Source organism: Mycobacterium asiaticum (assembly GCF_001668675.1).
Taxonomy (GTDB): Bacteria; Actinomycetota; Actinomycetes; order Mycobacteriales; family Mycobacteriaceae; genus Mycobacterium; species Mycobacterium asiaticum_D.
The window spans coordinates 1-45,100 of the sequence record NZ_LZKQ01000336.1 but is presented as its reverse complement, the minus strand read 5'-3'; the positions used below and the strand labels follow the sequence as shown (position 1 = coordinate 45,100).

46 protein-coding genes and 1 pseudogene are annotated in these 45,100 nt (G+C 64.5%); 20 read left to right on the top strand and 27 right to left on the bottom strand.

Translation table 11 applies throughout. From position 1 onward, the window contains the following. Positions 1–106: 106 nt before the first annotated feature. Both A9X01_RS29610 and A9X01_RS28380 read left to right on the top strand, forming a co-directional pair. Positions 107–259 carry an aldehyde dehydrogenase family protein gene (locus A9X01_RS29610; protein WP_253849466.1) on the top strand — a complete coding sequence of 51 codons (153 nt, stop codon included), beginning with the start codon at positions 107–109 and terminating at the stop codon, positions 257–259. 82 nt (positions 260–341) lie between these two features. Then, on the top strand, positions 342–953 hold the full coding sequence (locus tag A9X01_RS28380) for a TetR/AcrR family transcriptional regulator (RefSeq protein ID WP_065123891.1): 612 nt from the start codon (positions 342–344) through the stop codon (positions 951–953). Here the strand turns inward: A9X01_RS28380 and A9X01_RS32385 are convergent. From A9X01_RS32385 to A9X01_RS28365, 4 genes are all read right to left on the bottom strand, one after another. Next, positions 937–1,230, bottom strand: a complete 294-nt coding sequence (locus A9X01_RS32385) for a DoxX-related protein (RefSeq protein ID WP_495524983.1) — start codon at positions 1,228–1,230, stop codon at positions 937–939. The genes A9X01_RS28380 and A9X01_RS32385 overlap by 17 nt on opposite strands. Before the next feature lie 19 nt (positions 1,231–1,249). Next, positions 1,250–2,275, bottom strand: coding sequence for a cytochrome P450 (locus A9X01_RS28375; RefSeq protein WP_366663731.1), 1,026 nt, complete (start codon positions 2,273–2,275; stop codon positions 1,250–1,252). A 297-nt stretch (positions 2,276–2,572) separates the two neighbouring features. Beyond that, the gene (locus tag A9X01_RS28370; RefSeq protein WP_065123890.1) at positions 2,573–3,856 is read right to left on the bottom strand and encodes a DUF427 domain-containing protein; all 1,284 of its coding nucleotides are present in this window, start codon (positions 3,854–3,856) and stop codon (positions 2,573–2,575) included. Positions 3,857–3,884: 28 nt separating this feature from the next. Further along, positions 3,885–4,643, bottom strand: a complete 759-nt coding sequence (locus A9X01_RS28365) for an SDR family oxidoreductase (protein ID WP_065123888.1) — start codon at positions 4,641–4,643, stop codon at positions 3,885–3,887. A gap of 112 nt (positions 4,644–4,755) precedes the next feature. Here A9X01_RS28365 and A9X01_RS28360 point away from each other — a divergent pair, with 112 nt between their 5' ends. Next, positions 4,756–5,565, top strand: a complete 810-nt coding sequence (locus A9X01_RS28360) for an SDR family NAD(P)-dependent oxidoreductase (protein ID WP_065123887.1) — start codon at positions 4,756–4,758, stop codon at positions 5,563–5,565. A 5-nt stretch (positions 5,566–5,570) separates the two neighbouring features. Here the strand turns inward: A9X01_RS28360 and A9X01_RS28355 are convergent, their stop codons facing one another. Genes A9X01_RS28355 through A9X01_RS28325 form a run of 7 tightly spaced genes read right to left on the bottom strand, consistent with a single transcriptional unit; the run spans position 5,571 to position 12,023 of the window. Then, entirely contained in the window at positions 5,571–6,698 is a 1,128-nt protein-coding gene (locus A9X01_RS28355; protein WP_065123886.1) for an acyl-CoA dehydrogenase family protein, read from the bottom strand. A 1-nt stretch (position 6,699) separates the two neighbouring features. Beyond that, complete coding sequence (locus A9X01_RS28350) at positions 6,700–7,350, bottom strand: nuclear transport factor 2 family protein (RefSeq protein WP_065123885.1); 651 nt, start codon at positions 7,348–7,350, stop codon at positions 6,700–6,702. Continuing rightward, positions 7,347–8,978, bottom strand: coding sequence for a class I adenylate-forming enzyme family protein (locus A9X01_RS28345; RefSeq protein WP_253849463.1), 1,632 nt, complete (start codon positions 8,976–8,978; stop codon positions 7,347–7,349). The genes A9X01_RS28350 and A9X01_RS28345 overlap by 4 nt, the downstream gene beginning before the upstream one ends. Positions 8,979–8,991: 13 nt before the next feature. Further along, entirely contained in the window at positions 8,992–9,765 is a 774-nt protein-coding gene (locus A9X01_RS28340; RefSeq protein ID WP_065123884.1) for an enoyl-CoA hydratase-related protein, read from the bottom strand. A 56-nt stretch (positions 9,766–9,821) separates the two neighbouring features. After that, positions 9,822–10,550: an SDR family NAD(P)-dependent oxidoreductase gene (locus A9X01_RS28335; RefSeq protein ID WP_253849462.1), complete on the bottom strand. Its 729-nt coding sequence runs from the start codon at positions 10,548–10,550 to the stop codon at positions 9,822–9,824. A 10-nt stretch (positions 10,551–10,560) separates the two neighbouring features. Then, positions 10,561–11,193 carry a TetR/AcrR family transcriptional regulator gene (locus tag A9X01_RS28330; protein WP_065123883.1) on the bottom strand — a complete coding sequence of 211 codons (633 nt, stop codon included), beginning with the start codon at positions 11,191–11,193 and terminating at the stop codon, positions 10,561–10,563. A gap of 2 nt (positions 11,194–11,195) precedes the next feature. Further along, on the bottom strand, positions 11,196–12,023 hold the full coding sequence (locus A9X01_RS28325) for a MaoC family dehydratase (RefSeq protein ID WP_065123882.1): 828 nt from the start codon (positions 12,021–12,023) through the stop codon (positions 11,196–11,198). Positions 12,024–12,134: 111 nt separating this feature from the next. On the opposite strand from A9X01_RS28325, the gene A9X01_RS28320 reads away from it, so the two are divergent. The 8 genes from A9X01_RS28320 to A9X01_RS28285 are packed head-to-tail and all read left to right on the top strand — an operon-like array spanning position 12,135 to position 19,841. Further along, positions 12,135–13,208 carry an LLM class flavin-dependent oxidoreductase gene (locus A9X01_RS28320; protein WP_065123881.1) on the top strand — a complete coding sequence of 358 codons (1,074 nt, stop codon included), beginning with the start codon at positions 12,135–12,137 and terminating at the stop codon, positions 13,206–13,208. After that, complete coding sequence (locus A9X01_RS28315) at positions 13,205–14,707, top strand: class I adenylate-forming enzyme family protein (protein ID WP_065123880.1); 1,503 nt, start codon at positions 13,205–13,207, stop codon at positions 14,705–14,707. The genes A9X01_RS28320 and A9X01_RS28315 overlap by 4 nt, the downstream gene beginning before the upstream one ends. After that, complete coding sequence (locus A9X01_RS28310; RefSeq protein WP_065123879.1) at positions 14,704–15,876, top strand: acetyl-CoA acetyltransferase; 1,173 nt, start codon at positions 14,704–14,706, stop codon at positions 15,874–15,876. The genes A9X01_RS28315 and A9X01_RS28310 overlap by 4 nt, the downstream gene beginning before the upstream one ends. After that, the gene (locus A9X01_RS32005) at positions 15,873–16,280 is read left to right on the top strand and encodes a Zn-ribbon domain-containing OB-fold protein (RefSeq protein WP_065123878.1); all 408 of its coding nucleotides are present in this window, start codon (positions 15,873–15,875) and stop codon (positions 16,278–16,280) included. Before A9X01_RS28310 ends, A9X01_RS32005 begins: the two co-directional genes overlap by 4 nt. Beyond that, positions 16,277–16,696, top strand: a complete 420-nt coding sequence (locus tag A9X01_RS28300) for a nuclear transport factor 2 family protein (RefSeq protein WP_065123877.1) — start codon at positions 16,277–16,279, stop codon at positions 16,694–16,696. Before A9X01_RS32005 ends, A9X01_RS28300 begins: the two co-directional genes overlap by 4 nt. Positions 16,697–16,744: 48 nt before the next feature. Next, on the top strand, positions 16,745–18,763 hold the full coding sequence (locus tag A9X01_RS28295; protein ID WP_065123876.1) for an alpha-ketoacid dehydrogenase subunit alpha/beta: 2,019 nt from the start codon (positions 16,745–16,747) through the stop codon (positions 18,761–18,763). Continuing rightward, positions 18,760–18,993, top strand: coding sequence for a biotin/lipoyl-containing protein (locus A9X01_RS28290; protein WP_065123875.1), 234 nt, complete (start codon positions 18,760–18,762; stop codon positions 18,991–18,993). Before A9X01_RS28295 ends, A9X01_RS28290 begins: the two co-directional genes overlap by 4 nt. Beyond that, positions 18,990–19,841, top strand: coding sequence for an enoyl-CoA hydratase/isomerase family protein (locus tag A9X01_RS28285; RefSeq protein WP_065123874.1), 852 nt, complete (start codon positions 18,990–18,992; stop codon positions 19,839–19,841). The genes A9X01_RS28290 and A9X01_RS28285 overlap by 4 nt, the downstream gene beginning before the upstream one ends. A gap of 7 nt (positions 19,842–19,848) precedes the next feature. On the opposite strand, the gene A9X01_RS28280 is transcribed toward A9X01_RS28285, so the two are convergent. Next, on the bottom strand, positions 19,849–20,481 hold the full coding sequence (locus A9X01_RS28280) for a TetR/AcrR family transcriptional regulator (protein ID WP_065123873.1): 633 nt from the start codon (positions 20,479–20,481) through the stop codon (positions 19,849–19,851). A gap of 94 nt (positions 20,482–20,575) precedes the next feature. Between A9X01_RS28280 and A9X01_RS28275 the strand changes: the two genes are divergently transcribed. Both A9X01_RS28275 and A9X01_RS28270 read left to right on the top strand, forming a co-directional pair. Continuing rightward, positions 20,576–21,373, top strand: coding sequence for an enoyl-CoA hydratase/isomerase family protein (locus A9X01_RS28275; RefSeq protein WP_065123872.1), 798 nt, complete (start codon positions 20,576–20,578; stop codon positions 21,371–21,373). Further along, complete coding sequence (locus tag A9X01_RS28270) at positions 21,374–22,132, top strand: enoyl-CoA hydratase/isomerase family protein (protein WP_065123871.1); 759 nt, start codon at positions 21,374–21,376, stop codon at positions 22,130–22,132. A gap of 8 nt (positions 22,133–22,140) precedes the next feature. On the opposite strand, the gene A9X01_RS28265 is transcribed toward A9X01_RS28270, so the two are convergent. Further along, positions 22,141–23,343, bottom strand: a complete 1,203-nt coding sequence (locus tag A9X01_RS28265) for an acyl-CoA dehydrogenase family protein (protein WP_065123870.1) — start codon at positions 23,341–23,343, stop codon at positions 22,141–22,143. Positions 23,344–23,345: 2 nt separating this feature from the next. Next, positions 23,346–24,158 (bottom strand): enoyl-CoA hydratase-related protein, encoded by an 813-nt coding sequence (locus tag A9X01_RS28260; RefSeq protein WP_065123869.1) that lies wholly within the window; start codon positions 24,156–24,158, stop codon positions 23,346–23,348. 103 nt (positions 24,159–24,261) lie between these two features. Between A9X01_RS28260 and A9X01_RS28255 the strand changes: the two genes are divergently transcribed. Together A9X01_RS28255 and A9X01_RS28250 are read left to right on the top strand one after the other, a co-directional pair. Continuing rightward, positions 24,262–25,458 carry a cytochrome P450 gene (locus A9X01_RS28255; RefSeq protein ID WP_065123868.1) on the top strand — a complete coding sequence of 399 codons (1,197 nt, stop codon included), beginning with the start codon at positions 24,262–24,264 and terminating at the stop codon, positions 25,456–25,458. After that, entirely contained in the window at positions 25,455–26,258 is an 804-nt protein-coding gene (locus tag A9X01_RS28250) for an enoyl-CoA hydratase/isomerase family protein (protein ID WP_065123867.1), read from the top strand. Before A9X01_RS28255 ends, A9X01_RS28250 begins: the two co-directional genes overlap by 4 nt. Before the next feature lie 9 nt (positions 26,259–26,267). On the opposite strand, the gene A9X01_RS28245 is transcribed toward A9X01_RS28250, so the two are convergent. Next, the gene (locus tag A9X01_RS28245; protein WP_065123866.1) at positions 26,268–27,125 is read right to left on the bottom strand and encodes a mycofactocin-coupled SDR family oxidoreductase; all 858 of its coding nucleotides are present in this window, start codon (positions 27,123–27,125) and stop codon (positions 26,268–26,270) included. 105 nt (positions 27,126–27,230) lie between these two features. Here A9X01_RS28245 and A9X01_RS28240 point away from each other — a divergent pair, with 105 nt between their 5' ends. Then, positions 27,231–27,776: a nuclear transport factor 2 family protein gene (locus A9X01_RS28240; RefSeq protein ID WP_065123897.1), complete on the top strand. Its 546-nt coding sequence runs from the start codon at positions 27,231–27,233 to the stop codon at positions 27,774–27,776. After that, entirely contained in the window at positions 27,773–28,705 is a 933-nt protein-coding gene (locus tag A9X01_RS28235) for an SMP-30/gluconolactonase/LRE family protein (protein WP_065123896.1), read from the top strand. The genes A9X01_RS28240 and A9X01_RS28235 overlap by 4 nt, the downstream gene beginning before the upstream one ends. Here the strand turns inward: A9X01_RS28235 and A9X01_RS28230 are convergent. Beyond that, complete coding sequence (locus A9X01_RS28230; RefSeq protein ID WP_065123865.1) at positions 28,702–30,009, bottom strand: amidohydrolase family protein; 1,308 nt, start codon at positions 30,007–30,009, stop codon at positions 28,702–28,704. The two genes, A9X01_RS28235 and A9X01_RS28230, sit on opposite strands and share 4 nt — an antisense overlap. Positions 30,010–30,112: 103 nt before the next feature. Here A9X01_RS28230 and A9X01_RS28225 point away from each other — a divergent pair, with 103 nt between their 5' ends. Further along, positions 30,113–30,331, top strand: a complete 219-nt coding sequence (locus A9X01_RS28225) for a hypothetical protein (protein WP_065123864.1) — start codon at positions 30,113–30,115, stop codon at positions 30,329–30,331. Between the two features lie 14 nt (positions 30,332–30,345). On the opposite strand, the gene A9X01_RS28220 is transcribed toward A9X01_RS28225, so the two are convergent. Genes A9X01_RS28220 through A9X01_RS28195 form a run of 6 tightly spaced genes read right to left on the bottom strand, consistent with a single transcriptional unit; the run spans position 30,346 to position 36,689 of the window. Further along, positions 30,346–31,491, bottom strand: a complete 1,146-nt coding sequence (locus A9X01_RS28220; RefSeq protein ID WP_253849460.1) for an acyl-CoA dehydrogenase family protein — start codon at positions 31,489–31,491, stop codon at positions 30,346–30,348. Next, positions 31,488–32,537: an acyl-CoA dehydrogenase family protein gene (locus A9X01_RS28215; protein ID WP_065123863.1), complete on the bottom strand. Its 1,050-nt coding sequence runs from the start codon at positions 32,535–32,537 to the stop codon at positions 31,488–31,490. The genes A9X01_RS28220 and A9X01_RS28215 overlap by 4 nt, the downstream gene beginning before the upstream one ends. Positions 32,538–32,569: 32 nt before the next feature. Beyond that, entirely contained in the window at positions 32,570–33,763 is a 1,194-nt protein-coding gene (locus tag A9X01_RS32000) for a cytochrome P450 (protein WP_081282676.1), read from the bottom strand. A 51-nt stretch (positions 33,764–33,814) separates the two neighbouring features. Then, on the bottom strand, positions 33,815–34,261 hold the full coding sequence (locus A9X01_RS28205) for a VOC family protein (protein ID WP_065123862.1): 447 nt from the start codon (positions 34,259–34,261) through the stop codon (positions 33,815–33,817). Beyond that, positions 34,258–35,469 carry a CoA transferase gene (locus A9X01_RS28200; protein ID WP_065123893.1) on the bottom strand — a complete coding sequence of 404 codons (1,212 nt, stop codon included), beginning with the start codon at positions 35,467–35,469 and terminating at the stop codon, positions 34,258–34,260. Before A9X01_RS28200 ends, A9X01_RS28205 begins: the two co-directional genes overlap by 4 nt. Next, a complete protein-coding gene (locus tag A9X01_RS28195; protein ID WP_065123861.1) occupies positions 35,466–36,689 on the bottom strand; it encodes a CaiB/BaiF CoA transferase family protein in 1,224 nt (407 codons plus the stop codon). The genes A9X01_RS28200 and A9X01_RS28195 overlap by 4 nt, the downstream gene beginning before the upstream one ends. Positions 36,690–36,880: 191 nt before the next feature. Here A9X01_RS28195 and A9X01_RS28190 point away from each other — a divergent pair, with 191 nt between their 5' ends. Together A9X01_RS28190 and A9X01_RS28185 are read left to right on the top strand one after the other, a co-directional pair. Beyond that, complete coding sequence (locus tag A9X01_RS28190; protein WP_065123860.1) at positions 36,881–38,086, top strand: cytochrome P450; 1,206 nt, start codon at positions 36,881–36,883, stop codon at positions 38,084–38,086. 10 nt (positions 38,087–38,096) lie between these two features. Then, a pseudogene (locus A9X01_RS28185) lies at positions 38,097–39,316 on the top strand (CaiB/BaiF CoA transferase family protein). Between the two features lie 6 nt (positions 39,317–39,322). Here A9X01_RS28185 and A9X01_RS28180 read toward each other — a convergent pair. From A9X01_RS28180 to A9X01_RS28160, 5 genes are read right to left on the bottom strand one after another with little or no spacing between them, the layout of a single operon-like run. Continuing rightward, positions 39,323–40,441, bottom strand: a complete 1,119-nt coding sequence (locus A9X01_RS28180; RefSeq protein ID WP_065123859.1) for a thiolase family protein — start codon at positions 40,439–40,441, stop codon at positions 39,323–39,325. Continuing rightward, positions 40,438–40,680 carry a hypothetical protein gene (locus A9X01_RS28175; RefSeq protein ID WP_065123858.1) on the bottom strand — a complete coding sequence of 81 codons (243 nt, stop codon included), beginning with the start codon at positions 40,678–40,680 and terminating at the stop codon, positions 40,438–40,440. Before A9X01_RS28175 ends, A9X01_RS28180 begins: the two co-directional genes overlap by 4 nt. Further along, positions 40,670–42,748, bottom strand: coding sequence for a CoA transferase (locus A9X01_RS28170; protein ID WP_253849456.1), 2,079 nt, complete (start codon positions 42,746–42,748; stop codon positions 40,670–40,672). Before A9X01_RS28170 ends, A9X01_RS28175 begins: the two co-directional genes overlap by 11 nt. Continuing rightward, a complete protein-coding gene (locus A9X01_RS28165; protein WP_253849454.1) occupies positions 42,745–43,809 on the bottom strand; it encodes an acyl-CoA dehydrogenase family protein in 1,065 nt (354 codons plus the stop codon). Before A9X01_RS28165 ends, A9X01_RS28170 begins: the two co-directional genes overlap by 4 nt. Before the next feature lie 4 nt (positions 43,810–43,813). Then, positions 43,814–45,007, bottom strand: a complete 1,194-nt coding sequence (locus tag A9X01_RS28160) for an acyl-CoA dehydrogenase family protein (protein WP_065123856.1) — start codon at positions 45,005–45,007, stop codon at positions 43,814–43,816. Between the last annotated feature and the right edge of the window lie 93 nt (positions 45,008–45,100).

Here is a 45,100-nt window from a genome sequence, read left to right as displayed (position 1 = left end):
CTCGAGTGACTTTGGACGGTCTCTCGAAGAATCACGCGATGACCCTTATCTAGCCGGCTGCGACACGCCGGTCCTCACCTCACGGCCCGACTGATACACCACTTTGGTGGACGCAACCGCCGGCAGTGTCGGCATCAACTCATGGTCACTGCAACCCCACGCGCCGTTCGGCGGGATGAAGCAGTCAGGTTTGGGACGCGAAAATGGGCAGGCCGGAGTAATGGAGTACCTGGAGACGAAGACCACGTTCATCGGCTGAGCGACTGGTGCGCCGTGACACTAGAACATCGGTTGTCACGTAGCATCAGCTATGAAAAGTGTCTGAGAGGCGGAGGAAGGTCATGTCAACGGAGCGAGTCGCTGGCGAGACCGAAGTCGCCGACGAGTTCGACCGTCGCGAGCAGATCTTGGACGCCGCAAATGAGTGTTTCAGTCAACTGGGAATTCAGCGCACCAGTGTGCAGGACGTGGCCCGGATGGCCAAGGTCTCGCGCGGCACCATTTACCGGTACTTTGTCGACCGCGATGTGCTGATCGAGGCGGCCATCGAACATGGCGCTCAACGGTTCTACCGTGAGGTTGCCGCGGCAATGGCCGGCAAAGCCACGCTGGCCGAACAACTAGGTGCCATGGCCGAGACGCACGCGACGATCCTGCTCGACCACCGCACTCGTAACCGGCTGATGGCCGACGACGCCGAGCTCATGCGGCACATGATTGCCGACGGCGACAGCGCGGTCCGGCGAACCACAAAATTCCTGGAACCGTATGTCCGGGACGCGCAGAAGCGTGGCGAGGTCGGCGCCGGGATCGATGTGACCGCCGCCAGTGAGTGGCTCGCCCGGATCGTGTATTCGTTCTCGACGGTCAATCAGGGCCTCAGCTTCGACATGACCAAGCCCGAGACGGTCCGGCAGTACGTGGAGAAGTTCGCGATCAACGGTCTGCGCTGAGCATCGCGTTCTCGCCTCGTCTCGCTACGACTCGGGCGTGGAGCAGATTTATGAGCAGGTGGCAAACGTATGCCGCCGAAACCGCGTTACGTGCGACGCGGGTGTTTGGACTGACAAGCAATGCGCCGATAAGCGTCTCGATAGCTCCGTTGACGTAGGTGTGGCGCCGCGGGTTCCGGGGAAACGCCAACCCGTTGATCGGATCGAAGTACTGCGGAACTGCGAAGTGAGCCAACCCTATCGCGACAACGGCCAGCCCCGGCAGCGTCGATTCCACCGTAATCGGACTCCCCGTCTCAAGCTCGTGTCAGCCGTACCGGCAAGCGCGTCGGGCCGCGCAGCGAGCTGTTGGTCGACCAGTGCACTTCGCCCGCCGGCGATATCCGGGACACATTGGCCACCAACTCCCGCAGGACCGCCTGCGCCTCGAGACGCGCCAGTGGGGCGCCAAGACACATGTGCGCCCCATATCCGAATGCCACATGCGTGCGTGGATTCCGATCGACGCGATATTCGTCCGGGCTTTCGAACACCAGCGGATCGCGATTGGCCGCGGCGAAGGACAACATGACGCGGGCTCCCGCCGGTATCGTCACGTCCCCCACACGGTAATCAGCGACGGTGTAGCGGTAGAGATTCTGGATCGGCGTGGAGTACCGCAGCTGTTCTTCCACCGCCATGGGGATGAGTGTGGGATCCTGCCGAATCCGGTCGTACTGCTCGGGGTTTCGCGCGAAGGTGTCGAACATGCCACCAAGCACGTTGGTGGTTGTTTCGTTTCCGGCGATCAGCAGCAACATCGCGATGAAGAAAAGGTCGTCATCGGTCATTGCACCGTCGGCATTGCCGTCGACCAGACGCCCCAGCGCGGTGTTGGACCCCTTCAATCGGCCCGCGGCGAACTGATCCATGAAGTATCTGCGCAATCTCATGACGCCGCCAACGCCCCTGAGGCACCTGGCCATCGCCGCCGCGTTGGGCGCGAAATCAATGATGTGGATGGCATTGTCCGACGCGCGTCGGAACTTGGCGGTGTCGCCGTCGGGAACCCCGAGAATGTGCGCGATCATTCTGATCGGCATTGGGATAGCGAGTTTTTCGACGACATCACAACCGGGATTTGCCAGCACCTCAGCTACCAGAGTCCGGGCCAGCTCGTCGATCATCGGGTTCCAGGTGTCCATCGCGCGCTTGGTAAATGCAGGCTGGACCTTCCTGCGGAGCTGGGCATGCTGCTCACCATCGGTCATGACAATCAACGGCATCGAGAACTTCATCCGGGTCACGCCCTGCGTGCTGTTGATCTTGTCGGTATCGGTCAACGCCGCACGGACATCGCTGTGCCGATGCAGTATCCACGTTCTGCGCCTGCGGTTGTAGTGCACCCGCCCCCCGGCATGCAGCTTGCGGTAGGCGGCGAACGGCTGAGCCGCTACCCGCGGATCCAGCGGGTCGTAGTCCGTCAACTCGGCTCCCGCGTAAACGCTCGCGCCAAGCCGGCGCTGGTTCACAGCCGTCGACAGGTTCAGCCGGGCGGACTCGACAAATGGCTTGACAACCGAGCCTGCCGCCCGGGCATTTCGCGAAACGCTTGCCAGAACAGTCAAAACGTCTCTCCCTCACATCGCCGTGCGACTGTCATGCCCCATTGCCCTTGGATCTTGCGCGAAGTCACGCACCATCGCCTGAATGGTGTATGACGCCGCCAATCGTCCGTCCTGGGTGAACACCCGGCCGTCACCCTGCGCCAGACCACGACCCGACCAAAAGGCGTTATTGACATACAGCAGCCAGTCCGTGATGTCGACGTCATCGTGAAAGGCGATGTCAGCCTTCATAATTCCGGTTGACAGTGTGATATGTGCGCGCGCTTCACCGAGTCCGCGGTGCGGTTGCATCGCCGCCGCGATGGTCCAGTGCGTGGTCGACTGGGCAAGCAGAGCAGCTCGCAAAGTCGGCGTACCGGGGTCGTCGCGAAAGCGCACCCACGCATTGATGACCGGGGGTCCCAGCCGGTCCGGGTCGGGATCGTAGGCCGCGTCGATGACCCGAATCTCCCGACCCGTCATGCCGAAACCCGAGAACGGAATCGCCGCGTCGGGTCCTGGCAGATCCGGCATCGGTTCGACGTCGCGCATCACGTCGACCGCACCGGCATCGGCCAAGACGACGCCCGCGCTGCGCAGTATTCCGTGCTGGGTGATCTTGACGTGCGCCGACGAGAACGTGCGACCCCGGCGAAGGGTCTCGACAGCTACGTTCACTGGCGCGTCGAAGGAGGCCGACTTGGCGAAAATCATCGAGGCTGACGTAATCCGCTGTGCTGGGAACGTTTTTGCCACAGCGACGATGGACTCGGCCAACAATTGACCGCCCTCGACCACATTACGTCGAGTCGGCCCATGGGCCAGTCCGAGGAACCGGTCGGCTCCGTCGGGTACCACATCGATGAGTCTGCGCAACTCCTCGGCGTCACCCCACAACGGGAAGGACACGGCCACCGTCGACCCGTCCGGCCAGTCGTCGAGCAGCACCACCCGCAGCGACTCCTGGTAAAACGACACATAGCCCGCGATCGCCGCCACCTCGGCCAACGGGGTGCGGTAGGTCCAGACAACGTTGTCGATCGCTGCATCCGCCCCAGTCAGATTCCAGTAATTCGCTCGTCCTTTGAAGGGGCAGACGCTGGTGTGCTCCGACGGTGCGAAATGTTCCCAGCGGACATCGGATTGCGGGAAATAGAGCCTGTCGTCGTGATCGGTCTCCGTGACCACCAGGCAACGATCGCTCTCGGCAAGTAAGACGTCACCGAACCAAACCTGGGCGGACCGAGAACAGGGGACGGCCTCGATTCGGTAGTCGGGGTGATCCGGCCAGGCCGATCGGACTTGAGTCGTCGTCATCTGCAGATCATCCCATCGGTATCCACGGTCACGGGCTCACCATCGGTGAGGCCGGCCGCAGGACAAGACTTTCGGGCCCGACACCCGGGAAATCAAGCACGCTGGCAAACATCCCCGCCAGCACGTCTGCGACATCGTCCGGCGTCATCATCGTCTGCTGCAGTAAACCTCGAGCGATCCACTGCTGCACGGCGACACCCAATAGCTCGGCGTCGAACGCGGCCGTGAACTCGGTGGGCACCGTCCCGCCCACCGTGACATCGCAAAACCGGAATTCGGGATGTTCGGTACGCCAAGCGTTCATACTCTCAGCCAGCGCCGCCTTGCTGGCGGAGTAGGCGCCCAACGCCGCCCGCGGTTGCCCGACGGTTTCCGAGGTCATCGTCGCCACCACCGCCGCCGGCCTCAGCACCGGCAGGCACGCCTTCACCACGCGATGGACAGCCACCACATTGGTCTGCAGCACGTCGAACCACTCGTCCGACGAGGTGTCGGCGAACATGCGAAGCGGGGCATATCCGATGGAGACAAACAGCAGGTCGATGGCGCCGAAACGGTCCCGAGCCGTGTCGGCGATCCGTGCACAGTCCTCGGCATTGCGTGCGTCCGCGACAACCGGCGTGCCGCAACCGGCCTCGGCAACGGCTTCGGCGAGCCGATCCGGTCGACGGGCCGCGGCGAGCAGGACCGCTCCTTCCTTACCGGCTCGTACCGCGAAGGCCCGCCCGATGCCAGCCGAGGCTCCGACGACCACTACGCGCTTACCGGCCAGCGTCCGTTCAGCCATGACGCCCTCTCCGGGGATGCCCGCCGCCCCAACACGATGATGAAGAACAATAGTACACACTATGTTTAGTCGAACTACTAGGCAACGAGCCGGACCGACCAAGGGAGACAGCATGGACCTCGGCGTCTCAGGAGGCAATTTCGTCCTGGTGGGCGGCACGACCGGCATCGGATTCGCCGCCGCCGAGCAGCTGGCTGCGGATGGCGCGAATGTTGCTCTATTGGCACGCGACGAGGACCGCGCCGGCGCCCGCGCAGCACAGTTGGCCGAACGGCATGGGATCCGCGCGGTGGGCATTGCGGTCGACGCCGCAGCCCCCGGTGACGGCGTCGAACGCGCAATCCACCAGGCTGCTAGCAGCCTCGGGCCGCTACACGGTCTCGCCGTCACCGCGGGACCGATGAACCAACAGGGGCCGTTTCTCGAGCATTCCGATGAGTCTTGGGATTGGTACTACCAGATGATCCTGATGGCGACGGTGCGTTCGTGCCGGGCGGTCATACCGCACCTGCAGCGCAACGGGGGCGGAACGATCGTCACGACCGCCGCCTATTCCGTCCGGGCACCGAAAATACTGATTCCGCCGTACAACGCCCTCAAGGCGGCCGTGTTGACGCTGTCGAAGATCCTGGCGAAAACGCATGGGGCCGACGGAATCCGGGTCAACACGGTATGTCCGGGGCTCTTCGATACCGAGGTCAATGACTTCATCCGGGCGCAACGCGCCGCCGAGTACGGGGTGCCATTGCAGGACGCGATATACACCCACCTGGCCAGCAATCCGGACTGGAACATGCGGGTGGCGCTTGGTCGGGGTGGCCGACCGAAGGAAGCGGGAGAGTTGATCGCCTTCCTGCTGGGTGACCGCGCCGCCTATCTCACCGGTGCGGCGATAAACATCGACGGCGGGACCGACTTCTGAGTGCGTCAGATCCCGACCAGGTCGGCGAGCAACGAGCGGTGAAAGGTCGCATCCCCCAGCAGATGTCCGGAGGACTTGGCGCGCTTGAAATACAGGTGGGCGGGATGCTCCCAGGTGAAACCGATGCCACCGTGGATCTGGATGTTGGCCGCGGCGGCACGTGCGTAGGCTTCTGAACTGCAGGCCTTGGCCAGCGACGCCGCGGCCGGGAGTTCGTCCGACGATGCAGCAGCCGCTTGCAGGGCGTAATAGGCCGCCCCACGGGCACATTCGACGTCGAGATAGATGTCGGCGCACTTGTGCCGGATCGCTTGGAACGATCCAATCGGCTTGCCGAATTGCTTGCGTACCTTCGCGTAGTCAACGGCCATCTGCACGCATCGTTGGGCGCCGCCGACTTGTTCGGCCGCCAACACCGAGGCGCCCAATGCGAGGGTGCGCGCCAAGACGGGCCAGCCCTGCCCCTCCTGTCCGATGAGGCTTGCCTGGGTAGCGCCGAACTCGATGCGCGCCTGCCTGCGCGTGGGGTCGAGGGTCGACAACGGCCGGCGCACCACCGTCGCGAAGTCGTCGACGGCGAATAGCGAGATGCCTACTCCGGTTCGTGCGGCCACGAACATCACGTCGGCGCCACAGCCGTCCAGAACGTAGGTCTTCGCTCCGTCCAGCACCCATCCGTCGGCTGCACTGCGGGCACATGCCTGAATGCTCTCGGGTTGCCAACGCCCTGAACTCTCGGTGACTGCCACGGTTGCGACCGTCGACCCCGTGCCGATACCCGGCAGGTACCGCGTCTGGGCTTCCGAATCACCGGTACTGAGCAGGAGGCCGGCGGCAAGAACGGCCGATGCGAAAAAGGGTGTCGGCAGTAGACATCTGCCCAGTTCCTCGGCAACGATGCCGAGTTCGACGAAGGTGAAGCCCTGGCCACCCAGTTCCTCGGGAATCACCAATCCCGTCAGGCCGAGCTGAGCGGACATCTGACGCCACACCGCGGCGTCGTAGCCGACGGGGGATTCCAGCTGCCGGCGTACGGCGGCTTCGTCGGCCTTGTTCTCCAGAAACGCACGGACGGTGCGACGCAACTCGTTTTGATCATCGCTGAGTGCGAAATTCCTCGTGCCGTTAGCCATGTCAGCGCGCGCCGCCGTTTCGGCCCGTCGGGTCGACTCGCGGGGTGTCCTGCCCACGGTGCAGGGTCGCAAGCCAGCTACCCACCGCCGCGGGAGCCGGCACGGGCCGGTCGAAACGTCCGGGGTCGGCGTGCTGAAATGCATCCCAGGACGGAAACGCCTCATGAAAAGCACCGTCGTGCGCGGTGGTGCCGGGCCAGCGCATCTTGTGCGGGCCTACGGGCGGATCAGTGATGTCGCTCTGATACCAGAACAATGGCGTCCTTCGGGCGAAATACCAACGCCCATCCTGCCTTTCGTAGCTATCCAGATACGCCAGCAACTCGATGACCCATGCCGACTCCGTCTCCAGATCGTTGCGGGAGTAGACCAATCCCGTGGCCCGACATCCGTCGTGGACGTCGATGACATGACCCAGTACGCCGTGAGCGCTGCCCAGCAGCGAGCGCCGGATCTCCGTGTCGTACCACTGCCGCAATGCTTCGCGGCCGCGCCGCCTGCCCGGCACACCCACATCGGGCACAAACAGGTTCGCCAAGGCATCGAAATCGCGCATGTCCAGGGCCACAGCGTATTTGGCGGCCAGTTGCCTGATCTCGTCCAGCGCTTCTAAACGTTCAATCCGCGCCTGGAGTGCCGCCAGGTCCGTCATAGCAGCTCCCCGGCGGCTACCAGCTGGACCAGCCGTGCCTTATCGATCTTGTCGGTTGTGGTGTACGGCAGCTGCTCGGCGCTGGGCAGGATCACCCAACGCTTCGGAATTTTGTAGGCGGCCAGCTGTTCTCGGCAGGTCGCGATCAGTCTCTCACTGGTCGCACGTTCGCCTTCGTTGAGTACCACCACCGCGCACACCACAGCCCCTTTGTCGGCGTCGGGTAGGCCTATGACGTAGGCGATCCGGACGGCGTCGATCTGGCTGATCACCGTCTCGACCTCAACCGGCGCGACGTTGGCGCCAGACGTCTTGATCATGTCGTCGATCCGGCCGGTGAAGTACAGGTGCCCGTCGTCGTCGAGATACCCGGCGTCCTTGGTGTGGTACCAGCCGTCGCTATCAAACAGCTCGGCGCGCTCGCGGCCCACCATCCCGCGCATCATCGCCGTTCCCCGCACGCAGATCTCGCCAACCGTGCCAGTGGGTACCTCGACGCCAGAACCGTCGACAATCTTGTGTTCGTATCCGGGTGCGGAGACGCCGAGCGAGCCACGCTTGCTCTCCGGCACCGGCTCGTGGGGCGGCCACCACGTGTGGGAGCTGCAGGTTTCGGTCATGCCGAGCTGGGCCACCCGCAGCGTCGGATCAGCCACCCGCAGCTCCGGCGCCAGCAGCACCTGCTGGTAGCCGTCACGCAGCGCCGACAAATCGGTACGTGCGAAGTCGGGGTGGTTGGCCAAGGCCGGTCCGATGTGCGGGAAACCCGTTGTGTAGGTAGCGCGTTCGGAGGCGAGCAGTCGCAGTACATCGCCCGGCTCGAACTTGTGCTCGGTCAGAATCGTCGCGCCTGTCTGCATCGGGCCCAGCAGCCCGAATACCAGACCTCCAACCCAGAAGAACGCCATCGGGACGTAAACCCGGTCGTGCGGCTTCCATTCGTGTTGGGTGGCGATGAACCGGGAGTGTGTGATCACGGTGGCGTGGGTGTGGATGATCCCCTTGGGATCCGACGTGCTGCCCGATGTGTAAATGACCACAAGATCATCAGCCGGCCGCAGCGTCGCCTCGGTCGCACGCAAGAATGCCTCGGGCATCGGTTCTGGCCATGTGCTGGGCCAACTGCGCCCAGTGTCACCGAGGGCAAACACATTGCGCAGCTGCGGGAGTCGCTGCAGGGCCAACTGAGTGCCCGCGGTGGTGATATCCCCGATCGCCTCGCCGATCCGGGCCAACAGGTCTTTGCCGAGCAACGTGTCCACCGCCAGCAGCGTGTGGATGTCGGCGTCACGCAGCAGCCACCGCAATTCCGCCGGCCGGAAGAACGTGTTGATCGGCACCGCGACCGCACCGATACGCGTGATCGCCAGGAAGGCGACGACGAAATCCGGTCCATTGGGTGCCATGACCCCGACACGGACAGCTTTGGTGACGCCCGCGGCCAGCAGACGGCGGGCCAGTTCCGCCGAACGGGCATCGGCCTGCCCATAGGTGATCCGCTCGACGCGGCCATCGCCGATCGAGGAGACGACCAAATCATTGTCGCCATAGGAGGCGGCCAGCGCTCTTAGCATCGCCGGAGCCACCGCCGGGTACGGCAGCGGCTCGTAGCTGAACGTCCGGTTCACCGGGCACCCGCTGTCATTGCACGACCCAACGAGGCTCACGCTTTTCGGCGAACGCGACCATCCCCTCTCGGTAATCGGGATGGGTCAGCTGATGCTGCAGCACATAGCGATAAGCGACATCGTTCGCGGCGTGCAGTCCGACATCCAGGCTGGTCCACATCGCTTTGATGGATGCCTGTACGGTCGCCGGTGATAGTTTCGCGATGTCCAGCGCGATTTCGCGCGCCCGGCTCTGCAGTTGGTCGGCGGGCACCACTTCGTTGATCAGCCCGATCTCGTAGCCGCGCTGAGCACTGATGCGGCCGTTCTTGGTCATCAACGCCAACTGCATCACCATGGACAATGGCATTCGGCGCAACAGCACCGCGGCCTCGAGCGCGAAGACATTGCCGACCGCCAGGTGCGTGTCGATCAGTTCGGCGTGTTCGGCCGCGATGATCAGGTCGGAGTCGGCGACCTGGTGCAGACCACCGCCCACCGCCATGCCATTGAGCGCACAGATGACCGGCTTCCAGACATTGTGATGCAGGCGCGAGCCGGGAATCTTGTTACGGATGCCGCCCTCGGCGGTGGCCCGGATGTCCTGTCCCGCAGAGAAAGCCCGGTCGCCGGCGCCGGTGATGATGGCGACCCGAATGCCGGGGTCCTCGCGCACTCGCGCCCACGCTATGCCCAACTCGGTGCGGGTCAAGTCGTCGGTCGCGTTGAGCCGCTCCGGGCGGTTGATCGTGATTGTCGCGACATGTTGGCTGACGTCGAACAAAATCCGCTTCAGATCCACGGCCATCCTCGCCTCAAGACTAAACACTCAGTCATTAAATGTCTTACTGTACCGCGCAACCGCTAAGGCATCCATTGCCCACCGGAAATCGAGATGAGCTGGCCGGTGATGTGTTTGGCCGCGGGAGAACACAGGAATGCGACCATGCTCGCGACGTCGCCGGGATCGCCAATCTGCCCGGTCAACGTCGTTTGGCGCATCCGGGCGAGCTCGTCGTCACTCTTGCGCGACAGTAACCAGGGCGTGGCCGTGGTACCGACCACCACGGTATTGACGCGAACGCCGAGCGGGCCGAGCTGGACGGCCATCAGCCGGCTCAGTCCTTCCACGCCAGCCTTGGCAGCCGCGTACGCGGGCGGACCAGTGCGCACACCATGAGCCGAGACCGAGCTGACGTTGACAATCGCGCCGCGGCCTTCGGCCACCATCTGCCTGGCCGCGACCTGACCCACCACGAACGTGCCCTTGAGGTTGACATCGACGATACGGTCCCAGTCCTCATCGGTTTGATCCAAAAAGGTTGCAGGCAGGGTCATCCCGGCATTGTTGACCAGCGCGCTCAGCGGCCCGTGCCGCTCGGCCAGCTCACCAAGCGCGTGTTCGACGGCATCCCGGTCAGTAATGGACAACTCCACCGGCAACAGCAGCCCGGCTCGCGCTGCATCCGAATCCCTGGCCACAGCAATGGCTTTGGCGTTGATATCGAGCGCGGCCACCCGATGGCCGGTGGCGATCAGCTCCGCCACAATGGCCTCACCGATGCCCCTCGCTCCCCCGGTAACGATCGCCAACGGCAGTGCTTCATCCGACACGTTGGCCTCCCGCGCCGGCTGCGGCTTGTTCGATCGCAGCAACGGAGGGCCGCAACAGTTCCACCGAATCGGCCATCAATCGCCGTAGGTCCGCCTTGCCGCCGCCGGCGACCCATACGTCGATGGCAGCCCGATTGGCACTGTTGATCAGTGTCGCAGCCAGTCGCGGCCGCAAATCGGCTGCCGAGTCGCTGTTCAACCATCGGGCTACTTCGGCCGTGAGTTGATCAATCCAGTCCTCGTTGATCCGAAGCATCGTCGCGCGCAGCGCAGGCATGCTGTGGTACATGCGTGCACGCGCCAGGAAGATCTCGGGTGACTCCGCTATCGCCTGGCCCACCGCCGAGGATGCGTCCGCGAGGGCATCCCACAGGGAATTCGATGATTGGCACGCGGCGGCCCGGAATCGACGAGTCGCCTCCTGCAGGCGCTCGGCGTACCCGTCGAACAAGATGTCGTCTTTGGCGGCGAAGTGGTGGAAGAAGGTCCGAGGTGCCACACCGGCAGCGGCCGAGATCTGCTCGATGGTGACCGACTCATAGCCGTGCGCGGTGAACAGCTCGATGGCCGCTTGGATCAGCGCTTGACGGTTGCGTAACCCGCGGGCTCGTCGTTGATCCATGATCAACCTCCTGCCAGGGTGGCGCTTCCGGAACTGAGCGCCACCACCTCGCCTTGCAGTGTTCGGAACCGGACCTCCTGCCCGCTCCGCCACATCTGGGTGCGTAACTCGGCGTCGAGTCGCACGGGTTTGGCAAATCGACAACTCAACGATGTCAACCGTTGCGGCTTTCCGCCGCCGACCGCATTGATCACCGCCCGCGCCGCGAAGCCCAAGGTGCACAACCCGTGCAGAAAGACGTCATCAAAGCCGAATTTGCGGGCCGCGGCCGGGTCAATGTGCAACTGATTACGGTCTCCGGACAATCGGTAGATCGCGGCCTGCTCGGGCCGGATAACGTCGTCGTACACCGCATCCGGCGCAGTGTCGGGATCCGGTTCCGCGCTGGGGCCCCGGGGACCGCCGAACCCGCCCGCGCCCAGGACCATGGTCTGCGAACGGGCGACGAACACGGTGCCCTCGGCATCAGTTCCACGACCGACCACCTCCACCGCGGCGTGCTTGCCCTTATCCCACACCGCCGAAACCTCGGCGTGCACCGATAACTCGCCGCTCGGCCCGATCGGGCGATCGAGCACCAGCGACTGCGCCGAGTGCACTATCGGATACTCCCCGAGGTCGAGCGCGCTGCGCAGATCCTTGACCGCCCACCAGTTGGCTATCAGGGCGAAAGTGGGCAGCACGTCCGGTCCGTTCGCCTCGTTGAGGAGCGATAGTTCTGCCGGCGGACGCGCCCCTACGCCCAGCGCGTACAGGATCGCGTCAGTAGCGTTCCAGCGAAAGATGCTCGGACTCAGGGTTTTCCCGATCACCGATGCGGTGAGGCCCACTTATCCTCCTGCTGTACGGATTGACGTTATCTGTCTAATCGTGCAATATAGTGGCAGTTACTGCAACTACTTCTTCGACACCCCCGGCGAGGCCAGGGACGGGAGGACGGCATGCGATTCGGCGTATTCATCCTCGGCGACAAGCCGAACCACCTCAGCGACCGGGAAGTGCTGGCCAACGTATTAGAAGAAGCCCGGTGGGCCGAAGAACTCGGCTACGACGAGGTCTGGTTGGCCGAACACCACTTCTCCCCCTACGGGATGCTGGCCGACCTGCCGCAGATTGCCACGGCCATCGCCGCACAGACCGATCGCGTCCGGATCGGTACCGCCTGCATGGTCGCACCGTTCCACAGTCCGATCCAGTTGGCCGAGCGCATCGCTTTGGTCGATACGCTCTCCGGCGGGCGGTTCGATGCCGGCTTCGGTCGCGGCTACCAGTCGCATGAGTTCAAAGGCTTCGGTGTATCGATGGACGAGGCGACCGGGCGCTATCAGGAATGCGTGGAAATTGTGCATCGCCTGCTCAGTGAGGAGAACGTCACCTTCCACGGCAAGTACTTTCACATCGACGACGTCACGATCTATCCGCGGCCGGTACAGCGTCCGGTGCCGGTCTGGGGCACCGTGATGAAGACACCGTCGAGCTTCGAGTGGCTGGCCGACAAAGGATTCGGTGCCATCATCGGCAATCCATATCAGGTGGATCCGGATCTGCGAGGCGCGCTCGACATTTACCTCGACGTACAGAGCAAGAAAGGTCTCGATGCCGCCACCGGCAATGTCTGGGCGCTCCTGAACGCCTTCTGCCACCAGGACGACGGATTCGCCCGCACCTATCCACGGGACAGTGTTGAGTTGTCGATTCAGACCCACCGCAAGTACTCCAACCCGTTCGAGCGAGGCGGAGAGATACCGGCCGATTACAAGGCGTACTCGGACTGGTTCGAAAAGCACGACAAACAGAGTTACGAACAGGTGCTCAATTCACACCTGACTCTCATGGGCGATCCCGACCGCATCGTCACCAAGATGCGGACCGTGATCGACATGGGTTGGCGCAACATCATGCTGCGCATGTCCCGAGGTGGCGCAATGGAACGAACCAAGGTTTACGAGTCGATGAAACTCTTTGCCCAAGAGGTGATTCCGGCCGCCACCGAACTCGCGGCCGCCGCAGTTTGAGCCAGCCGCTGGCCGCCCGCCTGCGCGCGGTTCTGGCACTCGACCCAGCCGCACCCGCCATTGAGTACCGAGACAGTTGGACTGATTGGCAGACATTGGCGACCATCGCGGGCGAAGTTGAGAAACGACTGACCGCAGTAGGTTTGAGCCAACGTCCGGCGGTCGGCTTAATCCTGCGCAATCATCCGGCGATGGTTGGGGCATTGCTCGGCGTGCTGCTCGCCGGTGGTTGTGTGGTGACGATCAACCCGTCGCACGGTGACACCGGCTTGAACGCCGACATCGCCGGCCTGCGGGTACCTGCTTTGATTGCACTGCCGGCGGACTGGCGCCGCCTTGACGTCCCCCAGGCTGCCGGCGGCGCGCTCGGGCTGCAGGCCGACATCAATCCGACCGCCTGCCGATCCGTATCCGGCCTGGACCGACTCGGCCCGGGACCGTTCCGCGCGGCGCACCTGGATCCCGACCCCATTGCCGTCGAGATGCTGACCAGCGGCACTACCGGTCCGCCCAAGCGGATTCCACTGTCGTATCGATCTTTTGAGCACACTATTGCGGCCGCGAGTGCACATTACAGCTCGTCCGGCGAGCCACAGGTCAGGCTCCGGTCAGGAGTGGCGATCGTCTCCTCACCGTTGGTGCACATGTCTGGGCTGTTCCGCACGTTGCTCAACATCTGTGAGGGGCGAAAGATCGCGTTGCTCGAGCGGTTTCGGGTGCCGGAGTTCGTCGATCTGGTCACCCGTCATCGCCCCCGTGCCGTCAGTTTGGTTCCGTCAGCGTTGGCAATGGTCCTTGATGCCGACGTGCCCCCCGAAGCGTTCTTGAGCGTCGAGGTAGTGACCTCCGGGACGGCGCCCCTGCCGGCGGAGGTGCAGATCGCCTTCGAAAAGCGCTACGGCGTGGCCGTGCTGCCGTCCTACGGCGCCACCGAGTTCGCCGGTGGGGTCGCCGGTTGGAACCTCGCGCTGCACCGCGAGTGGGCGGAGCGGAAGCGAGGCAGCGTGGGCCGGCCGCAGAAAGGGCGCGAAGTTCGTATCGTATCCGTCACGGATGGCACCGAAATGGCAGCTGGGCAGCAGGGACGCATCGAAGTACGGACCACCGGCGGCCACTGGGTGGCCACCACCGATCTCGGTCGCATCGATCGCGATGGCTTTTTGTTCATCGACGGCCGCACCGACGACGCAATCATCCGCGGAGGCTTCAAGGTGTCCCCCAACGACATCGTCAAGGCGTTGCGGAGCCATCCCGCGGTGCGCGACGCAGGCTCGACGGGATTGCCCGACGAGCGTCTCGGTCAGGTCCCGGTCGCTGCGGTCGAATTGGCCTCCGGCGCCACTGCGACACCTGACCAACTGCTGGAATTCCTGCGCGATCGACTGAGCCGCTACCAAGTCCCGGCGCGGTTGATCGTGGTCGACGAGTTGCCCCGGACGCCTTCGCTGAAGGTCAGCCAACCAGGACTACGCAAACTCTTCGAGGAGGCGCAAGCGTGACGGCCGAGATCCGGGGTGCCGCTGCCATCGTCGGTGTGGCCGACGAGGTTTCGCCCTCCGGCGTGATCGATGTTCCGGTGCGCGAGCTGGAGGCCCGCGTGATCAGATCGGCGTTGGCCGACGCCGGCTTGTCGGTGCGCGACGTGGACGGGCTGTGCACCTGCACCGGCGGCACCCTGATGCATTCGGTCGAACTGGCCGAATACCTCGGGATCGCACCCAGATTCACCGATGCCACCCAGACCGGCGGCGCCAGCTACGGGCTATATGTCGAGCATGCCGCCGCGGCGATCGCGGCGGGCGTGGCCGAGACGGTGGTGATCGTCTACGCCTCCACGCCGCGCGCGGCCCGCAGGCGTGGGGAGAAGGGACTCGGCGTGTTCGCCACACCAGAGCGGTTGGAGTGGGAAACCCCCTACGGCGTCATGCTGCCCATCAGCGCCTACGCGTTGGCCGCCAATCGCCACATGGCCACTTACGGGACCACCGCTGAGCAGCTCGCTCAGATCGCCGTCGACACCAGGCGTTGGGCGCAGCGGAATCCGCTTGCCTACCTGCGTGATCCGATCACGGTAGAGGACGTACTCGAGTCCGGTTTCATTGCCGAACCGGTGCACAGGTTGGAGTGCTGCCTGGTCACCGACGGTGCCGCGGCCATCGTGATGACCAGCGCCGATCGCGCCCGCGAGCTACGCCGGCCGCCGGCAATGGTCCTCGGGGCGGCCTCGGCGGCATCGCACGCGATGATCTCGCAAATGCCCGATCTCACCGTGACGCCAGGCGCCGTGTCGGGCCCGGCTGCGTTCCGGGCCGCGGGGCTGACCCCGGGCGAGATCGACGTGGTCGAGCTGTACGACTCGTTCACCATCACCGTCCTGCTCGCGTTGGAAGATCTCGGCTTCTGCGTCAAGGGAGAAGGCGGATCTTTCGTCGGCAGCGGCGCGCTGGCCCCGGGCGGTGCGCTGCCAGGCCAGACCTCGGGCGGCGGCCTGGCGTACACCCATCCTGGTGCGTTCGGCGCGTTCCTGCTCGTGGAGGCCACCCGTCAGCTGCGTGGTGACTGCGGCGAACGGCAGGTCCCGGATGCGCAGACGGCGGTCGCACACGGCACCGGCGGAGTGCTGTCGGCGACCTCGACCGTCATCCTCGGAACGGAGGCCACGTTATGAGCGAGACGGTGCCAGTGCCAGATCCCAGCCCAGTGTCAGCAGAATTCTGGGAGGCAACCCGGCGCCACGAACTGAGGATGCAGCGCTGCGGCTCGTGCCATCGGTTGGTGTGGTACCCGCGACATGCCTGCCCACACTGCGGCGGGGCATCTCTGCGGTGGGAAACATTGAGCGGCAAGGGGGTTGTGTACGCGGTGAGTGTGCATCACCGGCCCGCGTTCCCCGCCCTGGCCGACAAGGTGCCGTATTCGGTAGTGCTGGTCGATCTGGACGAGGGCGCGCGGATGATGTCCAACGTCTTTGGCGCGATACCTGCCGTCGGGGACCGGGTCGAGGTCAGCTGGGTCGCAATCGACGACGTCCGCCAACTCCCGGTGTTCCAGCCACAGTCGGAGCCCCAGTGAACAGCGTCGCCGGGTTGCGCCGACTTCGCGAAGAATTGGTACTGCGCCATGTCGCCGCCGAGAACGCCTGCGACATCGACGCGGCAATGGCCACCTTCACCCACCCACGTTACGAAATCATCCCTACTGGAATGGTTTTCGATGGCGAAGACGCGGTGCGCGCAATGTTGCTGAACCAATGGGCGCAGCCGCCGAAGCTTCAGTTCGCCGCCGAAGCCATTTTCCACGGCGACCGGGGGTTGGTCGTGGAAACCCGAACCACGTCGCCGGGCACATCTATTGACATGCTCAGCATGAATTTGTTCGGCTTTGACGGGCCCAACCTGATCCTGGAGCGCTGTTACTTCGACCGGATGCTGGTCACGGCGCAGCTCGACGGCGCGATCGCGGAACCCGGTACCCCGCGGCACGGCTGAACAAAATCCGTCATATCGTAGACTTGCCGTCAGATGGAAGGAGCACCGATGGCGACGCCGGTGGACGTCGGGTATCAAACGCTCAGCAGCGATCGTGCCGTTGAGCTGTACCGGCTGATGAGCAAGGTGCACCACGCCGATCACCGTGTCCGTAAGGGGCTGTCGTCCGGTGAAATCGCGATGAGTTACTGGCCTGTCGACGGCCAGGAGGCGATGTCGGCAGGGGCTGCGCTCGCACTGGCCGCCGACGACCAGATCGTGACCACCTACCGCGGTTTGGGCGATGTGGTGGCCAAAGGCATTGATCTGGCCGGTTATTTCGGGGAGATCCTCGGCAGAAGCACCGGCCTGTCGAAAGGCAAGGCCGGGGCTATGGGCATATACGACCCCGACCACGGCATCGCTTGGACCACCGGAATTGTCGGCGCGGGACCACTCATCGCGAACGGGATTGCCCTTGCCGCATCCACAAGAAGCACTGACCAGGTGGTGTTGGTGAGCTTCGGGGACGGCGCCACCAGCATCGGTTACGTGCACGAGGCGATGAACATGGCCGCACTGTGGCGGCTGCCGGTGGTGTTCTTCTGCCAGAACAACGCCTGGGCCGAATGTACGCCGATCGCCGGTTACACCCGCACCGAACGCCTGTCCGATCGGGCCGCTGGCTACGGGATGCCGGGCGTGAGTGTTGACGGGACCGATCCCGAAATCGTCTACAGCGCAGTAACGAGCGCTGTGGAGCGCGCCCGATCCGGTGGTGGCCCCTCGTTCGTCGAAGCCGTCGGCTACCGCTTGCAGGGCCATTATTTCGGTGACCAGATGCCCTACGCCGATCCCGACGAACTCGCCGCCCGGCGCGCAAACCCGCCGTTCGACAACTATCGTCGCCGACTCATCGAACACGGCGTGGCCTCCGAGGCCGAACTCGACCGGCTTGACGCCGAACTCATCGCCGAGATCGATGCGGCCTTCACCGCCGCCCGCGAGGCCGAGCCGCCGCCGCTCGACGAACTCACCCGAGACGTATTCGCCCTCAACGGCGTCGAGTTGGCCGCACCGGTGGCCGAGCGCGCCGAAATTCCCACCGGCGAGACCGAGACCCTCGGCCTGGTGCAGGCGATTCACCGTACGCTGGACCGCGCCATGGCCGCCGACGATTCGATCGTCCTGCTCGGCGAGGACATCGCCGATCCGGCCGGCGGAATGTTCAAGATCACCGCGGGACTCTCCACCAAATACGGGGCCGAACGTGTTCGCGACACTCCGATTGCCGAATCGTCGATCATCGGTGCGGCCCTCGGTGCCGCGCTGGCCGGGTTGCGACCAGTAGCCGAATTGATGTTCGTCGATTTCCTGGGGGTGGCGATGGACCAGATCGCCAACCATGCGGCGAAGATCCGCTATATGTCGGGCGGCCGAAAAGGTGCGCCTATGATCATCCGCGCCATGGTTGGCACTGCCGCCGGGCCGCAGCACTCGCAGGCGTTCGAGGCTTGGGCGATGCACACCCCCGGCATCAAAGTGGTGTGGCCCAGTACCGCCGCCGATGCGGTGGGTCTGCTCAATGCGTGCCTGGCAGAGGATGATCCGTGTCTGTTCATCGAGTCGATGAAGCTGTTCTACGGAGGCGGCAAGGGACCGGTGCCTACGGCCGACTACTTGATCCCGCTGGGGCAGGCCGACGTCAAACGGCTCGGAACCGATGTCACGATCTGCAGCTACGGCAGCACCGTACACGCCGCCCTCGGAGCCGCCAACCAGCTTGAGAGCGAGGGCGTTTCCGTTGAGGTCGTCGATCTGAGGACGCTGGTTCCGCTGGACCTGGCCACCGTCGTCGATTCGGCCCGCAAGACCCGCCGGTTGATCGTGGCGCACGAGTCGGTGGGATTCTGCGGCCCGGGAGCGGAAATTGCGGCTGCGGTCGGCGCCGAATTGTTCGGCGTGCTCACCAGCCCCATCCAGCGCGTCGCGGGCACGTACACGCCCGTTCCACGTGCGGCGACGCTGGAGGCTGCCTGCCGTCCGGACGCCGCGCGAATCGTTGACGCCGTCAGGAGGGTCCTTTGATCGAGATCCGGATGCCCAAACCTGGCGACGCGATCACCGAGGCCGAGCTGATCCAGCTGCACGTGGCCGACGGCGCTCGGGTTGCCGAAGGGGATCCGCTATACCAGATCGCCACGGACAAGGTCGAAATGGACATTGAAGCACCCGCCAGCGGGGTCGTCGCCTGGAAAGTGAAGGCAGGCAACACTTATGACGTTGGCGAACTGCTCGCGGTGATTGACGACCAGTGACCCCGCTACCGAAATCGGCCGAGATCGACCTTGGGGCCGCCGAACTGTCCGGAAAAATCGAGGGCGACACCCTAACGGTCACCATCAACCGGCCGGAGAAGAAGAACGCCGTGACCGCCGACGGATACCACGGCATCAAGCGCGCCGCGATGATCGTAGCTGACGAACCCGAATTGGACTTTCTGGTGATTACCGGAACCGGCGAATCGTTTTGCGCAGGCGGTGACATGAATGCCGACGGCAATCCGGACCGGCGTTGGGATGCCTTCACCGAGTCCTACGACGGGACGCCCTTCGAAACCTTGGGCAGGATACCCAAATTGGTTATCTGCGCGGTCAACGGCATTGCGCTGGGCGGTGGTCTCGTCATGACGCTGTTCGCGGACCTGGTCATCGCCTCCGACCGAGCGCGGTTCCGCGTTCCGGACCTGACGCGCGGCGTGTACGAAGCCTTCGTCGCCGCCCGACTGCCGCAACGCCTGGGCACACTGCGGGCCAATCACCTGATCTACGGCAACGATTGGATCGACGCGGCCGAGGCGCAGCGGCTAGGGCTAGTCGGCAAGGTGGTAGCGCACGACAACCTCCGGGACGAAGTCGACGCGTTGCTGGATCGGGTGCGCAAGACGGGCCCAACAGCACGCGCCGCGGTCAAACGGGAGATGGCGCGTGCGCTGCCAGCCGTCGACGTCTCCGGCTACTGGTCGTCGATCGGTACCTCCGAGCAAATTGAAGCCTTCACCGCGTTTCTGCAGAAGCGAGCCCCGCAATGGCAGGTGAGCCATGACCGCGACGCGTTTGTCGAGACCCGACGCCCAGCCTGGTTGCCCAAGGGTGAAGGCGAGTGACGTGAGACTATTGGCGGCGTCTGGGCGCTATTGATCTGGGTTTCAGACCTCGGCAGAAGAACGTCAGATACTCGTCAAGGACGACGTTACGATCATCGGGCGAGTCGCGGTTCGTGATCAGCAGCCCATATACACCGAGCAGGAAAAACTTGGCGGTGTTGGCAGGGTTGAGGTCACGATCGATTTCACCGCGCCGGCGCGCCTTCTCCAGTTCCTCGATGACCAAGACCGCGACGGGGTGCTCCGACACATTGCCGAGTTCCGGCTGGTTCGCCGTGAAGTAGATGCTGAGGACATCACGAAACAGCAAGCTGCCCAGATGATTTTCCGCTTCGATGACCCGACGCACCACAATCTTCAGTAGCGTTTGGGCATCGGGCGCATCGGTGAGCGCCGGCCGCACATCGTCGACGATGCGCCGCTCTTCACGCGCCATCACCTCGAAAGCGACATGTTCTTTGGTAGGGAAGTGAAAGTAGAAGGTGCCTCGTGCGACGCCCACAGCGGCGGCAATCGAGTTGATATCCGAGCCGGCCATTCCCCTTCGCCTGAACTCCGCGATAGCGGCTGCAAAGATGCGCTCGCGGGTTTCCAACCGCTGCGCCTCCCGACCGGCCGGTTTTGATCGTGCGGGTGTCATAACTCTCGACAATATGCCGCGGTCCTTCGTCGGGCCGAGGCGAGGCCACTCGATGTATGACACATATACATCTTGTGTTCTATTATCTATTTTAATGAATGAGCTGCCGCGGGGCACACCGGATCTGACCGGATGCGACGAGATCCTGGTGGCCGCAGACGGTCCGGTACGAATCGTCACCCTCAACAACCCAGATGACGCCAACGCGGTCAACAATCGCATGCACACCGCTTTTACCCGGCTGTGGGATGCACTGGCGGAGGACGCGGAAGCGCGCGCGGTGCTGATCACAGGTGCGGGCGACTACTTCTCCGCCGGCGGAAACCTGGTCGAATGGCTTGAGACGCACGTCAACAATCCCGTGACCCGCCGAGCCGGGATGCGAGATGCCCGGCGCATCGTTCGCGACATGGTCGACTTTCCGCTGCCGGTGGTGGCGGCCGTCAACGGGCCGGCCGTGGGTTTCGGCTGCAGCATCGCGGTACTGTGCGACATCGTATTGATGTCGGATCGCTCGTTTTTCGCTGACACCCACGTCGCAAGTGGACTTGTCGCCGGCGACGGCGGATCCGTACTCTGGCCGCTGCTGATGAGCTTGCTCAAGGCGAAGGAATACCTGATGCTCGGCGAACGCATCAAGGCCGCCAAGGCCGTCGAGCTCGGCCTGGCCAACCGGGTGGTGCCGCATGCTCAGATCAAACAGGAGGGGCTGGCCCTGGCCCATCGCCTCGCCGCGCTCCCTCCGCGCGCCGTGCAGGACACCAAGCGGACGCTGAACCTGCATGCCCATCGCGCATTGATCGGCATTCTCGAGTATGGGATCTCGGCTGAGACCGAGTGTTTCACCACCCCGGAGCACCGGGCAGCGATCGACAAGTTCCTTGGCCGATAGATGCCAGACGATGAACCACTGATCCGGCGCGACGACCGCGACGGTATCGCGGTGGTCCTACTGAACCGGCCGCGGCAACGTAACGCGTTGCGATACGAATCCTGGACTGAACTGTCGGCGGCGCTGGACGAGGTCATCGCTACCGGTGCCCGTGGTTTGGTACTGGCCGGTGCCGGCGGATTCTTCTGCGCCGGTGGGGATTTGAAGACCGGTCCGGCGCACGGCACGGGCCCCTTGGCGCCGGCGGGGCGCGTCGAGCATGCCCAGCGCGTGCTCGAGCAACTCAGAGCCTTGCCGGTGCCGGCGATCGCGGCGGTCGAGGGTGGCGCCGTCGGCCTGGGGTGGAGTCTGGCGCTGTCCTGCGATCTGGTCGTTTCCGCCGAGGATGCATTCTTCGCCGCGCCCTTTGTGGCGCGCGCGGTCGTGCCCGATGGCGGCCTAGCGTGGCGGTTGACCCAACAGCTGGGTCGGCTCCGTGCGTCGTCGTTGCTGTTGCGAGGATCTCGGCTGTCGGCCGTTGACGCCGAACGGACCGGCTTGGTTACCGAAGTGGTGGACCCAGGCGCGGCGGTAGACCGGGCGGTCGCTATCGCCGTGGAGTTGGCGCAAGCGGATCCGGGCGCCGTAGAAATGACGAAACGGCTCATCAATTCGGCCGAAACCGCGCAACTCGCCGCGTTCCATCCCTTCGAGCTGGCGATGGCGACGGTGGCCCAGCAGCGCTCGGCCGCGGTCGAGGGTCGAGCCGCGTTCTCGTGAATATCGGCTCAACGCGGCATGCCGAGGGCGGTCGTGGAGATCAGATCGCGCTGGATCTCGCTGGTGCCGCCGCCGATCGAATGCAGCACAGACAACAGCAACCCCTCGGAAAAGTGACCGTCAAGAACTGCGTCGGGATCTGCTGGTAACAATTCCCCTGCGGGGCCTAGAATTTGGGCACCCAACGCCCGCAATTCGGCCGTCAGCTCGGAGTGGTACAGCTTGGACAGCGACGGCAGCGCGGGTTCCAGGACTCCGGCGGCCTGCTGCTGGGCCACTCGGTAGGACAAGGCACGGCCCACCTCGACGCGTTCGACGATGCGCGCCATGGCGATGCGGTTGGCCGGATCGGCGAGTGGATCGTACGCCGCGCCCCGCTGGGAGCGGCACCAGTCGACCAATTCATCGAGGTAACGCTGGGCCTGTGCGGCTCTGGTGATATTCGATCGCTCGGCATCCAGTAGCGCCTTGCCAACCCGCCACCCGTCGCCTTCTGCCCCGACGAGATTGGCGGCCGGAACTCGGACACCGTCGAAGAATTCCTCCGCAAAAGTGGGATAGCCGGTCATCGACCGGATCGGCCGACGGGTGATCCCCGGCGAATCAAGATCGACCAGGAAAAAAGAAATGCCTTCTTGCCGCTTGCCGGTTGCCGGTGCAGTGCGGGCCAGCACGAAGATCCAGTCGGCGAGCACGCCGTTGCTGGTCCAGGTCTTCTGGCCATCGAGCACGTAGTGGTCACCGTCGCGCCGCGCGGTCATGCGCAGCGCGGCGAGGTCCGACCCGGCTTCCGGTTCCGAATAGCCCTGGGCCCACATGCGTTCGGAGCGCGCGATTGCCGGGAGATGCTCTTCTTTCTGTTCGGGCGTCCCATACTTGAACAACACCGGCGCCAACATGTTGACCCCGTTGGTGTTGACCAAGGGAGCACCGCTGTAGGCGAGCTCCTCGCGGATCACCACCTGCTCGACGACATCGCGCCCGCCGCCGCCGTAAAGCGCTGGCCAGTGCGGCACGAACCAACCCTGCGCATGCAATTCCTGGCAAAAGGCAACAGCGCGGTCGTGGGCATCCCGTGGCAGGTAGTCGGGGTTGGCCGCGGTCCGTCGAAATTCGTCGGTCAGATTGTCTGCCAACCAATTTCGGATCGCGGATCGAAGTTCCTCGATACTTGGGTCGTCGCCGAAGCGGACGATCGGTTTGAGCGGCATGCTCAGGTTCGTTCGCTGGGCTTGGCGCTCTTCTTCATCAGCTCCGCCATGTACTGCCGGAATTCATCGCTGCCGGTCACGACCGCCTGCAGGTCGTTGCTGGCTTGCTGATGGGTGCGGAACCCCATCGTTTCCCAAGCCCGGATAATGCCGGATTTGGTTGCTTGCAAGGTGATCAGCGGCGCCTTGGAAATCTTCGCGGCCAGTTCCTCGACCGTCGCCTCCAACTCGTCGGCCGGCACCACCCTGTTGACCAAACCGAACTCCAGCGCCTGGGCGGCGGTCAGACGCTGTGCGGTATAGAGGTATTCAGCAGCGCGCTTGTAGTTCATGAATACCCAAGGCTCGAACATGGTTTCCGAACCGGGCAGCCCGAAGCCCGGCACCAACGGCATCTGGAACCATGTGTCGTCGGAGCAAACCGTGATCTCGGGAATGAGCGCCCAGGTGGTGCCGCCACCGATCGCGTAGCCGTGAACCTGTGCTATCAGGGGCTTGGGAAACTCCCAGAGCTTGAGCACCGGCCACAGGAACAGCTGCGCCGCGGAGCGCCAAACCTTGCCCGCCGCGTTGATCTCGGCCTTGAACTCAGGATAGTCACCGGTGGGAATATGGCCGGAGCAGAACCCTTTCCCGTTGGCTTTGAGGATGACCACCTTGATGTCGTAGTCATACTGCGCGTCGTCGAGGGCCTCGTTCACCCCATGGACCATTTGCGCGGATTGTGCGTTCGCCGCTTTCGGATTGTTCAAAATGATCCGCGCGATCGGGCCATCCTTCTCGTAGACGACGTGCTCGAACTCCCGAGTTTCCACCGTTGTCCGTCCTCCTCCACCCGCGTGCCACCCTCATGGGTGACGCTGTAGCGCAACTATACAGAGATTGTAATATTGTCCTATACCGGAAGGGCGGTAGTGGATGACAACGATGAACTTGCGTTGGGACCCGTTCGATCGTGCGCTACACAAGGAACCGTACGAGGTCTGGAAGCGGCTCCGCAATGAGGCGCCCGTGTATCGAAACGAAGAGTATGACTTCTACGCGCTGAGTCGGTTCACAGATGTCCTGGAAGCATCGCTGGATACCGAGACGTTCTCCTCGGAGCACGGGGTCACCCTTGACGGCATCGGCCCGGATCCATGGCCCTCACCCAGGCCCATCATCATGATGGACCCACCCGATCACACGGCGTTACGCAAGATGGTCAACCGTACTTTCTTTCGTACCCAAGTCGCCACCCTCGAAGAACGGGTGCGCGGGCTCTGTCACAGCTACCTGGACCGGTTCGTTGACACCGACGGGTTCGACTACGTTCGCGATTTCTCGATGAAACTGCCGGTAATGGTGATCAGCTCGCTGCTCGGCTTCCCCGAAGAGGACCACGACAACTTGCGGGAGTGGTCGGATGCACAGCTGCATCGCGAGGAGGGCACCGCGCAGTTGAGCCAGGACGGCCAGGACGCCAACGCCAAGTTGCTCGGCTACTACGCCGAACAGATCAAGCAACGGCGGATCACCGCAACAGACGACATCGTCGGCAACTTGATGAACACCGATTTGGTCCAGGCCGGCAAAGAAACCCGGCGTCTTGACGATACCGAGATGCTCATGTTCGTCGCGACGATCAATGTCGCCGGCAATGAGACGGTCGCGCGGCTCCTCGGGTGGGCCGCGCTGACGCTGGCACGCAACCCCGATCAGCGGGCCAAGCTGGTCGCCGATCCGCAGCTGATCCCAGGCGCCGTCGAAGAATTACTGCGCTACGACGCTCCCTCCCCCGTGCAGGGCCGGTTCACCTCCCGCGATGTGACCTACCACGACACGCTGATTCCCGCCGGATCGCGCGTCGCCCTGCTGACCGGTTCAGCCGGTCGCGACGAACGCCAGTACGAGAATCCCGACACTTTCGATGTCGAACGGAAAGGTATCCGCCACATCAGCTTCGGCCACGGGTCGCACTTCTGCCTGGGCGCGGCTCTTGCCCGGTTGGAAGCCCGCATTGCCCTCGAGGAGACGCTCGCACGCTTCCCGTCCTGGGAGGTCGACGAAGAGAATGTCAGCTACGTGCACACCAATACGGTCCGCGGGCCGGCCAGCGTACCGATCCGGCTATGAACACAACCCCCGATGTGGTGGTGCGCACCAAAGACGCGGTGCGGTGGTTGATTCTGGATCGACCCGACGTCGGCAACTCGGTGACACGTGCGATGCAACAAGCCCTCGTGGAACATCTGCAGCGCGCTTCCGGCGATCCCGAGGTCCGGGCAGTTGTCTTCACCGCGTCCGGCGACCGGCATTTCTGCACCGGCCCGAATCTGCGTGACCCCGACATGCAGCCCAGCAGGGACCGGATTCCCGGCGACGCGGCGCGCACCCTGCGCACGGGCTCGCAGGCGGTGGTTTCAGCGTTGCTTGACTGCGAGAAGCCGGTGTTGTGTGCCCTCAACGGTGTGGCGGCCGGAGTGGGCGCAAGCATGGTGCTCGCCTGCGACCTCATCGTGGCCGCCGAAAGTGCGCGACTCATAGAACTTTTCGCGCGCCGCGGGCTGGCGCCCGACGGGGGTGCGGCCTACCTGCTGTCCCGGAAGGTACCGTTCAACATCGCCAAGCAGTTGCTGTTGTTCGGCGAGGACCTGTCGGCGGCCGACGCGCACCGCATCGGGTTGATCAACAAGGTCGTCGCGGGCAGCGAGCTCACGCGCGTGGCCACCGAGTGGGCGAACCGGCTGGCGCAGGGTCCGACACGTGCACTCGCGGCCGCGAAGGCCATGCTCAACGACGCGCTAGACGTCAACCGTGACACCGCATTTCGTGTGGAGTCGCTACTGGTGGAGCAGGTGGCCGCCACCGACGACGCCGCCGAAGGAATTTCGGCTTTCACCGAACGGCGGGACCCTGACTTCCGTGGACGCTGATTGCCGCACTCAGAGGCCGAGTTTCAATCCCGCGCCCGCGTCGACGAACATCTGCTGCCCGGTTACATAGCGGGCTTCGTCTGACGCCAGGTACACCACCAGATGTGAGACGTCCTCGGGTTCTATCCACGGAACCGGCATCGCCTGCAACAACGGAAAGACGATTTCGGCGTCCTCCCTGCTGGGCTCCGGTAAGTCCGGGCGGAAGGTTCGGTACATCGGAAGGTTGTGCAGCATCCCGGTGTTGACGTTGCTCGGGTGGATGGTGTTGATCCGAATCCGCTCGGACGCCAGCGTCAACGCCAACCCTTTGGTGTATTCCACAAGCATCTTCTTGGCCAACCCGTAGCCTGCGCCACCGGGGCCTTGGGGTCCCCCACCGGTCGCAAGGTCTTTTTGGGGAACTAGACCGGCGATCGAACCCGTGACGATGATTGACGCGCCCGGTTGCAGATGATCGAAACTGGCACCGACGGTATTGGCCACCCCGACGAAGTCAACGTCGAAGGCATCGATGAACCCGCGCGTGGGCACCTGATTGCCCAACGGGCAGATGCCCGCGTTGGCAACGACCACATGCAAGCCGCCCAGTTCGGCCACCGCATCGTCGATCGCCTTCTTCAGTGAGACCCGGTCGCGCACATCAACTACCGCGGAAATCACGCGCCGACCGGACTTTTCGACCAGTTTCACGGTCTCGTCGAGATCATCCCGCGATGCCAATGGGTAATGATTGGTCTCGATGTCGGCGCAGATGTCCAGCGCGATGATGTCGGCTCCCTCATCGGCGAGGTGAACCGCGTGGCTGCGACCCTGTCCGCGTGCGGCACCCGTGACGACGGCGACCTTGCCGCTCAGACGTTGCATCTGCCCTCCTCGCGGTTGACGCACTCGCGTAACCAGATTAACAGTATTACACGAGTTGTACTGTTGTAGAGGCGTGGTATGTACCCGACGGAAGGTCGAGCCGTGATGGAGTCGGATGTAGCAGCTCAGCAGGCCGCCGTCCGCAATATGCTGGCGCGGGACGAGATCCGGGACCTGCCCTACCGCTACGCGGCCGCTGTCGAGGCACGGGATCCGGATGCCATGGCTGACCTGTACGTTCCGCACGCACGTTTCGGCCGCTACGGCAGTGGCCGCGAGGGCGTGCAGCGGCTGATGTCGGAAAGCATGGATTCCGGCGTGTTCGCGGTGCTCCTGGTGGCCAATCATCTGATCGAGTTCGACGACGAATCCAACGCCCGCGGTCAGGTGTGGGCCCAGTGCTTCGCGCAGACTCATGGCGACGGATTCGTCGAGCAAGTCATCAAATACGAAGACCGCTACCAGCTGAACCAGGGACGGTGGCGCTTCCTGCATCGACGTCACCGACTGCACTATGGAATCGCCCGGGCCGAGTCGCCGATGACTCAACAGGCAGCTGAGTGGCCGCTCCGCCAGGTCGGGGTCGGCGATTTGCCACTGACTGACCCGGCGTTTGCGACTTGGTGGCGCGGCAGGCAGGCGCTCGGGTGACTGCGACCCGCGTCCTCGCCGACGGTCTGGCCTTTCCCGAAGGTCCGGTCGTCTTGGACGATGGTTCAGTTCTCGTTTCTGAGATGGCGGCCGGCCGAATCACCCGGGTTTGCGCCGGCGGATACACCGAACCCTTCGCCCTGACCGGTGGCGGCCCCAACGGGTTGGGCCGGCTACCCGACGGCCGCTTGGTGGTGTGTCAGAATGGCGGCTCGCGGTTCGGCCTCGGAGCGTGGCCGTACGAATTCGACGGAAGCGTAGAGGTTTTCCGACCTGTCGGCCCCCCCGAGCATCCGGCGAGACCGAGTCTGCAGATCGTCGCACAGGACGGGACCGTCACCGAGCTGACCACCACTTTCCGCACCCGATCGGGCGGCGACCGTCCCCTGGTGCGGCCCAGTGATCTCTGTGTCGACACCCACGGCGGTTTTTACGTAACAGACGGCGGAACCACCCGGGGTCGCGAACGCATCATGACCGGACTCTTGTACGGCACTCCTGATGGCGACTTACGCGAAATCGTCTACCCGTTGGAGATGCCCAACGGAATTGCACTCTCGCCCGACGGCACAAGACTGTATCTGGCCGAGACACGGACGCGCCGGGTGTGGGAGTTCGAACTCAGCGGGCCGGGTCAGGTACGCCGGGCACGCGGCCTGGCCACGGTACCCAGTGGCGGCGCGCTCAATATTGGTGGCGCGGACGGGGTTTCAACCGATCCCGAAGGCCGGGTGTTGGTCGCCACGCTCGGTACCGGCGGAGTGACCATTTTCTCTCCGGACGGGGAACTGATCGGAGCCATCCCCGCCGAGGACCCGATGACGACCAACGTGACGGTGAGCGCCGACGGGCTCACTCTCTACCTGACCCTGGCTTCGACCGGACGACTGGTTGCCGTAGACGACTGGCGCAACGCCGCGGGTATTTAGCTCGGCTTCGCGACTTTCTGCGCCTTCTGCTCCTCGAGCTTGTTCAGGAAGGTGTCCAAGCCGATCCCACCGTGGCCTGCCATGACCTCGTCGTAGTCATACTCAGGCGGCTGTCCGTTGTTCGGCCGCCACCCAGAGTCCGCGGTGCACGACTTGAAGCCCTCCTCCGGGAAGGCGTACCAGCGCCGCGTGTTGAGTTCGACGATCTTGGCCGCCTCCTCGTCGGGCACGTCTGCCAGCATTTCTTCGGCACGCGCCCGGCTCTTAGGCCAGAAGGAGTCCGAATGCGGGTAGTCACATTCCCAGGTGATGTTGTCGATGCCGATGGCGTGGCGCATCGCCATCCCCACCTCGTCCTCGATAAAGCATCCGGAGATGTTGCGCCGGAACAATTCTGACGGCGCGACGGTGGGATGGATGTTCTGGTAGTACTTGTGCTTGCGCCATACGTAGTCGGCACGCTCCACCAGGTAGGGCATCCAGCCGACGCCCCCCTCCGAGAACGCCACCTTGAGGTTCGGGTGCTTGTGGAACACGGGCGAGAAGATGAGCTCGGTGGCGGCTGCCATCGAGGTGGTGCCCATCAGGGTGATCATCACCGCGAACGGTGCCTCCGGCGCGGTCTGCGGCGGGAAGCCGCCGCTGCCGAAGTGCATCACCGCAGTCAAGTTCGTTTCTTCCAACGCCGACCACACCGGCTCCCAGTAGGCGGTGTGGTAACTGGGTAGTTTCAGATTGGTCGGGTTGTCCGGCAAGCCGACTGCGCGGGCACCCTTGGCCGCCACCCGCTCGATCTCCGCAACGATCAGCGCCGGATCCCACAACGGCGTAATCGCCATCGGGATGAATCGAGCCGGGTCGGTGGCGCACCACTCGTCAAGCGAGAAGTCATTCCATGCCTGGACTCCCAGCAACGCAAGCTCTTTGTCCTCTCCTTCGAGGAAGACTGTTCCGCAGAAGCGCGGGAAGGACGGGAAACACAACATGGCGTGTACACCGTCGATGTCCATGTCGGCAAGCCGGGCTTTGGGGTCATAGCAACCAGGGATCATGTCCGCGTAGCGGATCGGGTCCACCCCGAACTCCTCGGGAGACTTACCCGCCACCGCGTTGAGTCCGATGTTGGGGTAGGGACGGCCCTCGTAAACCCACTGTTGCATCGGTGGCGCTCCGTCGCGGGGGAAATCCACGATGCGGGGCCCATTTTCGAGGTATTTCTTGGGCAGACGATCAATCCAGACGTGTGGTGGCTCGATAAGGTGATCGTCTACGGACAGGAGCTTCATCGATGGCTGCAGGGGCATAGCCGGTCCTCAACTCTCACGCGCCTGGGTGCGGTACTGTACAAATAAACATCTAATGATCTATTGACTATAGTAACTGACGTCACGGCCGAGGAGTGGACCGATGGATCCCCGTGAGCGAATTCCGCACGACGACTGGGCCGATCAGGACCTACTCACCAAAAGCGAAGCCGCCGAACGGCTCAGTGCCGAAGTCGCCGAAGTCAGTGCCGCCCTGGCGGGGCCCGACGGCCCGGTCGGCGCACACCGGGACCTGATGGAGCGCCGACTCAACGGGCTCCGCGAGGCCATCAGGCACTTGACTGAAGGCGCGCCGGATTGACCCGATCGAGCTTCCTAGCCGCGGGGCAACCTCAGCACCCGTTGCGCGACGATATTGCGTTGGATCTGCGCCGTTCCGCCGTAGATGCCGGCGGCTCGCGACCACACGTAGATGTCCCACTCCAGCCCTTCACTGAGCAGGGGCTCGCTGCCGCGCAGATCCATCATGGCATGGCCGCAAATCTGGTCAGCCCGGGCCATCAGCAGCTTGTCGACGGATCCCTCGGGTCCCGGGAGCTTGCCGCGCTGCCGCTCAGACAGCGACCGCTGCACTTTGACTTGCAGGGCACGCAATTCGACGTACGCCTGACCCAGCCGCGCCCGCGCTGTCGGTGAGTCTTGCAGCCTGCCGGTGCGGACGTCGTTCTCCAGCTGGCGAAGTTGGGTGGCGAGTCGGCTGATCCAGTTGATGTCGCTGGGCCCGCGCTCGTAGGCGAGCAGCTGGTTGGCGATGGACCACCCCTGCCCGCGGTCGCCAAGCAAGTTGCTCTCGGGCACGTCCACATCATCGAAGGCGATCTCGGTGAACTCACGGTTGCGCGCAGCGTTGACAATCGGTCGCACCTGGATTCCCGGTGTCGACATCGGCACCAGCAGCACCGAGATCCCGGCATGCTTGGCCGCGTCGGTTTCGGTGCGACACAGCAGGAAACACCAGTCGGCAACCGCGCCGAAACTGGTCCAGATCTTGCGCCCGTTGATGCGAAACATCCGCCCGGCACCGGTGTCGACCCGCTCGGCTCGCGTCTTGAGCGCAGCGAGGTCCGATCCGGCCTCAGGTTCGGAGAACCCCTGACACCAGCGCACCTGCCCGGAGAGCAAGCCGGGCAGCAATTCATCGCGCTGCTCATTGGTGCCGAACAGTCGCAATGCGTTGCTGAGGTGGCCAACCCCTTCGATCGGTGGCGCACCGGCGCGACCGAGTTCGTCGTTGAGGATGGCCTCATAGATCGGGTCCTTGCCGTGCCCGCCGCATTCAACGGGAAATGACAGGCCGATGTAGCCGGCTTCATACAGCTTCCGGTGCCAGGCGTTCTGCGCGTCCGCGCGCGCCGCCGGATCCTCGGGAATGACCGCTTCCGCCGCATGGCGGCTGAGCCAGCGGCGCAACTCGGCGCGGAACTGCGCCTCAGGCTCGCTGTCGTCGAAATCCACCGTCACGCCAACTTCTGGTCTGCCAGCCGCATGGCCGCTATGGCCTCGTAGTGGACAGCTTCGTCGCCGAACAGCCGTCGATCAACCAACATTCTGCGGAGTCGCAGATGTGAGACATGCTCCCAGGTGATCGCCATGCCGCCGAACACTTGCACACTCGTTTCGACGACTTCGCGCCCGGCTTCCGACGCGTACGCCTTCGCCGTCATCGCCGCCAATTTCGCCTCGTGGACGGGCAGGTGGTCAATCGCCCAGGCCGCGTGCCATAGGCAACTGCGGGCACCCTCTACCCGAACCAAAGCATCCGCCAGCAGGTGCTGAATGGCTTGGAAAGTGCCTATTTTCACCGAGAATTGCGTCCGCTCACCCGCGTAGCGCACCGCGTCATCGAGCGCGCCCTGCATCACCCCGAGTAGATCGGCGGCAACTGCGGTCATGGCCAGCGACTCGACCCGTTGCCATCGCAGGTCATCGATCGGCTCTCCAACGATCGCCGCGGTGCTGGCGAAATCTGTTGACAGCCGACGAAATTGACGGGTCAGATCGAGCGCCGCACAGTCGCCGTCAATGCCGCCGACCGGGCCGGAAATCAATCTGCGTTGCCCGTCAGAACACGTCACCGCCAGCGCGTGTGTGGCGCCCGCCGCGTCGAACGCCACGCCCGGCTCGTTGGCCGAGGCGAATCCGTTCAGGCTGGCGCTCAATACCGGCGCCACCCGGAAGCTGCCGTCGGCCAATCGCTCGAGGTCTTCGACGCAACCCGCGGCCTGTAGCAGTTCGGCGGCCAACACCGCTTGACCCACGATGGGAACCGCGCTGAGCCCTCGTCCCAATTGTTCGATAACAAGGGCTGTCTCGACGCCGCTGGCGTCCAGGCCGCACAGTTGGGGCGAACGCAGCGCCGGGACACCGAGCTCCACCAGCTGCTGCCATTGCCTGTCCAGGGCCGCATCGCTGGGAATACCTTCGGGGCCGTTGACCGCCACACTGTCGCCCAGTCGGGCGGCGGTGTCTTGCAACAACTTCTGCTCTTCACTCAAGGCGATGTCCATGACCCCGCCCTACGTCGGCTTCAGCCCGTGCGTCAACGCAGCGTCATCTCCACACTCGTGTAGCCACGCACGGTGGCGGTCAGCACCCGTTCGCACGCACCGATCGTATAGTTCGGGAATTTCCTGGCGATGTAATCAAAGACCAGCTGCGCCTCGCGCCGAGCCAGCCACTGCCCCAGGCAGATATGGATCCCCCAGCCGAAATACACATCGGTGCCGCGAGGCCGTCCGATGATGAACCGATCCGGATCCGCGTAACGGCGCTCGTCCCGATTGGCACTGCCCAGCAGCAGCAACACCCAGTCACCGGTGTTCATGGTGAAGCCGTGACGTTCGATGGGCCGGGTCAACGTGCGAGCTACCCAGTGACTCGGCGTGTCGTATCGCAACGCCTCGTTGACGGCGACCGGTATTACGCTGCGGTCGTTGACTATTCGCAGCCACTGGTCCCGATGTTCGGCCAGCGCGACCAATCCATTGGAGATGAGCTTCTGGGTGGTCTCCGATCCCGCGGCCGACAACAGGTTGCAGAACATCAACACCTCGTGCGGGGTCAGGCACCGCTCACCACCGACTTCGGGATCGTCGAAGCTGGCTTGCAACACAACACTGATCAGGTCCTCACCCGGGTCGGTGCGGCGGCGCTCGATCAGACCGCCGATGTACTGACTGATCATGCGGTTGGCTTCGATTGCCTTGGCCGGCATCGACACCGCACCTTCCTCGCGGGTGAGGAAGGCTTCCCACCAAACGCGCAGCTGCTCGCGGTCGGCGTGCGGCACTCCGAGCAGGTCACCGATCACATCAGTCGGCACCGAGAACGCGAAAGCCTCCATCGCGTCCACCGTCGTCCCGGCCCGTAGCCGGTCCAGGTGCGTATCCACCACGGCCCGCAGCGCCGAATCCATCGCCGCCACTGCCCGCGGTGTGAAAAATCCCTTCAGCACGCCGCGAATTCGGTCATGGCGCGGCGGATCCATCGATATCACCGAGTACTTGCGCCCGTCGTTGTCCGGATTCTCCGGCGCCGGGCCCAGCTTGGAGGAAAACGTTTCCCAGTCCCGCAGGGCCGGCGCCACATCGTCGAATCTCGACAACACCCACCAGCGGTCCTGCGGGTCGCGATACACCGGCGCTTCGTCCCGCAGGCGGCGGTAAACGGGGTATGGGTCGTCGAAGACCGCCTTGGAGAAGGGCGAATACATCAGCTCGGTGGTGGCTGCCACGTCCGGATTCTAACACCGGACTAAACACATGTACGTTCAGTGCCTATCTGACTACCGTTCGGGCGCGCGTTCGATCAGTTCCAGCCAATTGCCGTCGGGATCGGTGACCATCAGCCCGCGGTTGCCGCCGCCGAACCTCACCGTGCGCTCGGGCCATACCCGCCCGCCCGACCGCTCAAGCCGGCTGACCAATTCGCCGGCATCGTCGACCCGAAACGACAGATGCGTGAACCCCAGTGCGTTCATCTGCCGCGGCCGGCCGTCTCCGGTTACCCCCGGCGACGGATAACTGAGCAGTTCCAGCCGGAACCCGTCGCGCTGCAGGTAGACCAGGTCGAGAACCAGATCGGGCACGCCGAGCAATTGCGCCGTTTCGACCCCGTCGATGTGCATTCGGCCGACTTCTGCGAATCCCAAGCCACCACAATAAAATTCAACGGACCGTGCCAAATCGCTGACGCACAGTCCGACGTGAGTGAGACGGTGGCCGCCGGTCATTCGTCGAGTAGACCGTTGTGCTCACCGAGTAGCGGCGGACGGCGCGGACTTGCGGTGGCGCCGGCGCCGAACAGATATGGCGTGCCGGGATAGGTGAACGTCTCAGCACATTCCGGGTGGTACACCGGGACTTTGAAGCCACGCGCGGCGACATGTTCATCCTCGAACGCCTCGTTCGGAGCCAGCACCGCGCCGGCCGGGAAGCCACGGCGCTGGCTCTGCAGGAAATATTGCTTGGCAGGCAAGCGAGAGGCGATCAATGTGAAGGCCGCACGGGCCGCGGTCAGGATCGCTGTGGTTTCGTCGTCAGCGCCGATCAGGGCGATATCTACCGGATCGGCGCGCGCAGCAGCCATTTCCAGGAACACCGATTCGGGTAGCGCATCACGCAATCCGAGATCATCGAGCCAGCTCAGCAACTCCGCGTATTCGCGTGGCTTGCGGGGCAGCACGCCGGTGGTGGCGTAGGAGCCATCTGCGCACCGCACCTGAGTCTTCTGACTGGGGGTGAAATAGGCGTGCCGGCTGGTCTGGCGAACGCAGGTCTCATTGTTTACCAGCCAGTGGTAGGTGGTCTGTTCTGAGCTGACATTGCAGGCCGCATTGACGTTGACGTCCACAAGCTGGCCCTGGCCAGTCTGGTCCCGGTGAGCGAGCGCCACCAGCGCCCCGATGGCACAGTACAGGCCGGCGATGTTCACCGACTGCTCCCCCGCGCCCCGGATGGGCGGTAGCGAGTGATCGTCGTATCCACAATTCCAGACCGGCCCGGCACCGGCCAGCATGGTGAGATCGGTGACGGGATGATCTCTGCGACTGCTGTTGAGACCGAATGGGCTGACAGCCAACCAGATCAGAGACGGCTGCTCCGCGGCGACATCGCGATAAGACAGCTCCCCTTCCGCTACGAAACCGGCACCCGAGATCACGATGTCGGCGCCTGCGATCAGGTGCCGCACCGCAGCCACCCCTACCGCGGCCTCGAAATCGATTGCCACCGAGCGTTTCCCGACGTTGCCGCTCCACCAGCGCAGGCTGGTATCGGGACCGGGATCGTCGTGAGCGAACGGTGGTCGCTGCCGATGCGGTGATCCACTGGGCGGCTCCACCACCACGACGTCAGCACCGAGTTCGGCGAGTAGCCTGCCGCCCACGGCGGTGAATTGGTCGCTGATCTCGACTATGCGGAGTCCGGCTAGCGCGTTCAGATCACACCCTGCCTCGTCAGTTCGTCCAGCTCCATATCGCTGCGCCCGAGCAGTCCACCGAGCACGTCGCGGTTGTGTTCGCCCAAGCATGGTGCGGCCCGGTCGATGGTCCATGGTGTCGCCGACATATGCAGCGGGATGCCCTCGACGCGGACCGTGCCGATCTCGGGGTGCGCGACCGTCGGGAAAAGACCCCACTCGGCAAGATCAGGATCCTCATCAATGCGTTCGCGGGGCGACTTCACAACGCTGGCCGGGACGCCGGCGGCGGCGAGTTCGCTTGCCAAAGGGACCGCTTCGCGCCTGCGGGTGCAGGAACCGACGAGTTCGTCGAGGTCGTCCGCGGCGCGCAGCCGTTGCTCGAGGACCGCGAACCGATCGGCGGTCAGCTCGGGTTCATCCAACACCTTGGACAGCAGCGCAACCTCCCGGTCATCGCGACAGGCGATGGCAATCCACCTGTCCTCACCGGCGCACGGGTAAATGCCGTGGGGAGCCATCTCGCCGAAGTCGGCTCGATTGCCGTGCGGCCGTCCGGGCCGCTGGTTGACGGTCCAGTCGAGCACCTCGGTGGGCAACATGGCGATGCCGGCCAGGACCGTCGCCAGGTCGATGTGCTGCCCCTGCCCGGTGCGCTCCCGCTGGTGCACCGCGGCCAGGATCGCGGTCGTCATGTAATACGCCGCTACATGGTCCATGTAGGAAAAGCCCCAGCCCGCCGGTTCGTAATCCGGTAGCCCTGCGGTGAAGGTCAGCCCGCTGAGGGCCTGCACGATCGGACCCCACGTCTTGAAGTCCCGGTAGGGACCCGTGTGGCCGAACCCGCAGTTGGATACGTAGATGATGTCGGGCTTGATTTGTCGCAACTGCTCGTAACCGAAGCCCATCTTGGCCATCACTCCGGCCGCAAAGTTTTCGCAGACGATGTCTGCGACCGCGACGAGTTCGCGCAGCAGCTGCCTGCCGTCCTCCGTGCGCAGGTTGATGGTGACGCCGAGTTTGCCGACGTTGTGATTGTTGAATCCGGCCCCTAGGTTCACCCCGCGGCGGTCGTCGACGAAGGGGCCCACGCCGCGCAACGCATCCCACATGCCGCGGGTGGCGGGGTCTTCGACGCGTATCACCTGCGCGCCGAACGCCGCCAGAATCTTGGTTGCACCTGCCCCGGCGAGCTGACCGCCCAGGTCGCACACCCGCAGATGGGACAGTGCACTGGACATAGTGCAACAATAAGACAAAATTTGTTCCGCTGCCAACAACGCTGCGTCGTCACCAGTGCCACGCAGTGCACCAGGCCAATGAGGTCACCTTGCAGGGCATCTGCGCCGGCGGCGCGAGTAAGGCCGGGATACCTGCTGATCAGGTGGTTGATGCTCGCAGATTAACAACAAATGTTCTACTGTTTAGCTCTATGGCGATCACCGTAACCGCCCGGTTCGACGAACCGGACTTCTATCTCGGCGACCCGAACGCCATATTCGCACACCTTCGCGACAACGACCCAGTGCACTGGTACGAGGAAGGCAAGTTCTGGGTCGTCACGAAATACGACGACATCAAGGGTATTTCGGCCCGTCCGGAGAAATTCAAGTCCGAACGCATCGGGATCATGATGGACCTGATCGCCCACCGCGAGGGGCGCGATCCGCAGGGATACCAAAGTCGCGGGATCATGTTCATGGATCCCCCCGAGCACCGCGCGCACCGTAAAGCCATCGGGGTCCGCTTCACACCGTCGGCGGTGGCCAAGATGGAGGACCGGGTCCGGCAAGTCGTCAATGACGCGCTGGACGACCTGCCGGACGGCGAATTCGACTGGATCGAACGGATCGCCGAGCCGATTCCCGTTTACGTATTCGCCTATCTGCTCGGCGTCCCCGAAGCGGACTGGTCCAAAGTCGCGGGCTGGGCTACCACGATCGCCAACGTGGGCAGCGGATTGGCCACCGACGAAGACATGGCACTGATCTTCGACCAGATCGGCCCGTATCTGCTCGCCCTGGTCGCCGAACGCAAAGACCGGCCCCGCGACGATCTGCTCACCATGCTCTCCACTGTCCGGATCAACGGTGAACCGTTCAACGATGCGCAGGTGATGATCTACGCGCTCACCCTGCTGGCCGCGGGCAGCGAAACTACGCAGAGCCTGATCGCCGGCATCGCGGACTGCCTTGACTCGTATCCCGACCAGGCCGACCGGCTCTTCGCCGATCCGAACCTGGCCGGCAATACCGTAGAAGAAGTGCTGCGGCACTGGACACCTGTGATGAGCATGGCGCGCCAAGCTGCCCACGACGTCCAGCTCCGCGGAGTCACCGTCAGCGAGGGCGACGGGGTACTGCTCGCGTACGCGTCGGCCAACCGCGATCAGGACCACTGGGGACCCACCGCTGACGAGTTCGACATCAGCCGCGAGGACGCGGCCGGCCACCTCGGATTCGGTGTGGGCGAACACTTCTGCATGGGCGCGGCACTGGCCAGGCGAGAAGCCCGTCTGCTGTTGGAAGAAATAGTGCGACGCGCCAGGGGGATTCGGGTCACCGGTGCGCGGGCGCCACGGCCTTCAGCACTGGTGCACACCCATGACCGACTGCCGGTCACGCTGGAATACCGCTGAGGATAAGTCCATGAGCGGACCCATGTCGGGCGTGCGGGTACTGGAGGTCGCGCAATGGACGTTCGTCCCGGCCGCGGGCGCGGTACTGGCAGACTGGGGCGCGGACGTGGTGAAGATTGAGCATCCACACACTGGTGATTCCCAGCGCGGCCTGCGTCAATTGGGCAACATCGCGATCCGCGGCGGGCCCAATCCGGTGATGGAGCACGCGAACCGCGGCAAAAGATCGATCGCGCTTGATATTTCGTTACCCGACGGCCACGAGACGCTGATGGACATCGCCCGGACCAGCGACGTGTTCCTCACCAACTTCTTGCCGGACGCCCGCAAGAAACTCAAGATCGACGTCGATGACGTCCGTTCGGTGAACCCGAACATCGTCTACGCCCGTGGCAGCGCGTACGGTCCACTCGGCGCGGACAGCGGCAAGGGCGGCTACGACATGACGGGGTTCTGGAGCCGCGCCGCCGGCGCCGCCAGCACCACTCCCTCTGACATGAATGGCGTTGTGGCACAACCAGGTCCCGCATACGGGGATTCGATCGGCGGGCTGGCGATCGCCGGCGGCATCGCGGCCGCGCTGTTCGAGCGCAATCGGACGGGACAGGCACGCACGGTGGATATCTCGCTGCTCGGCGTGGGCGTATGGGCGATGGGAGTGGCGGTCAATGCCGCGCTGGTCAGCGGGCAGCCGTGGGTCGCCAATCCATCCGGCGCCAATGTGGCACCCCACAACCCGCTCACCGGTTTTTATCGCACCAGCGACAACCGGTTCCTGGGGCTGTCGATGCTACAGGCCTTCCGCTACTTCGCCGACTTCTGCTCGCGGATCGGAATCCCCCACCTGGCTGCCGATGACCGGTTCACCAGTCACGAGTCCCTCGCTGAGAACGCCGGCGCGGCCGCGACGCGCTGCGCCAGGTGATCGCGTCGAAACCGCTGGACCACTGGTGCGGAGTGCTCGCCGACTTCGACGGTCAATGGGCCCCGGTGCTCAACACCGCCGAGGTGGCAAACGACCCCCAGGTGCGGGCCAATGGCGGGATTGTGCCGGTGGTACAGGACGGCGAACCCTACGAGTTGGTGGCCAGCCCGGTGCTTTTCGACGAAACCCCGCTGAGTCTCGCTCCGGCACCGGAATTCGCCGCACATACCGAAACGCTGCTGTTGGAGCTTGGGTGCGACTGGGACCGGATCACCGCCCTCAAAGAAAGCGGCGCGATCGGCTGAGCGGGTTCAGCGCCCCAGTACGGCGACGACGCATGACCCGCCTCCGCCCATGGCCTGCGCCAGTCCCACTCGTGGGTCAGCGACCTGGCGCGAATCCGCCTCTCCTCGAAGTTGACTCACCACTTCAGCCACCTGAGCCAGTCCGGTTGCACCGAAGGCGTGCCCCCGCGCCAAACAGCCGCCGTCGGTGTTCGTCGGTAACCGTCCACTCGTCCCCAGCGCGCCGGATGTTGCCAACTCCGCCGCCTCCTTGACGTCCGCCAGCCCCAGTGCGATCAATGCCGTGATCTCCTCACTGGCACACATATCGTGCAGCGAGACGATCCCGATGTCGGTCGGAAGCGTCTGCGCCGCTTGGAAAGCCCGCTGGGCGGTCATCGAGATCTGGGACGGCGGCCCCACGCATGGACCCATCACCGGCCAGCCCGAATCCTGCGGCCAACTGGTCTGCTCGATGGAGTTGACCGGCACGGGCCGCGACCGGGGATCGGCAGTGACCACGATCGCGGCCGCACCGTCCACGGATGCATGGCACATCATCTTGGTGAGAGGCTCGGCGACCATCCTGGCCGCCAGTACCTGCTCGACAGTCACCTCTTCGTCGTTGCGCCGGGCCGCGAGTGGATTCAGCCGCGCCTGGTTGTAAGCCTTCGCCGCGACCGCGGCGATGGCTCCCGGTTCGCTGTTGGATTCGTAGAGCCAGCGGTTGGCTTCGATCGCGTAGTGCACCTGAGGCGGAAATCTGTCCCAGAAGCTGACGGGTGCGGGGACCACTCCGCCCGGCTCTAGGGTGGTGGTCTTTTCGTAACCGACCGCCAGCGCGGTATGACAGCGCCCGGAGGCTACCGCCCATACGGCATGACGCAGGGCGACCATGCCACCCGCTGACGCGCTTTCGATGGCGGTGACGGGAATCCCCGTGCGCCCCAGTCGATGCGCCACCCGCAGCGCCGTCTGCGGCGGCGCCATCGACGATGATGCGAAGACCTCACCGACCGCGTCATAGTCCAGGCCGGCATCGTCGAGCGCTTGCTGTGCGGCAGCTACACCCAACTCGGCGAGCGCGGTGTCGCCATGTCTGCCGAAAGGCGTGACCCCGGTTCCCGCGACCCAGACCCCGGTCATGCCGGATCCGCTTCGAAGAGATCCACTTCCGTTTCTCCGAAAATCTCCCGACGTAACCGGCCAAGGGTTCCCGGCTCCGGCCGTGGTCCGGAAACCAGGACTTGCAACCGCCCGTCGGGCGTATCCACCCAGGCGACGCTGTAGCCGTCGGGTCCATAACCGGGGATCGGCGACTTCGCGGGCACGAAGGTCGCCGCCCACACCGTCGCTGATGAATCCGCGCGCGAGTCAACGGGCACTGATTATCCTTTCCTGGGATTCATTGGCACTGCCCAACGCCGGCGGAGGTGCAAGCGGCACGGGTCCGTCTCCGACGAACCGCCACGGCAACCCCACCAGACGAGCGGTTCCGATCTCGGGATCGGGGTGGGTGACTTCGGGGAAGAATCCGCGCACCACCAAATGCGGGTCGTTGATCAGGTCCTCGGCGCGTTGCACTGTTGCCGCCCGCACGCCCAGCGCATTCAACCTCTGGGCGGCTTCGTCAGCCGGCGCGCCTTCAACCAATTGCCGCGGCTTGTCTTCTGGTAGCACGCCGGGCTCGAATTCGACTGCAACCCAACGTCCGTCAGTTGCGCGATAGACATCGCGTCGCACCGCGCCGTCGGTCACCACCTCTTCGCTGACGGAGGCCGCGGTGACGTATTCGGCCACGGTCGCCGCCACGACTTCTGCCATGGACAGGTCGATCACCGCGCCGGTGTCACGCGCGGGTCCGAGCGCCCAGGCGGCGACGACCACGGCCGCAACCACCGATGACAGCGGATCGGCGATGACGGTGCTGAGCCGGGCGGGCGCACCGGTGCCGTCGACGGTCAGCCCGGCCAAGCCTCCGTAGGACTGAACGTTGTTGGCGTACACCCGGTATCCGGCCAACGGGCCGGTCGAGCCGAAGCCGGAGACCCGAACCGCGAGCCGCCCGGATGCGGCGACCGCCTGCGGGTCCACGCCCAGCCGGGCCAGCCGGGACGCGCCCACATTTTCGAGAACGACGTCGCAATCGGCCAGAGCACCGGCCACATCCTGAGCTGCCCGGGCAGGCTCGATCAGCAGGCTGGCCTTCGAGTGATTGGCCACCGCAAAGTAAGCGCCACGCTCCACACCGGGCTTTCCCGAAGCGAAGGGACCGGTCCGCCGGTAGATGTCCAACCGATCGGGGTCTTCCAGCCGAACCACCCGAGCGCCCATAGCACCGAGCAATGCCCCGATGATGGGACCCGCCAGCACATGGGTGAGCTCTGCGATCCGCAGGTCGCTGAGCCGACCCGTCCGGTGCAGGGAGGCTTTGCCGCCCGGATGCAGCAGCCAAGGCGGGCCAAGGACAGAGACGTCCACGCTGTCGAGTTGCGCGGCCGAAACGGCGCCGCGAAATACGAATTGCGGTGAGCGCAGGATCTCCTCGGCCGTGTTGACCGGGGTCGAGGGGACTCCGTTGGACTGCAGTAGCGCTGCACAGCCCGCCTTGTCCCGGCCGGCGGCCCAGTCGGCAACGTGCCGGTTGATCACGTTCGCATGCTCGATGCGCGCGGCTCGCTCCTCCAGGCCGGTCGCCCACTCCGGGTTGTCCAGCGCAGCCACCAGTCCTCGCCACTGATGGTTTTCTACGGCGGTGATGCGGACCAATCCGTCGCGGCACCCAAACAGCCCCGAGGGCGCGAGATAACGACCGCTCCCCGCCCGGCCGGGACATGCGTACAGCAGGTGAGCGCACTCGGGTAGCAGAGCCGTGGATACCACCGCCTCTTGCACCGAAACATCGACGTAAACAGCGTGGTTCACACTGCGGCGATGATCCAGGCCATGCAGTGCCGCCAGGGCCGCCACCGCGCCCGCCGCCTTCAGCGCGACATATCCCGGCGCGGGCACCGGTGCGCCGTCCGAACCTTCGATGGTGGATAGGAGCCCGCCGGCGGCTTGCGCGACGAGTTCGCCACCGGGTTCGGCGGCCCGGGGGCCGTCCAAACCGAATGGGCTGACGATGACGACCACGGCGTTCTGCACTCGCGGCGGAGCGACGGCGGCGTCGTGATCCACGATCATGATGTCGTGCTGATCGACGGACGCGACAGGGCTCTCGACCGAGACGACGCGCTTGTCCTTGTTCAGCGTCATATCAACGGCGGCAATCGAACCCGACGCGGCATTGATCCTCGGTCCGTGTCGCAACGGCGACGTGCCACCGGTTGCCTTGGTGACCTGGGCCCCCAGGTTCGCCAGCAGTGCCGCAGCTGCCGATCCTGCGATTCCGTCACCGAGTTGTAGCACCCGGATCCCGGAAAGGAAGCCCATCGGCTCGTTACTAGTCACCCGATCCGGCTCCCGCCCTGCGGATTCCGCGCACTGAGCCAATCGGCAACGACCTTGCGGTGTTGCGTACGCGATCCCAACGCCGCAGCGGCACAGGCCGCGCGGCGCAGGTGGACATGCGCGTGATGTTCCCACGTATAGGCGATGCCGCCGAACACCTGCATGGCCCCCTCGGGCACCGAGCGCAATGCGTCCACGGCCCAGAAGGCGGCGAGGGCGGTCAGCGCCGTCGCTTCGGTGCTGTCCTGGCCGACCGCGTCGGCGGCGCGGTTCACCAGTGCCCGTCCAACCTCGATCGCGCAACGCTGGTCGACGAGCCGGTGTTTGATGGCCTGAAATGTGCCGATCGGGCGCCCGAAGGCGACCCGCAGCTTGGCATAGGCCGTCGCGGCCTCGTTAGCCGCCGAGGCGATACCGACCAACTCCGCGACCTGAGCGACCTGCGCCCGCAGCACCGCGCGATGGTGGCGGCGGGCAGCGTGCTCGCCGCGCTCGAGAACGCTGATGGCGCTGTCTACCAGCTCAATTCGTGCCGCAGGATTGTGGTCTAGCGGGGTCACCGCGGTGCGGTGTACTCCGGGTCCCGTCGGGTCGACGATCCCGAGCACGGTCTCCTTGCCGCTTCCGGCACAGACCAGTAGGCGCGTCGCCGCCGCACCGTATGCCACTACCGGCCACACCCCCGAAATCCCATTGGGCCCCAGCTCGGCGCGTTCCGGCAACAGCAGGCTGACTCCAACGGCACACCGGTCGGCACACCATCCGGCGGCTGCAGCCACCGCCAGCGGAATGGGCGCGGCGGCGGCGCCAGCCGCCTCGGCCAGCACGCACAGCTCACGTAAGGTGCCAGCTCCCCCGCCCGAGGCACTGCTGACCAAAACGTCGGGCCAGCCGAGCTCGGTGACGCTTTCCCAGAGTTGCCGGGCGAACGCCGGTTCGGGACTATCCAGCAGGGTCCTGGTTCGCTCCACTGACCAGGTTCCCTGCAAGATTTCGTCGACCGACTTGCGCAGTTGCGTCAATTCGGTTGCCAGGTCGGCGATCTCATCCAATGAGGTCATCGAGTCAGGGGTCACGCGGCAGTCCCAGCAACTTTTCGGCGATGACATTGCGCTGAATCTCTGAGGTCCCGGCGCCGAAGGTGGCAGCCCGCATCAGCAGATAACTCTGTGCCACATTGCCGTTTTTGGCCGCGCCGGGCGAGCCGCGCTCCAACGTTCCGGCCGCTCCGGCCAACTCGAGCCCGAAGCCGGCCATCTCCTGGTCCACCTCAGAGGTGAGCAATTTCGCCACCGATGCCTCCGGACCAGGGCTGACCCCCCGGACACCGGCGGCGGTGGCTTGGGCGGCGATTTGCCGCAGCGCCTCGACTCGTGCGGCAAACCCGACGATCCGGTCGGCGGTGAAGTTGTCGTTCAGCCCGTTGTCGGACAACGCGTTCGATGCACCCGCCATCTTCACCAGGATCCCCAGGCGGCGTTCGATGCGGTCAGTTCGACTCTGCCCGACCCGCTCATAGCCCAGGGTGGACTTGGCCACCTTCCAGCCGTCGTGCAACGGCCCGAGCACATTGCCGAGCGGTACCCGCACCCCATCGAAGAACACTTCGTTGAACTCGGCGGCACCGGTGATTTGGCGGATCGGGCGCACCTCGATACCCGGCGCGTCCAGGGGCACCAGGATGTAGCTGATTCCGGCATGTTTGTCGGCGGTGGGATCAGTACGCGCCAGGATGTAGATCCAGTCCGCGTACTGCGCCTTGGAGGTCCAGATCTTCTGTCCGGTGATCACCAATTCGTCGCCGTCACGTTCGGCCCGGGTCTTCAACGCGGCCAGATCACTGCCCGCCTCTGGTTCGCTGAATCCCTGGCACCAAACCTGTTCTCCAGAAAGGATTGCGGGCAGATAGCGATCGCGCTGCTCGTCGGTGCCCCACTGGATGATCGTGGGGCCCAACTGGTTGATGGCGCTTCGGTTGATCGGTTCCGGCGCATGAGCGGCGGACATCTCGGCACTGAACACCAACTGCTGCACCGGGGTCGCCGCGCGACCGCCGTAGCGCACCGGCCAGGAGATGGCGGCCAAGCCTGCGTCGTGAAGTCGACGCTGCCAGAGCCGCATTCGGTTCAGCCGGTCCGCCTCATCGCGCCCCGGGCCGCGGACGTCTGGCGTCAACGCGGTCGCCAGAAAGGCGCGAATCTCGTCACGAAAGCTACGATCCGCATCGCCGAGGACGACGCTGCAGTCCAACTCCGTCACGCCCCGCCCTGCAGTATCGCGGCCATCCGCACCTTCATTTCCCCGTAGGTGATCGCAGTGGCGCCGGCTTTCGGAGCGCGCCCGGCGTCGACC

What these genes read in the sequence shown, in the direction of transcription:
- A9X01_RS28380 (WP_065123891.1), top strand. Translation starts at nt 342, where the DNA reads ATGTCAACGGAGCGAGTCGCTGGCGAGACCGAAGTCGCCGACGAGTTC.
- A9X01_RS28370 (WP_065123890.1), bottom strand. Translation starts at nt 3,856, where the DNA reads ATGACGACGACTCAAGTCCGATCGGCCTGGCCGGATCACCCCGACTAC.
- A9X01_RS28365 (WP_065123888.1), bottom strand. Translation starts at nt 4,643, where the DNA reads ATGGCTGAACGGACGCTGGCCGGTAAGCGCGTAGTGGTCGTCGGAGCC.
- A9X01_RS28360 (WP_065123887.1), top strand. Translation starts at nt 4,756, where the DNA reads ATGGACCTCGGCGTCTCAGGAGGCAATTTCGTCCTGGTGGGCGGCACG.
- A9X01_RS28355 (WP_065123886.1), bottom strand. Translation starts at nt 6,698, where the DNA reads ATGGCTAACGGCACGAGGAATTTCGCACTCAGCGATGATCAAAACGAG.
- A9X01_RS28350 (WP_065123885.1), bottom strand. Translation starts at nt 7,350, where the DNA reads ATGACGGACCTGGCGGCACTCCAGGCGCGGATTGAACGTTTAGAAGCG.
- A9X01_RS28340 (WP_065123884.1), bottom strand. Translation starts at nt 9,765, where the DNA reads ATGGCCGTGGATCTGAAGCGGATTTTGTTCGACGTCAGCCAACATGTC.
- A9X01_RS28330 (WP_065123883.1), bottom strand. Translation starts at nt 11,193, where the DNA reads ATGGATCAACGACGAGCCCGCGGGTTACGCAACCGTCAAGCGCTGATC.
- A9X01_RS28320 (WP_065123881.1), top strand. Translation starts at nt 12,135, where the DNA reads ATGCGATTCGGCGTATTCATCCTCGGCGACAAGCCGAACCACCTCAGC.
- A9X01_RS32005 (WP_065123878.1), top strand. Translation starts at nt 15,873, where the DNA reads ATGAGCGAGACGGTGCCAGTGCCAGATCCCAGCCCAGTGTCAGCAGAA.
- A9X01_RS28295 (WP_065123876.1), top strand. Translation starts at nt 16,745, where the DNA reads ATGGCGACGCCGGTGGACGTCGGGTATCAAACGCTCAGCAGCGATCGT.
- A9X01_RS28280 (WP_065123873.1), bottom strand. Translation starts at nt 20,481, where the DNA reads ATGACACCCGCACGATCAAAACCGGCCGGTCGGGAGGCGCAGCGGTTG.
- A9X01_RS28275 (WP_065123872.1), top strand. Translation starts at nt 20,576, where the DNA reads ATGAATGAGCTGCCGCGGGGCACACCGGATCTGACCGGATGCGACGAG.
- A9X01_RS28270 (WP_065123871.1), top strand. Translation starts at nt 21,374, where the DNA reads ATGCCAGACGATGAACCACTGATCCGGCGCGACGACCGCGACGGTATC.
- A9X01_RS28265 (WP_065123870.1), bottom strand. Translation starts at nt 23,343, where the DNA reads ATGCCGCTCAAACCGATCGTCCGCTTCGGCGACGACCCAAGTATCGAG.
- A9X01_RS28255 (WP_065123868.1), top strand. Translation starts at nt 24,262, where the DNA reads ATGACAACGATGAACTTGCGTTGGGACCCGTTCGATCGTGCGCTACAC.
- A9X01_RS28250 (WP_065123867.1), top strand. Translation starts at nt 25,455, where the DNA reads ATGAACACAACCCCCGATGTGGTGGTGCGCACCAAAGACGCGGTGCGG.
- A9X01_RS28245 (WP_065123866.1), bottom strand. Translation starts at nt 27,125, where the DNA reads ATGCAACGTCTGAGCGGCAAGGTCGCCGTCGTCACGGGTGCCGCACGC.
- A9X01_RS28240 (WP_065123897.1), top strand. Translation starts at nt 27,231, where the DNA reads ATGGAGTCGGATGTAGCAGCTCAGCAGGCCGCCGTCCGCAATATGCTG.
- A9X01_RS28230 (WP_065123865.1), bottom strand. Translation starts at nt 30,009, where the DNA reads ATGCCCCTGCAGCCATCGATGAAGCTCCTGTCCGTAGACGATCACCTT.
- A9X01_RS28225 (WP_065123864.1), top strand. Translation starts at nt 30,113, where the DNA reads ATGGATCCCCGTGAGCGAATTCCGCACGACGACTGGGCCGATCAGGAC.
- A9X01_RS28215 (WP_065123863.1), bottom strand. Translation starts at nt 32,537, where the DNA reads ATGGACATCGCCTTGAGTGAAGAGCAGAAGTTGTTGCAAGACACCGCC.
- A9X01_RS28205 (WP_065123862.1), bottom strand. Translation starts at nt 34,261, where the DNA reads ATGACCGGCGGCCACCGTCTCACTCACGTCGGACTGTGCGTCAGCGAT.
- A9X01_RS28195 (WP_065123861.1), bottom strand. Translation starts at nt 36,689, where the DNA reads ATGTCCAGTGCACTGTCCCATCTGCGGGTGTGCGACCTGGGCGGTCAG.
- A9X01_RS28190 (WP_065123860.1), top strand. Translation starts at nt 36,881, where the DNA reads ATGGCGATCACCGTAACCGCCCGGTTCGACGAACCGGACTTCTATCTC.
- A9X01_RS28180 (WP_065123859.1), bottom strand. Translation starts at nt 40,441, where the DNA reads ATGACCGGGGTCTGGGTCGCGGGAACCGGGGTCACGCCTTTCGGCAGA.
- A9X01_RS28165 (WP_253849454.1), bottom strand. Translation starts at nt 43,809, where the DNA reads ATGACCTCATTGGATGAGATCGCCGACCTGGCAACCGAATTGACGCAA.